Below are 57,671 nucleotides of genomic sequence, written 5' to 3'. Positions count from 1 at the left end.
GACTACAACAGAGAACTCCTTATTAAGTGTATAAATGAGGCTAAGTCCCTGTTTGATGTGGAAGTCTATCTTGAGCCGGGTGAGGCAGTCGCTCTAAATGCAGGCTATTCAGTAACAACTATCCTTGATAAGACCACCTCAGGCGACACCACCAATCTAATCCTTGATATCAGTGCTGCCTGCCATATGCCTGATGTGATTGAGATGCCTTACAGACCACCTCTTTTTACCTCAGGAGAAGCGGGCGAAAAGAAATATACCTATAGGCTTGGTAGCTGTACCTGTCTGGCAGGTGATATAATCGGCGACTTCTCCTTTGATGAGGAAAAAAACATTGGAGATATGCTCATATTTGGAGATATGGCCATTTATTCATTTGTCAAAAACAATACCTTTAATGGCATGCCTCTTCCAGACCTTGCCGTACTTAAAAAGGATGGTAATGTGGAGAATATCAAAAGCTTCGGATATCAGGACTTTAAGAAAAGACTGTCATAAATCAGTCAGATATACGCTCTCAGGAAGCTTACAGGATAACAACAAATAATCTTAAACGGTAACAGGGCTTTTAACGAGCCGATTTTAAAAAAGGAGTTTAGCACCATTTTTAGTGCTAAACTCCCTTTAATAATATAATGATACAGTGTCAAAAGTATAAAAATTCGAGAGGGGCTTGCTTGTAAGAGAATTTATTATCTTTTGACACGCAAAAAATATGAGTAAGCAGCCATTTTTTGCAAAAAATGAGCAAATTACGAATATTTTTGCAAGGATTGCTAAAGCTACGCTGTAGCAATCCTGTATCATTGGGTGCCAAATACTTTTGACATCCACATCATATAATAAGTATCTATCTGAAGTACTCTACTCCGCTTTCAAATATGCCCTGATCTTTTTCTCCGACTATGTTGATAGCAACATTTTTACCAATTCTCTCAGAGTGGCACATCTTGCCAAGCACCCTGCCGTCAGGGCTGATGATACCTTCAACTGCATTGTAAGAGCCGTTTGGATTGAAAGCACAATCCATGGTCACATTGCCTTCTACATCCGCATACTGGAAAGCAATCTGTCCATTTGCGTATAGTCTCTTAAGCCACTCCTCATTTGCCACAAATCTTCCCTCCCCATGTGAGGCAGGAATGGAGTATACCTCCCCAAGCCTTACATTCATAAGCCAAGGAGACTTGTTGGTAACTGCCTTAGTGTATACTGACTGAGATATATGTCTGCCTATCTTGTTGGTTGTAAGAGTTGGAGAATCCTCCTTTATCTCGGTGATTTCTCCGTATGGTACAAGACCCAGCTTGATAAGGGCCTGGAAACCGTTACAGATACCGAGGATTAGTCCGTCTCTCTCTTTAAGGAGTTTATTTGTCTCCTCTGCTATCTGAGGATTTCTAAATACTGAAGCTATGAACTTAGCTGAACCGTCAGGCTCATCTCCGGCTGAGAAACCGCCAGGGAACATTATTATCTGAGAGTTCTTTATAGCCTTTACATATTCTTCCACAGAGTCCTTGATATTTTCCGCATTAAGGTTCTTAAATACAACTGTCTCGACCTCTGCACCTGCCTTTGTGAATGCCTTAGTAAGGTCATACTCACAGTTTGTACCAGGGAATACAGGGATGAAGACCTTAGGCCTTGCCACCTTATTCTTTGCTACATAAAGCTTGTTCTCAGATGCAGGAGCAAAACCAGCCTCTTTTCTTATATCATAGATATTCTCATCAGGCTTTGCAGCCTTTTCTTCTGTCTTTGTAGGATATACCTTTTCCAGTCTTTCCTGCCAGCTATTAAGCATTTCCTCTATGTCTATACTTGTATTTGCAAACTGGAATTTGCCACTGTCAGTAACTTCACCAAGAATTGTTACATTAAGTCCTGACTTCATTACCTCATCAAGGCTTCCTGCACTTACTTCAGCTACTATAGAGCTAAAGTCAGGCTTAAAGCAGTCCCTCTCGGTAATACTTTCATCAAACTTTACTCCGAGCTTGTTACCAAAAGCCATCTTGCTCACAGCCTCAGAGACTCCGTATCTGCCAAGGGCATAGGCTGAAACTATGCACTTTTTATGTATGAGGTTTGTTATCTTGTTATAGTCCTCAATCAACTTTTTAAATACAGGCAGTCTATACTCATTTTCTTCTATTTCGAATTTAACAAGGATGTTACCTGCCTTCTTAAGCTCAGGACTGATAATATCGTTAGCATTTCCTGTATCTACAGCAAAGCTTACAAGAGTTGGTGGTACATCTATGTCATTGAAGCTTCCTGACATACTGTCCTTGCCACCTATTGAAGCAAGTCCAAGCTTCATCTGTGCCTCGTACGCACCAAGCAGGGCTGCAAGCGGCTCTCCCCAGCGCTCTGCCTTATCACCAAGCCTCTTAAAATACTCCTGAAAGGTGAAGTGAATCTTACCCATGTCACCACCTGCCGCAACTATCTTTGCTACAGAGTTGATAACAGCATAGACAGCTCCATGGTAAGGGCTCTCCTTTGATATATAAGGATCAAAGCCATAGCTCATAAGTGTTACCACATCACTTTCTCCCAAATCATTTGGAAGCTTAGCTGTCATAGTCTGAATAGGGCTTAACTGGTACTTTCCACCAAACGGCATGGTAACTGTAGCGGCTCCGATAGAGCTGTCAAATCTCTCAACAAGTCCCTTCTTGCCGCAGGCATTTAAGTCGTTAAGCACTGAAAGCCAAGCCTCTTTAAGACTCTTTCCTTCAAATTCCCTATCGTGGTTCTCATAGAATCTGTCAGGGGCAGGCGCCTTAACCCTAGCCTTTGCCTCACTTCTTGCTCCGTTTGTATCAATGAATTCCCTACTGATATTCACTATTTCCTTGCCACGCCACTCCATAACAAGACGAGGCTCCTTGGTTACTTCTGCAACAACTACAGCTTCAAGGTTCTCTTCGTCTGCAAACTTAAGCATGGCAGCTACATCTTTACTGTCAACCACTATTGCCATTCTCTCCTGTGACTCTGATATGGCTATCTCAGTGCCGTCAAGTCCTGCGTACTTCTTTGGTACCTTATCAAGGTTAATATGTAGACCCGCCGCAAGCTCTCCTATAGCTACAGATACGCCGCCTGCTCCAAAGTCATTACACTTCTTTATGAGCCTTGTTATCTCAGGTCTTCTGAAAAATCTCTGAATCTTGCGCTCTGTAGGCGCATTTCCCTTTTGAACTTCTGCTCCACAGGTATCTATGGACTTGGTTGTATGTGACTTTGACGAGCCTGTAGCACCACCTATACCATCTCGCCCTGTGCGCCCGCCAAGTAGTATAATCTGGTCTCCCGGATCTGAATTCTCTCTTATTACATTTTTCCTTCTTGCAGCTCCCATAACTGCGCCAATCTCAAGACGCTTTGCCACATAGTCAGGATGATATATCTCATCTACAAGACCGGTAGCAAGTCCTATCTGATTGCCATAAGAACTGTAGCCTGCCGCCGCTCCTGTCACTATCTTTCTCTGTGGAAGCTTGCCACTAAGTGTCTCAGACAAAGGAAGGGTAGGATCTGCTGCTCCTGTCACACGCATGGCCTGATATACATATCCTCTTCCTGAAAGCGGATCTCTGATTGCACCACCAAGGCAGGTAGCAGCACCTCCAAAAGGCTCTATTTCCGTAGGATGGTTATGTGTTTCATTCTTAAAGAAAATGAGCCATTCTTCTGTATGTTTAGTGCCATCTGCAAGAATTTCTTCTACAGGAACTACAATTGAGCAGGCATTTATCTCATCAGAAACTTCCATATCTGTAAGCTTGCCCATTTCCCTTAGCTTCTTCATTCCCATGAGGGCAATGTCCATAAGGCAGATGTATTTGTCATCTCTATCCTTGTAAAGTGAGGCAAAGTTCTCTTTATAGTCATTGAAGCTGTTCACCAAAGGTGTGGTATACTTGCCTTCTTCAAAACTCACCTCTGTAAGCTCAGTAAGGAAGGTGGTGTGGCGGCAGTGGTCTGACCAGTAGGTATCAAGCATCCTTATTTCTGTCACGCTTGGATTACGTTTTTCTTCTTCTGAAAAATATTTTCTTATAAATAAGAAGTCCTTAAATGTCATTGCAAGATTAAGCGATGAATAAAGATCATTAAGCTCATCTTCAGGCATGGTTATAAAGCCTTCAAAGATTTTTACATCCTCCGGCTCAGGAAAGGTCTGAACTATGGTCTCTGGCTTACTCTTGGCTGCTTCCCTTGAATCCACAGGGTTAATAAGATAAGCCTTGATTTCTTCAAATTCTTTGTCTGTGAGCTGACCCTTTACTACATATGTAGTAGCAGACTGGATAACAGGCTCAGCCTCTTTATTTAAGAGCTTAACGCACTGAATGGCACTATCAGCCCTCTGGTCAAACTGACCGGGAAGATATTCTACTGAAAACTCCCTTTCATCAGAAAGAAGAGGGAAGTTCTCCTCATAAAGCAAGTCCACAGGTGGCTCGGAAAATACTATGCCAAGTGACTTCTTGTAGGTAGCCTCGTCCAGATTCTCTATATCATATCTGATGAGTACCCTTACATTTTCAATCGTTTTAAGTGAAAGATAGTCGGCAAATTCTTCTTTTAGCTCCTTTGCCCTAACAGCATAGTCTTTCTTTTTTTCAACATATACCCTTCTAATATTTCCCATAGTCCCACTCCTTGCTTATAAGTTTAGGTTTAGTTTCCTTCATTATAGCACGAGGTTATTTATTAGTAAAATGAATATATATGATTTTATTTATACTTTATTCTAATAATATGGCGGTATTTTATATAAAAAATCAGCGTAAGCCCCTCAAATTCGGGGCTTACGCCGTAACTGTCAAAGACAGATTTATCTGAGTATTTCGAGATTATTCCTCTACATTCCAGGTAGTTCTTCTCTTGAATGTCTCAAGTCTGAACTTAGCTTCTTTCTCAGAACGCTTGAATAACTCTTCTGCCTTCTCAGGATTGCTTCTAAGAAGTCTGTTGTAACGAACCTCTGTCTCAATGAACTCTCTATAGCTTAATGTAGGCTCTTTTGAATCCATTGTGAATGGGTTCTTTCCTTCTTCTGCAAGAAGTGGGTTGTAACGGAAGAGGCTCCAGTAACCTGACTGAACGGCTCTCTTCTCCTGAGTCATAGAAACTCTCATACCGCCCTTGATACCGTGGCTTATACAAGGAGCATAACCAATGATAAGTGATGGACCAGGATATGCCTCAGCCTCTGCAATAGCCTTTACACACTGGTTGTAATCAGCACCCATGGCTACCATGGCTACATAGATGTAACCATAACCCATAGCTATCTCAGCAAGGTTCTTCTTTCTTACTTCCTTACCACCTGCTGCAAACTGTGCAACAGCACCTGTAGGAGTAGCCTTAGAAGCCTGTCCACCTGTATTTGAGTAAACCTCAGTATCGAATACGAATACGTTCACATCTCTGTTTGATGCGAGTACGTGGTCAAGACCGCCGTAACCGATATCGTAAGCCCAGCCGTCTCCACCGAAGATCCACTGGCTCTTCTTGCCTGCATAATCAGCATTGTCTAAGATATAATCCTTCTCTTCTGCTTCTACGTTACAAGCTGTAAGAGCCTGAATCATTCTTCTTGCTGCTACGCTGTTCTCACCTGAATTATCTCTTGTATCAAGATACTTCTGAATTAATTCCTTTGTATCTCCATCTACCTTGTCCATAAGCTTCTCAGCATTGTCGATAACTCTCATTCTAAGAGCCTCTGAACCGAGTGCCATACCGTAACCATACTCAGCATTATCCTCGAAGAGTGAGTTAGCCCAAGCAGGACCTCTGCCTCTCTTATCAACTGTATATGGGTTAGCAGGTGAAGAACCGCCCCAGATTGAAGAACAACCTGTTGCATTGGCGATTAACATTCTGTCACCGAACATCTGTGTAACGAGTTTAGCGTAAGGAGTCTCGCCGCAGCCTGCACAAGCACCTGAGAACTCAAGGTAAGGCTGTCTGAACTGGCTTCCCTTTGGTGTAACTGCATTGAATTTCTCAAGTACATCTTCATGGAGCTCAAGAGTCCTGCCATAGTCAAAGCTCTTCTGCTCTACAAGCTGTGTATCAAGAGCTGAAAGTGAAAGTGTCTTATGTCCCTTAACCTCTGGGCAGACATTTACACAAGAACCGCAGCCTGTACAGTCAAGTACAGAAACTGTAACTGCAAACTTCTTGCCAGGCATACCCTTCATGTCTACCATCTTCATAGATTCAGGGGCCTTTGCCGCTTCTTCCTCGTCCATTACTGCAGGACGTATTGCTGCGTGAGGACATACATAAGAACAGAGGTTACACTGTAAACAGGAATCCTTATTCCATACAGGAACTTCTACTGCTATACCTCTCTTCTCGTAAGCAGCTGAGCCTAAAGGTGTAGTACCATCAGCATACTCTACAAAAGCAGATACAGGAAGTGTGTTACCTGCCTGTGCATTTACCTTATTCTGAATTGTATTTACATAGTGAACAACGTTCTCAAGACCTGCATCAGCCTTCTCTGAGATATCCTCGGCTACCGCATTCTTCCAGTCCTCAGGAACCTTAACCTCAACTACGCCTGCAACACCGGCATCAATAGCATTGTAGTTCATCTGCACTACATCGTCACCCTTCTTCTGGTAAGAAGCCTTTGCTGCTGCCTTCATATACTCAACAGCATCCTCGATAGGAATGATGTTAGCAAGCTTAAAGAAAGCTGCCTGAAGTACTGTATTGATACGTCCACCAAGACCGATTTCCTTACCAATCTTGATACCGTCAATTGTATAAAGCTTAATATTGTGATCAGCGATGTATTTCTTAGCCTGTCCCGGAAGACGCTCTGAAAGCTCATTTACATCCCATGGGCAGTTAAGAAGGAAGGTTCCGCCATCCTTAATATCCTGAACCATATCGTACTTACGCACGTATGAAGGATTATGACAGGCAACGAAGTCTGCCTTGTTGATAAGGTAGGTAGAGTTAATCTTCTTATCACCGAAACGAAGGTGAGAAATGGTTACACCACCTGACTTCTTTGAATCATAATCAAAGTAAGCCTGAGCATATTTATCCGTGTGGTCACCGATAATCTTAACTGAGTTCTTATTAGCACCAACAGTACCGTCTGCACCAAGTCCCCAGAACTTACAAGAGGTTGTTCCTTCAGGAGCAGTAGATGGATTCTCGGTGATCTCAAGTGAGAGATTGGTTACATCATCCTTGATACCTATGGTAAATCTTGGCTTTTCAGTATTCTTGTAAGCTGCGATAATCTGAGCAGGAGTAGTATCCTTTGAACCAAGACCGTAACGGCCTGTGGTAACAAGACAAGACTCAAACTTAGTTCCACGAAGAGATGCCACAACATCAAGGTAAAGTGGCTCACCAAGAGAACCAGGCTCCTTTGTACGGTCAAGAACGATGATGTGCTTAACTGTCTCAGGGATAGCAGCGATAAGGTGCTTAGCTGAGAAAGGTCTGTAAAGGCGTACCTTAACAACACCAACCTTATGTCCGTTAGCGTTCATATAATCGATAGTCTCGTCTATAGTCTCACAAACAGAACCCATAGCGATGATTACTCTGTCTGCATCTTCTGCACCATAGTAGTTGAAAAGCTTGTAGTTAGTACCAATCTTAGCGTTAACCTTGTCCATGTAGTTCTGAACAACTTCAGGTACTACATCATAGAAACGGTTAGAAGCCTCTCTTGCCTGGAAGAAGATGTCAGGGTTCTGAGCTGTACCTCTCTGCTGAGGACGGTTAGGATTGAGTGACTTATTTCTAAATGCAGCAACTGCATCCATATTACACATATCCTTAAGGTCATCATAATCCCAGGTTTCAATCTTTTGAATCTCGTGTGATGTTCTAAAACCATCGAAGAAGTGAAGGAATGGAACACGGCTCTCGATAGTACTAAGATGTGCTACCGCACCAAGGTCCATAACTTCCTGTACACTGTTTGAGCAAAGCATTGCAAAGCCTGACTGACGACAGGCGTAAACATCCGAATGATCTCCAAATATAGAAAGTGCGTGGCTTGCAAGCGCACGGGCTGATACATGGAATACTGCAGGAAGTAACTCACCTGCAATCTTGTACATATTAGGGAGCATAAGTAAAAGTCCCTGAGAAGCTGTATAGGTTGTGGTTAACGCACCTGCCTGCAAAGAACCATGCACAGCACCGGCAGCACCACCTTCAGACTGCATCTCAGACATGATTACTTCGTGTCCGAAGATATTCTTTCTTCCCTGGGTAGCCCACTGGTCTGTGTAGTCTGCCATAGGTGAAGAAGGGGTGATAGGATAGATAGCTGCCACATCGGTAAACGCATAGGATACGTGAGCGGCTGCGGTATTTCCATCCATAGTTTTCATTGATCTAGCCATAGTAGCCTCCTTAAATAATAAATATTATTGATGACAACAAAAACAATCCGTAATAACGAAGTATTTGTTTCAAGCTTTATTACATATCTTTAATTCTACTATTTAAGTTTAATTATGTAAAGCCAAATCATGTATTTTTATTGTGCAATTTGTGTTAATTGATGTAATTTCTCAATAATTATTGAATAATTTTGATAATAGCTATCATTATCGACATCTTCAACCTTATTTTCCCTTTTTAAAGAGGAAATTATTATAAAGATAATGACTTCTCCGGCAGGCAAATCTGCTCTTACTTTTTATTCTTTTGACACTAATATGATTAGATGTTATAATCTAAAAACATTATAAAAAAAGAAAGCGAGCGGCCATGCTTATTAAATATTTACAGGTATTTTTTATATCAATGCTTCCTATAATCGAGCTAAGAGGAGCGATTCCCTTTGCAACCGCAATAGGCGTTCCTCCTCTAACAGCCTATGTCATTTCCATAATCGGAAACATGGTTCCTGTTCCCTTAATCTTCCTCTTTGCAAGCAAGTTCTTACATTGGGGAAAGGATAAGGCATACATAGGGAAAATGTGTCATTTTTTCCTTGAAAAAGGCTATAGAGCAGGGGAGAAGCTTGAAAACAAAGCAGGCTTTGGACTTTTTATTGCCCTCACGCTCTTTGTGGGCATCCCGATACCGGGCACAGGTGCGTGGACAGGCAGTCTTGCAGCGAGCCTCTTAGGTATAAACATTAAAAAGGGGACTATAGCCGTACTTGCCGGAGTACTTCTTGCAGGCATAATCATGATGGTGGTAAGCCTTGGTGCACTGTCTTTCCTCACGCGATAATTAAGCCTTAAATCTATGTAAAAACAGCAATAATTGTGTTAGATTTCTAAAAGGTGTTTTCATGTAAAACTGCCCCTGGAATACCAAAAAGGTCTTCTAAGGGCAGTTTTTGAATTTGTTTGCTGTTTTATTTTTTATTTGCTTCATTTCTAAACTGGGCAGGTGTCTTTCCATACTCCCTCTTAAACAGCCTTATAAAATGCTCCACATTAGGGTATCCGATTGCCTCTGAAATTGTTTCAATCTTCATATTGCCTCCCAGTAAGAATGCCTTTGCTTTCTTAAGCCTGGTAAGTCGTACAATATCTCCAAAAGGCATACCTGCCTTTGTCCTTATATATTTTGAGAGATAAGGTTTTGAAAGGAAGGTCTTCTTTGCTATATAGTCAAGTGTAACCTCCTTATAATTTTCTTGAATAATGTTGAGGATATCCGTTAATCTCTCTTCCCTCTCTTCCACATATTTTAGCTGTTCAGACTGGTTAAGTGCGGATACAAGTGCGTCTATTGAAGCTTTAATAATATCTTCGTCTATACCGACTCCCCAATACTTTTTATCACCACAGACTATGCCTACAAAGGTCACGGCCTTAGATGCGGAACTACCTGTAAGCGCGTGTTCTTCATAATCTGTAAGCTCATACTCTATGCCAAAATACTGTCTTAAGGCATTGGCCACTGCATCGAGTCGGCCATTGCCGTTCGCCTTTACCACATGCTCCCTTCCACCATGGCTTATATTAATGGTTGCAAGGAATCCGCCTCCCTGAACAAACTCGGCATCAGTTACACTAAATACTTCGTGGTTATTTACATATTTGTTATAGAAAATACTATAAATTCTATCAGCAGAAAGCTCGGCATGTTCGTGGTCAGATACCGACTTAACTGTATAACCAAGCTCTTCCTGCATATTCTTAGGTACTTCTATACCATAATTTGTCTTTAATATATAGCTTACTCCACCCTTGCCCGACTGGCTGTTGATGCGGATAACGTCTGCATCATAGCTCCTATTTATATCCTTAGGATCAATAGGAAGATATGGCACTGTCCACTTATCTTTTTTGTGTTTTTCTCTATAAGCGAAGCCTTTAGATATAGCATCCTGATGTGAACCTGAAAATGCTGTAAATACAAGCTCTCCCGCATAAGGGTGCCTTGGAGAAACCTGCATTCTTGTAAGTTTCTCATATTCCTCTTTAATAAAGTTTAACTTTGAAAAATCAAGACCCGGGTCTACTCCGTGTGAATATATATTCATCGCGAGAGTGATGATATCCACATTGCCGGTACGCTCACCATTGCCAAATAGTGTACCTTCTATTCTATCTGCACCGGCAAGTATGCCAAGCTCTGCTATGGCAACTCCCGTTCCTCTGTCATTATGTGGATGAAGGCTCAATATCACCCCTTCTCTGCAGTTTAGATGCTTGTGAATATATTCTACCTGTGTTGCAAATACATGTGGAAGAGAAAGTTCAACCGTAGCAGGAATGTTAATGATGACCTTGTTATTCACGTCAGGCTCCCACACATCTATAACTGCATTTACCACCTCAAGGGCATACTCTACCTCAGTACCTGTAAAGCTTTCAGGAGAATATTCAAATGAAAAATCTCCCTCTGTTTCTGCTGCAAGCTTTTTAAGTAACTTAGCCCCCTTAATAGCTATCTGCTTAACCTCTTCCTTATCCTTTGCAAATACCTGCTCTCTCTGTGCTACAGATGTAGAATTGTACACATGGATGACTGCGTGAGGAGCACCCTTTACCGCCTCAAATGTTCTTTTGATAATATGCTCCCTCGCCTGTGTAAGCACCTGAACCGTCACATCTTCCGGAATAAGGTTTCTTTCTATAAGGGCTCGCATAAAATTATACTCTGTCTCAGATGCGGCAGGAAAGCCAACCTCTATCTCCTTAAACCCGATATCCACCAAGAGTTTGAAAAATTCCAGCTTTTCTTCAAGATCCATAGGCTCAATGAGAGCCTGATTACCATCTCTTAGGTCAACCGAGCACCAAATTGGCGGCTTTTCTATATACTCTTTCTTCACCCAGTCATAGGTAGGATGTTTAGGCATAAAATAGTTTCTCTGATACTTATTGTAGTTTTTCATATTCTCTCCATGTGTGCAATTTATTTATTAGATAGTCTGTAACTTCACTTATACTCATAAAAAGGCGGCTTCAATCACAAACTATTCAGCTCAATCTTATTGATATATTTTAATATAACATATTTTCGCCTTAATCGGCAAGGTAATATTTTAACTATTTTATTGATATATTTTAATCAGATTAAGAATTATCTCTTCAAGTATCTATGTAGAAAATTTAAATACTTATAGCACTTGTATCTCTTTGTTTTAGTGCTACAATGTATGATGTGGGTGTCAAAAGTATTAGACACTCTTGAAAGAGGATGAATATGATACAGGATTACTTAAATAATAGCTATGACAACAGTTACAGGGCAGAGGCTAAACCTTCTGACGATAGTTTTATACTGCATTTTCATAATAATGAACTTCTTTGCCACGCCGAAGGAAACGTTGCAAGTCTTGAAAGTGCTATCCCCGGCAAGGCAGGAAGTGAAGAGGTGGTATGGAAGCTTCTTACCTTTAAGGAAATCAGAAAGACTCTTAGCGTCGCAGAGAATAAGCTAATATATCTTTTTAAGATGGATATTGATGGCGAAAACCGTGAGTTTTTCCTTCTTGTCGATGCTTCATTACTTAAAGGAACAGGTCTGGCTTATTCAAGTATCAAAGATAGGGAGAATTCCGGTAATAGTGAGTCAGATGATTATAGTACAGATGGACTTTACTATATACCTGCCTCTAAGTTTCGCTCCCTTATACCTCTTTCTACCTCCTTTGCTGTCATAACAGCCTGGCAGCTATATAGCTGGTACAGAGATAACAGACATTGTGGCAGGTGTGGCGCACTTACTATACACGATAGCAAGGAGAGAATGCTTAAGTGCCCTGATTGTGGCAATATGATATACCCTAAAATCTGCCCCGGAGTAATAGTAGGCATTATTCATAAGGGCAGGATTTTACTTACAAAGTATGCTAACAAGGGTTATGACCGCTACGCTCTGGTAGCCGGTTTTACAGAAATAGGGGAAACCCTTGAAGAAAGTGCTGCAAGGGAAGCATACGAAGAGGTTGGTCTTAGACTTAAGAATATAACCTTTTACAAAAGCCAGCCCTGGTCGGCTTCTTCTTCACTACTTGCAGGATTTTTCGCAGAGGTTGATGGAAGTGACGAGGTTATACTTGAGACTGAAGAGCTTAAAGAAGGCACCTGGTTTTATCCTGAGGATATAGTGCAGATGCATGAAGGCGTAAGTCTTACAGAAGAAATGATAAATCATTTTGCAGATAGGAAGCTGGATGAAAGATGGTATAAAAATTAACATAAAGGGGCTGCTACAAAGGATTGAACCGATTACAAACATAATTTGCAGTATGGTTTCATCCCTATTGTGACAGCCCCTTCTAAATTCCTCTTTGCTTATTTAATTTTCAGAATTCATTCTCTGAAATTCCTCTTCTGCCTTGTCAAGGCTTTCTCTGTCTGCAAAGTGAACTATGTCTTCGCTCTCTTCAATAGACATGCCTTTTTTACGGCAGTTAATGTAGACCTTTAGCAGAGTCTCGTTGACACCTTGTTCCATACCTTCTTCTCTGCCTTCTTCTCTACCTTCTCTTACACCCTTATGGTACAACTGGCTAAGTGGTCCTCCCGTCATAGTTTTCACCTCACTTCCATTTTTTGTTGTAATTTTTTCTATAATATCCTCAAGCGAGTCCTCTTTAATCACATTTACTCCATCAAAAAGTAAGGTATTTACAATATCTGCAAATACATCATTGTAGTCCTCTAGCAGTTTTTCTGCTTTGTCTTTGTTGTTCATATGTTGATTCTTAGCGAACCTTGGAATAGTCATTTATAGTATATCATGCTTTTAGGATTTATAAAAGGTCTAAAAAAACCCCAACCGTCAACTCCGGTTGGGGCAAATTATTATAATTTAGTTTTTTGATTGGGAATCAAATTAGTTCTTCTTAGCGAAGGTAATCTTGAATCCGCTGTTAGCGCCTTCATATGTAAGACCATACTCAGCATCTGCACTTATCTCAGCGCCTGTAAATGCCTTATTAGATACGTTTACAGTGATTGTGAACTTACCTGTAGCTCCGTCAACCTTACCTACTTTGTAAGTAACGCCCTTTGGTAAAGCCTTAACAACCTTAACCTTAGGTGAACCACCCTTAGGATTTACAACCTTATCAACCTTAGCATTGATAGTGAAGGTTGCAGCAGTTCCTGTAGCAATCTGAATAGCTGCTGTTGTAGCAGAAGCGTTGATTGTAGACTTAACTGTATCACTTGAGCTTCCGCTCTCAAATGTAACATTCTGTGCGATGTTAGCAATCTTTATGATAGCACCTGCAGAAACACCAGATCTGGTTGCAACACCATTCTTATCCTGCTTAACGCCTGAAAGTCTTAAGAAGAGCTTAGTCTTTCCTTCTGTCCAGGTATTAGCCTTCTCATCCTTTGAATACTTAAGGTTAGCCTTGGTAGGTTTCTTTACAGGATCCTTAGAAGCCTTAAGTACGCTCCACTTAAACTTAGATGTGTCACCTGTTGAAGGAACTAAAGCATACTCAATGTCCTTGTTGCTTACGTTCTGAAGTAAAAGACCCTTTGTAATGTCATAAGCAAGAGTTGAGCTAACGATAACACCAGTCTTCCCACCAACATTGATAGCAGCACCCGTTCCTGTTATCTCGTTACTTGTACCAACAGTTAAAGCACTCTCAGGTTTCTTAAGAGTCACTCTGCCAACCTTAGAAGCAATCTTCTTAGCAGTAGCGCCAGTTCTTACAAGTAAATCCTGATCCTTAGTTGCATCTAATTTAAGTTCATCTAAGGTAAGTCCCTTCTTGCTTGTAGATAACTTCCACTTAGTTGCATCAGCAGCTGCACCTGCCTCAACTACCTGCCATTCTACACCGTTTTTAATGCTTGTAGTCTCTTTGGTTACATCTACCTTTGCAGCAGGAGCATTGCCCTGTGTAGCAATTTTTAACTTAGACTCTTTACTAGCCCAAGCAGTATTTGTTCCCATTATTCTGAAAGAAAGTGAAGAACCACTCTGACCAAGAGCCCTAAGCTTTGTATTTACAGTGTCCGCAGATGGCTCTCCTCCAATAAATGCCTTAAATGTCTGCCAGTTACCATCATTCAACTTAACTTCAACTTTTTCAGCATCAGTCTTTAAGTTAACTTCTTCCTCAGCACCTTTCTTACCCTTAGTAGCAAAAAGATATCCAAATTCACCACCTAATGCATTTGCTGGTTTTGTACCCTTTACAGCACTTGTACTAGCTACAAACTGCACCTTGAAAGTGTTATCAGCTGCATCAAGTGAAAGTACATTCCAGTTGCTGTCAGGAGTAGGTGTATCACCAGCTGCTATAATACCAGCCTTACCCTTAAGGGCAGCATATACATCTATCATACCAGCGATATCCTGTACATTTGTTATCTTATATTTCTTGCCACCGATTTCTACGCTGTCCTTGCCGCCTTTCTTATCTTCCTTAGCAATACCCCAGAACTTCGCACCATTAACAGTTGCGGTTCCTTCAGTACCTTTGAAAGTAAAAGTAGCAGCAGCCTTAGCTGTCTGTAAGTTAGCTACAGGCACCATACCTAATGCCATTGCTACAACGAGTGACTTTGCGATTGTTTTCTTGAAATTCATAATTCTAATAACCTCCTTATTATTGTCGGGACCTCATCCTATGTACGCTAAGACAGTCTCCCTAGTCGCCATCCCTGGCTGGTTAACATCATATCCTATGTACGCTAAGATAATCCGTATAACGTAGTTTATAGTTTTTTTGACTTACACATACTATATCGGAACGGGAGATAAAAAACTTAACACCTTTTTGAAACTTTTTTTATTTTTCTAAATAACCCCTCTCGGGCGCTTCTTAATAAAGAGTGCTAAAGTCTTGTGTGCATTTAAATTTGTTGGTTTCAAATTGAATGACTTAATTGATGTCCCTATGTATTTTGTAACCACAACTATACTATACACCCATCATCACTTAAATGCAAGTCTTTTTTTCGTCTTTTATGTGTTCTATTCTAATCTACGCTTTCTGTGTTATATTTTTCCATATAATAATATTCTTGACAAAACATCACCAAATAAACATACTGTTAATTTATGGGTTATTATGATATAATTTGAGCACTTAATGAATACGAGACGTCAGGTGAAGTGTTAGTTTAGTGCGAGTGATATCTAAGCACTTAGCGAAGTCGAGCCATCAATATATGTAAACTTAGTTTATGGAGGATAACATGAATTATTCAGGTCTAATTCTCGGTGTAGCTACTTTTTTGCTCATTGGAGTTTTTCACGTCATTGTAGTAAAGGGGGAGTATTATTTTTCAAAGAAAATCTGGCCTCTGTTCTTAGCTACAGGAATTGCTTCTCTCTTCATCTCATTATTTATAAGTAGTCCTGTCATCAGTTCCCTGATTGCAGTCTTTGGTATTTCCTGTCTATGGAGTATAAGAGAACTCTTTGAGCAGGAGGATAGGGTTAAAAAAGGTTGGTTTCCAAAAAATCCTAAAAGAAGATACTAATATATATTTATTTACATTATAAATCCGCCTATTTATTGTGTTTGTTTATAGTAACAGACTTAATTCAAATATTATGATACAATATTACAAACTCATCTTTAAGGAGGGAATATGGAGTTAACCAAAGAAATGATAGCTAATTCCTTTATTAACGGAGTTGACTGTTCCCAGATTATTATGGGAGAGTGGGCAGACAGACTTGGTATGTCAAAGGAAGATGCCATAAAAGTCTCTTCAGCCTTTGGCGGAGGACTTGGTGTGGGCGAAACCTGTGGTGCAATTATAGGTGGAATGCTGGTACTTGGTATGAAGTACGGCAATACCGGTGAGAACCAACAGGAACAAAAGGATATACTTAACGCTAAGAGGGCTGAGTTCTTAGAGAAGTTCAAAAAGGCTCATAGCCATTGCTCTTGCAGAGAATTGCTAGGCTTAGACTTCTCAAAGCCAGAGGATGTTCCTAAGATATTTGAAAGCGGAATTCTCTTTGAAGCCTGTCCCCGCTTTGTTAGGACTGCCCTAGACATCTTAGACGAGATGGAAAACTAAAATCTATCATTCACAATAGTATATAGACCTCTTATTTGCCATATTTAAGAGGGCTTGATATTTAGTAAATGATGCGATCAAATTATTATGAGGAGGTTATTATGGAAACTTATTACAATCCGGAAGATTTAGCAAAGTTTGGTTCGGTAGCAGGTGAAACACCTACAACTCACGCAGGAGAGAAGTTCTTCGAGTACTACAATGCTGTATTTGCAGAAGGTGCTCTTACCGCAAGAGAAAAGTCTCTTATCGCACTTGCAGTAGCACATACAGTTCAGTGTCCATACTGCATAGACGCTTACACCAATGACTGCCTCAATAAAGGTGTGAATAAAGAGCAGATTATGGAAGCTATCCATGTAGCAGCTGCTATAAGAGGCGGCGCTTCCCTTGTACATGGTGTACAGGCTAAGAATATCGTTGAGAAGCTCGAGTTCTAATTATGTATTATGCTCCGAGCTTAAGCAAAGGTTTTCTTAGAAGATTTGCAAATCACAGACATTTTTGTTATTATGTTAAATGCGTTTGCTCTCTTATGACGTTTTAGCTTTAATATGTAATCATAGTTCTGTCATAATAAGCCAAGGGCCTGTTATGACAGTTCTTTTTATATAGCATCAATTAAAGGAGATACCAATGGACGATATTATCCGTAGTTTTGCAGATATTACTTCTGTACCTGATTTCAAAGAAACCGTAGACAGATCCTGTCTCCATACAGCTGATTCGCTGGATGTACTTCAGATGAATATAGGAAGAAGGTGCAATCTTGCCTGTAAGCATTGCCACGTTCTAAGCAGTCCTGCAAGGACAGAGGAAATGTCAAAGGAGGTTATGGATGCTGCCCTTACCTATGCTAAAGAACAGAATATATCTACTATAGATATTACCGGTGGTGCTCCTGAAATGAATCCTAATCTTCGCTATCTTGTAGAAGAGGCTGCGAAATTTGCTAAAAAAGTAATAGTCCGCACTAATCTTGTGATACTTTTGGAGGAGGGATATACTGACCTGCCTGAATTTTTTGCCAAAAACTGTGTTGAAATAGTCTGTTCCCTCCCTTATTACCGCGCTGCAGAGATGAATAGGGTAAGGGGAGATATGGCATTTGAAAGGGCTATAACTGTTCTCAGGCGTCTCAATGAACTTGGTTACGGAAGGGATGAAAGACTTGTGCTTAATCTTGTCTACAATCCTGCAGGAGCCTTCTTCCCACCTGACCAGACAGCCATGGAAAAGGAGTATAAGGAGAGGCTTGATGCTGACTTTGGTATTAGTTTCAATTCCCTGTATACTCTCTACAACAATCCTTTAGGACGCTTTGGTGCCTTTCTCGCAAGGACACACAATCTTGAGAGCTACCTTAAGAAGCTGTATGAAGCCTTTAACCCTGAAGCCGCTAAGTCTATAATGTGCCGTTTTCAGCTATCTGTAGACTATGATGGAAAGGTATACGACTGTGACTTTAATCTTGCTGCTGGTCTTCCCTGCTTACAGCCTGAAAAGACAATATTTGATTTGCTTGGAAAGCCTTATAAAAAGAGAACCATCCTGGTAGATAAGCACTGCTATGCCTGTACTGCAGGAGCAGGCTCCAGCTGAGGTGGTTCACTCTAAAGTGGCGGTGCCACTTATATATAGAGCTCGGTTAGAGCTCTTTTTTCATTTTTTCTAGATAAAACAGCAATTAATTTGCAATTTTTCTAGAACTTTTATAAGTTAGGCATTAATCCTTGAAATGCACTCATTTATTAATTATACTCCCATCTTTGACACTTGTAACAATCAAAAAGGCTCTAATCCATTTTATAATCTAGGTTTTAGAGCCTTTATATATGCAAGAAAATGTGGCTATTTTTCTTCTTTTTTCATCTTTGTAAAAATTTTTTTCATATTTCTGTTTGACACAATCTCTAAGTCAGTTCTGAAACCTGAAATTTCATGTAATGCATCTGTAAGGTCTGTTCTTTCATAAACGGGAATATATCCATCACCCAGAGATACCAGCATGTTCATATTTCTAAGTGTTTGTATGATCTCATGACATGAAAAGCTTACTTCAGGGGACTGCGCTGTAAGCCTCTTCTCCAGAATCCGATATAGTACAAGGGAAGCATAACAAGTTAGGAAATGAGCCTTAATTCTGTCTTCTCTTGAGAGGTAAACAGGCCTTGCCTTAAATTCGGTTTTCATAATACGAAAGCACTCTTCGATTTCCCAGCGCTTGTGGTTGATTCTAACGATAGATTCTGCATTGTCTTCAAGGTTTGTACATACAGCATAAAAGCCATCATACAGTTCTTCCTCAGCGATCTTCTTCATATCTAACTTTATGAGGGATTTTTCTGCCATCTCCCCATGCCTTGTGATATGCTCTTGTGATAATAGGCGTTTATAATCGTTTGCGGACCTTTTTGTAAGGGTTGAAGGGTGGTCAAGACAACTGCTCGCTTTTTCAATCTGTCTTCCTCGTATTTTTCTCTGGTAAGCCTGGTATTTTAGAGAAAATGTAATAATAAGATGCTGTTCAAGGCCGTCTTCATTAATCCACCTGTCTTTATAGAAGGTAGTATGGTAGTCTTCTACAGGATCAAGCTCACTTATTCTGTAAGTTTTTTTACTTCCTGTCTTTCTCCACCCCTCATCTGAAAGGCAGAACTCTTTTAAGAAGTCTTTTAACTTTTTAATTGACTGCGTAGTGATAAACTTTCGCTTTTTTGTATCATTGAATCTCCTGTTTGGTGCAGACGAGAGACCAGAGTCAGTACATACAACAAGTTTATCGATACCGAAATCTGATATGATCTTCTTCTCTAAAGGTGCAAGAGACGGCTGTTCGTTCTGGTTGCCTGGAAACATGGAGAAGGCAAGTGGAATGCCGTCAGCATCCATAAACAAGCCCATCTGAACAATAGGGTTTGGTCTGTGTTCTTTGGAGATGCCATATTTCCGAAAGCCATCTTCTTCCTCTGTTTCAAAATAGAAGTTAGTACAGTCGTAGTAAAGGATATGTTTATTTCTCTCTATAACAGACATGGAGTTTTCATAAAGTTTTTTTTGTATCAGGTCATTTTCCTTTGCAAGAACTTCAAGAGCACGATAAACCTGATGAAGGTCAAAGTTCCTCTTCTCCAGGAAATTTTCTGCATAGTGGAACGAAGCTTCCTTTGAAGACGGTGAAAGAATTCTTGTATAAAGGAGGGAAGAAAAAATGTCATCTAAGTCATATGTTATCTTATATTTCTCAGATATTTCCTCTACTACTTTAGGAAGCCTTAGTTCGTTGTAAATCTTCTTTAGGAAAAGATAGCCCACATTAACAGATTTCCTGATATTTTTATCAATCTGCCTGCTTCCGGAGTACTTAACGGTGATATCTTTCCTAGATTCTTTTTCAGAAAGGGTAAGTTTTTTAACATACTCCTTTGCCCATTCAATAGGATCCTTATCACCCGCTCGAGCCTTTAGCTCTTCAATAGAGCCAAGGCGTTCTACTGTCTTTGTGGATGTTTTATCACCTATCCTATATGACTTTTGAACATAGTATGTAGTTGAATTTTTTGAAGAAGACTTTGTAAGTTTCATAGTATCATACCTCCACCTCCCATTATATCATATATAGACACATATAGCCACATAAAATTTGAAAAAATTTGACAAAAAAATAAGCCTTAGTTGGCTTAAATAAAGGATTATTTAAATTTGGTGTTATGAGTAAGTGTCAAACTCCCGTAAAGTGGCGGTGCCACTTATATATAGAGCTCGGTTAGAGCTCTTTTTTCATTTTTTCTAGATAAAACAGCAATTAATTTGCAATTTTTCTAGAACTTTTATAAGTTAGGCATTAATCCTTGAAATGCACTCATTTATTAATTATACTCATGATAAGGAGCAATCCTAAACAAAAGATTTCGTTAAATCTATCAACCAAAAAACCGCACCCTTCAACCAGGTGCGGTTTTTATTTTCATTGAATCTTTACGGGTTGCCAGGTCTTATTAGAATACAGAATTTCTACATATTCGATATATCTACTATCTTTCCGCCTATTCTTGCTCTCTTTGCCCAGCGTCCTATCTTGTATATGACTGCTGTAATGATGGCTCCCATCACCCATGAAATCACAAGAGAATAATATATGCTTCTTGGTTCTCCCGTTGGAAGTGCCTCACTTCTTGTAAGATATGCCATTCCATAGGCAATTGGAAGTCTTATAACAGTTGTTGTAGCAAGTGCTACCCACATAGGAGTCATCGTATCTCCCGCTCCCCTGATGGTTCCTGAAAGTATCTGATTGATTGCGACTCCTATATAGCCTATTCCAAGTATACACATCATTTCATAACTCACTTCGATAACTTCTTCTGTATTGGTAAAGAGCCCCATCAGGAACTTTCCAAATATAAGTATCAGCCCTACTAAAACGACAGAGGTAGTCACTCCGATTTTAAGTCCATCCCTGGTGCCTTTTCTAACTCTGTCTATCTTCATTGCTCCTACATTCTGTCCTACAAAGGTTGTCATTGCAGTACCAAAGGTGAAGTTTGGAAGCATTGCAAAACCGTCTACCCTCATTACCACTGTAGATGCAGCTATAAATACCGTTCCGAAGGTATTGGTTAAATTCTGGACAAAGATTGCGGCTATTGCAAAAAGTGCCTGAGTAATACCAACAGGAAGTCCAAGCTTTATAAGATGTCTTGACAGTGTCCCATCTAGCTTAAAGGCCTGTCTGTCAAGGGTAAGCACATCCTTCATCTTAAGCATTCTGAGGTAGCAGAGAATGGCAGATATAATCTGTGAAATGATGGTGGCATAGGCTGCTCCTGCAACTCCCATCCCTAGCGGTCCTACAAAGATGATATCGAGAATGATGTTTACTACGGTGCATACTATGAGGTAGATAAGTGGCATGACTGAGTCGCCCATTCCCCTTAGAAGACCTGATAAAATGTTATAGTAGCTTGTACCCATGATGCCTAGACAGCTAATCATTGTATAGCTTACTGCCATATCAAGTATTTGGTGAGGCGTCCCTAAAAGCTCTAGAAAAGGCCTTATATAGAGACTTCCTGCAATCATTATGAGGATGCTGATGATGGCATTTAAGATGATTGCATTTCCAATGGTCTTTGAGAGCATTTCTTTATCCTTAGCCCCATAGTACTGAGATACAAGGATACCGGCTCCCATAGAAATGCCTATGAATAACACCATAAGAAGAAACACAAGAGCTCCGCTGGCACCTATTGCAGCCAATGCCCCATCACCCACGTATTTTCCAACTATAACAGAATCAACTGTACTGTATAGCTGTTGGGCAAAATTCCCGATTAGGAGAGGGATGGAAAACTCTATAAGTCTCTTTGATGGGCTGCCTTCGGTCATGTCTTTTGCGCCACCAAGTTTCTTAAATAAACTCTCTTTAATTCCCATGTCTGCCTCCGTTTCTACTTATATCTTTATTAAATCGATTCTACTTCTCTCCTGCATCTTTAGATAGTAATAATCTGTTTAGCCAGACAAAATTCGGCTTATATGTCCTGCTTTTGTTAGAGGGGAAGTCATAAGGACTTCCCCTCTAACAAAAGCAGCCTGTATACAAACAGGCTGCCATATATGCGCGATGTAAAGGATAAGGGCTTCTTACTGCCTAAATGTCAACTTTTTACTAATTAGCCTACCAATTTAGACGTATTTATCTTGATACCAGGGCCCATTGTAGAAGCGATGGTTACACTTCTTAAATACTGGCCCTTGGCTGAAGCCGGCTTTGCCTTTATTATAGCGCTCATAAGTGCTGTGAAATTGTCTGCGAGCTGCTCTTTAGTAAAAGATGCCTTTCCAACCGGTACATGTACAATATTGGCCTTATCAAGACGGTATTCAATCTTACCTGCCTTAATATCGTTAACGGCCTGAGTAACATCCATAGTTACTGTTCCTGCTTTAGGGTTTGGCATAAGTCCCTTAGGTCCGAGTACACGGCCAAGACGACCAACAACACCCATCATGTCAGGAGTAGCTACAACTACATCAAAATCGAACCAACCTTCGTTCTGAATCTTTGGAATGAGTTCTTCGCCACCAACAAAATCTGCTCCTGCTGCCTGAGCCTCATCAAGCTTTGTACCCTTTGCGAATACAAGCACACGAACAGTCTTACCTGTTCCGTGAGGAAGCACTACAGCACCACGGATCTGCTGATCAGCGTGACGACCGTCTACACCGAGTCTGATATGTGCTTCGATGGTTTCATCGAATTTAGCCACAGCTGTCTTCTTTGCAAGTTCTACTGCTTCTTCTGTATCGTAAGCCTTAGTCTTTTCAACAAGCTTCGCTGCGTCCTGATATTTCTTTCCTCTTTTCATTATTAAAAACCTCCTGTGGTTATCTAACTGTTCGACTGCCATTTGCAGTCTCCCACTCACACTAAAATCAAATAATCACGACTAATAATTAGTCTTCTATAACAATACCCATACTTCTAGCTGTGCCGGCTATCATGCTCATAGCTGCCTCAATGCTTGATGCATTAAGGTCAGGCATCTTAAGCTCTGCAATCTTTCTTACCTCAGAAGAAGGAATCTTAGCTACCTTATTCTTGTTAGGTACACCTGAAGCAGTCTCAATCTTTGCCGCTTTCTTTAAAAGAACCGGCGCTGGAGGAGTCTTTGTAACAAAACTAAAACTTCTGTCAGCATATACAGTAATAACTACAGGGATAATCATACCCTCATCCTTAGCTGTACGTGCATTGAACTCCTTTGTAAACTGGACAATATTAACACCATGCTGTCCAAGTGCAGGTCCTACAGGAGGGGCTGGTGTAGCCTTCGCTGCAGGGATCTGTAATTTTATATAACCTTCGACCTTCTTAGCCATATCATAACCTCCGTTAAATCTTCTTGATATCTGTGAAACTAATCTCTACCGGCATATCTCTTCCCATGGAGTTAATGTTTATGGTCACAAGTCTCTCATCAAGATCAACCTCGATAACCTCGCCTTCCTGATCCTTGAATGAACCTGTAACTATTCTAACCCAGTCTCCAACCTCAACATCTGCTTCAACTGAAGTACGGATTCCATTTAACATCTTATCCATTTCTTCAGCAGAAAGAGGAACAGGTTTAGAGCCCGGACCAACAAAGCCCGTAACACCCCTTGTATTCCTGATAACATACCAGGTTTCATCATTCATTTCCATGTTGATGAATACATATCCGGGATAAAGCTTTCTTGGTGTAGGCTTGCCCTTCTTACTGTCCTTACCACTTCTAATGATGGTAACTTCTTCAGTTGGCACGAGAACTTCTTTTATCTCGTCCTGTAATTCTCTGCTTTTGATAGTTGCTTCAATGTCGTCCTTGACTGCATTCTCATATCCTGAGTAAGTATGTACCACGTACCAATTAGTTTCTGCCATATAATCACCTTTTTTTAATATTAAAGAACACTATTAATTAAATACTGGATGCCTAAGTCCAAAAGGGCTACCACGCCTCCAAGTACAATAGTAGTTACTATTACAGCAACTGACTCTTTTGTAAGGGACTCTTTGCTTGGCCAGATTATCTTCTTAAACTCCGACTTGACCTCCTGAGTAAAACCGGCCTTAACCGCGCTCTCAGTTGTCGTATTCGCCTTGTCTCCCATTCTACATTCCTTTCAACCTGACACAATTACTTTGTTTCTTTGTGTAAAGTATGTCTCTTGCAGAATCTGCAATACTTCTTTGTTTCCATTCTTTCAGGATGAAGTTTCTTTTCCTTCATCGTGTTGTAGTTACGCTGTTTACACTCTGTACATGCCAGTGTGATTTTAACTCGCATTAATTTCACCTCCGCTTTAAAATTACCTTGTTTTTAGGCATAAAAAAAAGACCTCTTTCATCTCGCTATACCAATATAGCACAGAAAAGGCGAGTAGTCAATATTTTTTTACTCGCCCCTCTCTTTACCCCAGAAAAACAATGCAACAGTGCCGGGTCCCGTATGGCTGCCAATTGTAGTTCCTATGTTGTTAATGAGAATTTTATCCTTGATTTTCTTAAATTTGTCTTCAATAAGAAGTGCCACCTGCTGTGCATCATCAATGCAGGCAGACATTGACAGATAGCACTTGTCAGAGTAGTCTGTCCCATCATCTGCAAGCTTTTCCATCATTTCAACCATCCTGCGATAGACTCTCTTTTTTGTTCTTACCTTCTCATAGGGCCTAAGTTTACCCTCTCTGTTCACATATAGCAGAGGACAGATGCTTAGCATATTGCCAATAAACCCTTCTGCCTTTGATATTCTTCCTCCTCTTACATAGTAGGTGAGATCTGTAGAGAAGAACCAATGGTTTAGCCTAAGCCTGTTCTCTATGGCAAAGTCCCTTACTTCCTCAATAGTCCTGCCCTCATCTCTTATGTCTGCAAGTTTGTCCATAAGCAGTCCATAGCCTGAACTTGCTGCGAGGCTGTCCACTATAAATATCTTTCTATCCGGATATTTTTCACTTAGCTCATCCTTTGCAAGCATCGCAGAATTATAAGTACCTGAGATGCCAGAAGATAGGGTGAGGTGCAAAATGTCCTTGCCATCTTTTAGGAATTCCTCAAAATAATTCTCATATTCTTCAACATTTACCTGAGAGGTAGATGTCATCTTTCCTGCCGCCATTTCTCTATAAAACTTATCTATAGGCATGCTTCCATCATCCAGATACTCTATGCCATCAAGGCTAAAATGAAAAGGAATCGTTTTAATATTTCTCTTCTCATAGTGAGATGCAGATAAATCAGCAGTCGAACAGCAGCTTAATATAAAATCGTTCACTATCATCTCCTAACCAGGCATCACTTCTTAAGCGCCCTAATTTCCTTAACCTTGATTCCCTTGTTCTTAAACAGCTTCTTATAGGAGGAAAGTGATTTTTTAGGTACTTCTATAATCATCTTTTTGCTTGTATTCTTAAATATATTCTTTCCTGCTTTTTTAAGCTTAGTTGTTCTTATTACAAACCTGTCAAACTTAACCGCACCCTTAAAGGCATCATTGCCTATCTTAACAATGTCTGCATATATAACAACCTTCCTAAGCCTTTCCATATAGGAAAATCCATCCTCCTCTATGGAAGTAACTGTCATTTCATTACCTTTGTATTTTATCTTCTTAGGTATGAAAACTGTTGTTGCCCTGTCATTTACAACTCCTGAGACTCCTACATAGACTTTCCCGCTTTTTATCTCTGTAACTGTGTAAAATACACCTCCAACAGAGAATTCATCATCTACTTCTACTCCTGTAGTATTCTCATCGTCTCCCTCGTTTATCCCTCCTGGTGTAGTGACTGCTGGAGGGGTTGTCGTTACCGCCGGTGAAGTTGTCGTAATCGCTGGTGAGGTTGTGGTTATGGCCGGCGAGGAAGCATTTACAGCCTCAGGGCTCACAGCCTCTAGTGCACCATCACTTGCTGTAGCTTCTGCTACTATTACAGCCTTTATGTTATTAGTTTTTATTGTCTCTGCCTTTGCTCCCTGTATGGCAGTAAAGGATACGATCACTGAAAATGCGGCAAAGGCCGCCATTTTAATCATTTTATTCTTCATTATCTACCTCTTAAATCTAATATGCTAAGGTTTAGCATCATATATCAACCTGATTTTATAGTATGCTGCAAACATCACTTGCAAAAGAACTTAATAATTTGTCAGCTATATCATAAAGTCCATAACAAGCTCCATTCAATTAACTACGATGCCAACACTTCGTACCCATCTTCCGTTACGGCGACTGTTACTTCCCACTGCGCAGAGTATGAGCCGTCTTCAGTATATACAGTCCATTCGTTTGACTCATCTATAAATATATCAGCCCTGCCCTCATTTATCATCGGTTCTATGGTAAATACCATGCCCGGTGCAAGCACATAGCCTGTATTCTTCTTGCTTACATAGCTTACCCAAGGGTCTTCATGGAACTCCAGTCCTACACCGTGGCCGCCTATCTCACGCACTACAGAATAGCCATGCTTCTTAGCAAAGTCATTGATTGCCTGTCCCACATCGCCCAGGCAGTTCCAAGGCTTTACCACAGACAGGCCTACATCTATAGCCTCTCTTGCTACCTTTACCAGCTCTTTATCCTCAGGGAGGACATCTCCTATAAGGAACATCCTTGAAGCATCCGCGTAATAACCCTTATATATGGTAGTTACATCTACATTTACTATGTCTCCGTCTTCCAATATGTCCTCTGCGGAAGGGATACCGTGGCAAACCTGGTCATTTATAGAGGTACATACACTCTTTGGGAAGCCCTCATAGTTAAGAGGAGCCGCTATTCCACCTAGCCTTGCAGTTGCTTCTACAACTATAGAATTGATTTCTTCAGTACTCATTCCCATTTTGATTTTTGATGCAACCTCATCAAGTATGGCATTGTTTACCTTGCCCGCCTCTCTGATTCCTTCTATCTGAGCCGTATTTTTAATCATCTTATGTGTAGGTATCTTGCGTCCGGCAGCCTTCAATTCAGCCAACTTTTCATCAAATGACTGATGACAGTGCTTATATTTATTGCCACTCCCACACCAGCAATCATCATTCCTGCCTATTTTATCAAAAAACATTTCTCTACCTTCGTTCTATTATTAGCCATTTCTAACCGACCTTTTAAGAATATACTCTTTTCAGTATTAAAGTCAAGTCATTAAGACATAAATTCATCAGAAAGTCTGTATTTATTGTTGTATGCCTCGTATCTTGCTGTAAATGCTTCACTTTTGCTGCTCTTTAGCTCATTTAAGTAGCCGTGAGTCTCAAAAGAAGAGGTCTTACTTTGAATAATACAAACCGCAATATTGGAGCAGTGGTCTGAAACCCTCTCGCAGTTAGAGATTATATCAGTAAGATATATACCAAGTTCAGCGCTGCATTTGCCTGCCTGAAGTCTCTTGATATGTCTGTCTTTCATTTCTCTGGTAATTCCGTCAATGACCTGTTCAAGAGGTTCTATCTCGCCCGCCTTATTCTCATCATCCTTTGCAAAACATTCCACTGTCATATCAAGGATTTCCGAAAGTGCCCCATGAAGCACCTTAAAGTCATCAAGAGCATAGTCTGAGAAGTTCAGTTCTTTTTCTTTAAGTTCCTTCGCTATCTTATTAAGGTTTATGGCATGGTCGCCTATTCTCTCAAAGTCATTGATGCAGTGGAGCATTTCAAATATAGTATTACCTTCCACATCATTGACTTCCTTAGAAGAAAGCTTGATAAGGAAAGAACCAATCTCGTCTTCAAGATAATCAAGAGTAGACTCTGCCTTTTTGATTTCTTCGCTCTTCTTGTTGCTAAAATTCTCAAAGTTTTCAAGTGTTCTATTTATATTCGCACTTGCAAGGCGGCTCATTTCCTTTACCTTGCTTCTTGCCTGTGAGATAGCAAGTCCGGGAGAAAGTAAAAGTCTTTCATCGAAAAGCACTTCTTTCTCTGCTTCCTTCTCTGCGCCCTCATCCTTAACCACAGCATAGGCAATTTTTAGGAGCACCTTATTAAACGGCAAGAGTATACAGGTTGTAAATATATTAAAACTTGTATGGAAGATAGCTATTGCAATTATGCTAATCGGCTTGTCAAAAATCGTAAGTTGAACAAAGTATCTAAGCATGAAGTATATCACAAGACACACTACCGTTCCGATTATATTAAAGCTTATATGGACTATGGCAACTCTTTTTGCATCTCTTTTTACTCCGATGGATGAAAGAAGTGAAGTCACACAGGTACCGATATTTTCACCCATGATAATAGGAATAGCCATACCAAAAGTAATGGAGCCTGTAAGTGAAAGTGCCTGAAGCACGCCGACTGAGGCCGCTGATGACTGGATGATACCCGTAAACACAGCACCGATTAACACTCCTATGATAGGGTTGTTAAATGCTGTAAGCACACTTGTAAATTCCGGCATTTTCGCAAGAGGAGACATGGAATCACTCATCATGCCCATTCCATGCATAAGGAGGGCAAAGCCGATAAGAACCGTGCCCAAGTTTTTCTTTTTCTGCGACTTGCAAGCCATCATCATAAATGCGCCAACAAACGCCATTATCGGCGAGAAGTTAGCAGGCTTTAATAATGATATGAAAAAGTTATCCGTCTGTATGCTGTTTAGTGAAAGCAGCCAGGATGTAGCAGTCTTGCCGACATTCGCACCAAATATAACGAAGATGGTCTGTGAAAGTGTTATGATTCCGGAGTTTACAAGTCCGACCAGCATAACGGTAAGTGCTGATGATGACTGTAGTGCAACTGTAATTGCAACTCCTAAGAATAAACTCATGTACACGTTTGAGGTCAGCTTCCTAAGGCTTGTCTCAAGCTTTCCTCCCGCCACCTTTTCAAGGCTTCCCGAGAGCACGTTCATACCAAAAAGGAAGAACGCAAGCCCGCCTAACAGCGAAAATACGGAATAAATAGTCATTTGTTTCTCCTCTAGCAACTATATAAATGTTTACCATATATTAGAATAACAAATTTTCATGAATAAATACAGGGGTATTTAAAATTTTACAAAGATGTGTATATTTTTTTCGTTGCGTTATTCATCCACAAACTATTATCTCCTTCTTCCGCCTCTGGTAAGCATTATAAGCCTTAATAACTGTAAAATGGATGAAAGCAGTGCTGCAACGTAAGTCAGGGCGGCCGCTCTTAAGACCTTTCCTGCAGCACTTAACTCACTGCCCGCTAATATATTCTGTTCTTCAAGAGCAATCATTGCCCTTCTTGATGCGTCAAACTCAACAGGGAGGGTGATGAGCTGGAACAAAACTACAAAGGTAAACAGTATAACACCTATCTGTGCAAGCCCCATATAGCCCATTGCAAGACCTATTAAAATGAGTGGCCAGGAGAGCATAGAGCCTATATTTGCTACAGGTACTGATACTGACCTAAGTTTAAGGGGTGCATATCCCTCTTTGTCTTGAATAGCATGGCCACATTCGTGAGCTGCAACGCCAAGGGCAGCTACTGAGGTCGAGCCATAGACAGTCTCTGAAAGTCTAAGAACCTTCTCCGTAGGGGAATAGTGGTCTGTAAGGCTTCCCGGAATATATTGAACACTTACATCATTTATCCCCGCATTACGTAGAATCATCATAGCACAATCTGCCCCTGTCATCCCCCTACTGTTTGAAACCTGACTGTATTTCCTATATGTGCTCTTTAAGTAAAAAGAGGCAAGCATAGTCAGAATTATGCCTATGAATAGTGGAATGTCTGTATAAAACCAATACATAAAATTTCTCCTTTTGCTGGTTTTGATTTTAACCTATATTAGCTATCGTCTGCTACTTTTCTTTGACAAGAGTAAGACAACTCAAAGTTTTGTACCATTATAACGGATTATAGCTTTAATCGCAATGGTGTCATTTTATTTCAAGACCGTTAAGATATCTTCAATATTTTTTTCTGTATCTTCAAATTTATCAAATATGGGTATAATATAATCTCTAATAAGCGTACTAATCTCTCCTACTGTGTATTTATAGCTTGCCCCTGCTAACTGCCACCATTTACAAGGAGTTCTGCCTAAGAGTCTTCCAAGCTCACCACCATATACAAAACCATTATTGATATTAGCTTTTTTCATTTCTTTTGAATATATGGCGATGTGTGGCATGAATTCCACACTGCACTTATCGTTATTTCTATTGGCTTGAAAATAGATTTCATAGGTCAAATCCTTGTTTTTAGATGTTTTCTTTAATCTCTGCCCTTTGCTTATTATTTTAAAATCAGGGAAATTCCCTGCTATTTCCTGCCAAGCCTTTTCACATAATTCTCTAGGTTTCATGTTTGCATATACTCCTTAAGCTAATTTCAGTTTTTTATCAAGAGTAAATCGAAAAATTTTTGCGGATTCCGCAATTATATTTTAATTCAAGCATTTTAGGGGGCCATTAGTCCTTCTTGGTCATCAATACTGCCGTCTCCACGTGCATTAAAATTCTAATTTGTAGGGCTAATGTGTTTGTTTGTTGACTAAGTTACGCCTCCACTAATAAATGTCCAGACTCGCTCCGGTTTTTCTGTAAGATGCTGCTTAAGAATAGTTCCGTTGACGAAAAACCTAATGCGCTCGCTTAGGCATTATTAGTTCCGGCTGTTTAATTGATGAATGATAACAAACAAATGCATCAGCCACATAGGGGCAGGTGGGGGGGCTGTCTTTAATTTGGCATTCGAGTTATTATTTGTATAGATTTACGGTGCCAGCTACGAATGATAAATTCTAAGCGAGCGCATTAGGCGGAGCGAAGCGGATGCCGGAGCGAGTCTGAAATGTTATCATTCGGAGCGTCACTTAGGTTAGTCTATATAACAACTCTACAAATTAGAATTTGTAACTCATGCCAACAAAAACCTCCCACCTAAAAGATGGAAGGTTTGATTACATAACAGCACATCAGGTTTTATATCCCGTCATACCCTTATACATTGTCTAAAAGCCTTTTTAGCTTTTTATCAAAAGTCAAAACATCATAATTTTTTAGGCTTTTATATGCATATAAAATACAATCTACGAAATCTAAATTATTTTCAGCATATGTTTCCAATCCAAGTTTCAAAACATCTTTCTCAACTACCTGTATATCGGAAATGAAGTCAAGAATTGTATCTGTAATTAGCTGTTTATCAACTCCATACACTCCTTTTAGTACATAAATGACTTCAGCAATAATCTCAATCGTAACTATACTGTAACCCTTTTTAACAACCTCTGTCACTTCTAAAGCCATTTTCTCATTATCATTTAGAACGTATCTTAACACGGCATTAGCATCAAGCATTACCATATCGCTCACCTACATCTTTCTCCCAAGCCTTTTCTTCCTTTTCCCATAAGCTGGGATTAGCATATTGAGCTAATGAACCTCTCGCAGACTCTGTACTTCTTTTTTTCATTGGTACTTCTTCAATAAATTCATCTAAAACAGTAATGATAACCTTCTGATTTTTCTTCGCAGGTATCTTTTCTGCTGTCTGTACTGTACTGCCATCATAGTACCCGTTTAAGGTAAGCATAAGCAAGACCTCCATCTTAAAATATAAAAATCACCAGTGGCTAGTTCAATTTTCATTAAACCATCCTAGCTTATTTCTCTTAAATTATACTGCTGAGTATAACATAGACAAGTAGTGTTGTCTATATATCGTATATAAACATCAGCCATATATGAATATATTTTGCTCAGCTGACAAAGTTATGTATTCATCGATAAGTCTCCAGACTCGCTATGGTTTTTCTGTAAGGTAAAGTTCTAATTTGTCGAGTTTTATAATCTAAACTAAGTGACGCTCCGAATGATAACATTTCAGACTCGCTCGGCATCCGCTTCGCTACGCCTAATGCGCTCGCTTAGAATTTATCATTCGGAGCTGGCACCTTAAATTTATACAAATAATAACTAGAATACCAAATGAAAGACAGCTAACCCACCAGCCCCCATGTGGCTAATGTGTTTGTTTGTACCGACTTATTAATCAAACAGCCGGAGCTGATAATACTGCATATTTCATCAATTGTTTACAGCTCTTATATAAATAGGACTATTCACTTAGATTTCAGTTCAACAGCCGGAACTAATAATGCCTAAGCGAGCGCATTAGGTTTTTCGTCAACAGAACTATTCTAAAACAGCTTCGTTCAGAAAAACCGGAGCGAGTCTGGACATTTATTAGTGAAGGCGTCACTTTATTGGCTAATCGAAATATTATGCACTTATATTTTTAGCAATTGCTTAGCTGGTATTCTATCCGCGAAGGCGTGACTAAGCATGTCAAACAAACCCATTAGCCCAACAAATTAGAATTTGTATCGCAACATTCATAAATACCTCCCACCTAAAAGATGGGAGGTTTGCTTACAAAAATATATTTACCTTTACAGTACAGGTTTTTGAATCAGTACTACATTTTACACTTAGTCTTAAATTGTTCTCAGTGTTTTTTCTTTTTACGTATCACACTGACAACTGTTATAACTATAATCACCGCAGCCACTACCCCGATTACAGGCAGCCAGGTATCAACAATACTCTGAAATACACCATTCATATTAACATTTTCAAACATCTTTATACCTCCGTTTCTTTTACTCTGTCACCATACGTTTAGCTGACAGATAGGTTGCAAGGAAATATCCTCCGTAAATAATAAGGAACATAATCACAGTTAATCCTATATTGGTTGAAATATGGATATTCAAAAATTTTTCTACAACAGCCATCGCCTTTTCCGTAAGAAAAACAGAGTAGATGCCTGCAACCATCAAAGGAAGGGCAAAAAATACCGCTGTTTGTACAAAAATGGCTCTACTTACATCTCCCTTTGCCGCTCCTAACTTTTGCAACAGCCCATAACGGCTGACATTGTCGGTCGTCTCTGTAAGCTGTTTTAATGCAAGTAGAGCTGCGCAGATTAAAAGGAAGATTATACCAAGATAGCAGCATAAGAAGCTCATCAACGCATTTGTTCCGTAATACATTTCATACATTATGTTCTTTTCTGCATATCTATATCCGTGTGTTTTATCCAGTCCAATTGGTATCATTTTTTTCAGTACTTCATTGGAGTTTACATTAGTCTTATACCGTACCAAAAGTGCATTCATGTCTTTCTTAAGGCCATTAGCAATCTTATCAGGAACGATTAATGTCCCCCTGTCATTGTTACCAATACTAGTCATGATAAATGTATTCTGCATCACTTCATCAGAAGCCCTATGTAAGACCTGTCCATTTATCGTGACCTCCGGATGCATCTTTAGTGCGGTGTCTATATAAGCATAAGTTCCTTTGTAATTGCAGTTTATCAGATATTGATTTTCATTTAACATGAGCGGCTTCTTCCCCTGCATTTTAAGAGCTCTGTTGACATCCGATAAGGCAAAAGCATCAATCTTTTGTTCGGGAAGCTCTTCATCAATTTGCCAAAGCTCAACTCTCTGGCCTTCAAAAAACTTTCCATAGGTAAGGTCAGTCTCATACGAGCTAATCTGCTCCATCTTCTCGGCGTATTTATCCAGTCCTGCTCCTTTTTTTACAAGATATGCTGCAATGTCCCCATCTCCGTCTACAGAAATATTTGAAACCACGTTTAGGTCATAAGGAGCCGCTTCCTTGGCTAACTGGTTCATTGTAAGCGCTGTACTTGCACCGATTGACACTGTGCAAATGGTAACGGTGAGAAGTCCGCAGACAATCGTAACAATCAGATAATTCGTGCGGATTTTGCTTGCAATCTGCTGCACAAGAAATGTATTTAAGCCTCTCAGATAAAATACCCTATTAGCTTTTGAGAGCCTTATCAAAACTGTGGACAAGGTGAAAAACAAAAGGAAGGTTCCCACAGTTAAACTTGTGACCGCTATTTGAAAAGAGAAATTCCCCTTCGTCGGCAATATCCCATTCTTATTAAACAAAATGGCAGAAGCTCCAATATCTATTATGGAAAGTATAAACAAACAGGCTGTAAGTACCGGCTTTCCTGACTTCATCATTTCATTTTTTCTGTCTGCTCTTATCAGGTCAATCAACTCTACATTTGTAACCGACCAGACATTAAAAAGCAGTACAATCAGGAAGATAATTGCAAAGCATAAGGCAGTCATAAAAAGTGCCTTTGCAGAAAATACAACCTGAAATTTGTTCAATTCTACCGCAAAGAGCCTTAGCGCTGCCAGTGAAACTCCCTGTGAGATGGCAAATCCCAAAACCAATCCCACTGCCAGTGCAATACTTCCAATGCATAGAGTTTCGCCTGCAAACAGTCTTGAAATCTGCCCCTTCTTCATCCCGAGCAACATGTAAATACCTAATTCCTTTTTACGCCGTTTTAATAGGAATTGGTTTGCATAAATAATTAAAAACGCCAGCACCACAGCAATCACAATCGAAAGTGCCGATATCAGTATAACCAGCTGTTCATATAATACCTTTCTGGTGGTGCCAAGATTAGAAAGTGCAGGCTGAGCCGATATAGAGTTAAAGGCGTAAAACAGGCTTACCGAGAACATCAGCGTTAAAAAATAAATAAAATATTCTCTCATGTTCTTGTGAACATTTCGAAAAATCAGCTTTAGTGAAATCATTTTTCACCTCCCAGTACCGACACCACTTCCAATATCTTTGCAAAAAACTCTTTGCGGGTATCCCCACCACGATGCAGTTCATTAAAAACCTTACCGTCCTTGATAAAAAGTATGCGCTTACAATAGCTCGCTGAAAAGGCGTCATGAGTTACCATTAGAATGGTCGCATCCAGTTGTTCGTTAAGCTCTGTTAACATAGTCAACAACATCCTTGAGGAGTTCGTATCCAGTGCCCCTGTCGGCTCATCTGCCAGTACTATAGCGGGATTTGTCACTATTGCCCTCGCCGCTGCTACACGCTGCTGCTGGCCTCCTGACATCTGATAAGGATACTTTTCTAACACTTCTTGAATATTCAGTGCCTTTGCAACCTGTAATACTCTCTCGTTAATGTCCCCTGGCTTCATACCCGCTATAGACAGCGCAAGTGAAATGTTTTCATAAGCAGTCAGCGTATCCAAAAGATTAAAATCCTGAAATATAAATCCCAGCTTTTTCCCTCGAAAATCCGAAAGCGAGGCTCCATGAAGTTCTGTAATATCCTTTCCCTCTATGTAAATATGTCCGCTTGTGACCGTGTCTATCGTAGAGATACAGTTTAGCAATGTAGTTTTACCTGAGCCTGAGGCTCCCATAATCCCAAGGAATTCTCCCTTTTCCACGGATAATGAAATGTGGTCAATAGCCTTAGTCAGATTTCCCTTGTTGCCATAAAATTTTTGGATATCATCTACCTGTAATATTGTATTTTCCATTTGTCTTACTCCTTTCTCAAAGGCCCTTTATTTTTGTACCTTTATTCTACTTTAATACATCTGACTATGCCATTAAGTTAGATTACATTTACCTTACAAAAATGTAATCTAAAGATATAATAATAAAAGAAGCAGGAATCTACACCCCCGCCTCTTTCAAGTAGCTTTCAGTAGGAAAATCCATCGTTATGGTAGTCCCTCCCCCAGACGTACTGGAAGCAGAAAGCCCGATATTCATTTTCTCACACATTTTTTTACAAAGATATAAGCCAATGCCGGTGGACTTGGAATAGCGGCGTCCATTTTCACCTGTAAAGCCCTTATCAAATATCCTAGGTAGATCAGCTTCCGATATCCCAATTCCATTGTCCGAGACCAAAAGCAACACCCTGTTTTTTTCAGCTCTACCTGTAAATGTGATTTGCAGTCCATCTTTTCGATACTTAATTGCATTGGAAATCAGCTGCCCGATGATAAAAGTACAACTCTTGATATCTGCTGTAACAGGAATATCAAGCCCTTCCATAACCGGCTTTCCTCCCGCCTGTATCAGTGGTTTGGAGTATAACTTCAGCGCTGCTACAGTTATTGCCTGTAAGGAAGTTTTCTCTACCTTAAAGTCTTTTTCCACATCAGTACTACGAGCGTAATACAAAGCCTGTTCCACGTAGTTTTCAATCTTACCTATTTCATCATTGATGCGCAGTGTCGTGGGATTCTTATCATTTTCAATCATAAGACGTACGGACGTAATCGGTGTCTTAATCTCATGTACCCAGGACTCAATGTACTCTCTATATTCTCTGGTATCCTGTCTGGCAGCGGCTATCCTGTCATTTTGATATTTATTGCAGCGGCGCAACACCTCTATCAAAAGCTGTCCCTCTAAAAATCCCGGATGTGAGAGGAGTTCTCCTAGAAGCGTCTTTTCTTCCATCTGCTCTAACATTTTCAAAAGCAGCTTATAGTATCCACGCTTGCGGATAAAATCATAGGTAAGTGATGTCACATACGCTGTAGCAAAAACCACTTCTGCAAACAGGACAAAGACTGTAGCTGTTCCAATTAGCCAAAGAAGGGCAAAGAGCAGAACCATAGATACAAACATACACATCAAAGAGAAAATACGGTCCTTTAGATATTCTGACATCCTCATATGCAATACCCCAGTCCGCGCTTTGTTTTCAGATAATCAGGCAGGCCTATCTCTGCAAGTGTTTTTCTCAAGCGCACAATATTTACATTCAGGGTATTTTCGTCAATAAACTCCTCACTCTGCCATAGCTCATCAATGATGGCATCACGTGGAATGATATTCCCCTTATTCATCATAAGCATCCGTAAAATCCCCATTTCATTTTTGGTAAGTGCTTTACTCTGCCCTTTGTAGCTTATTTCAGCTTTAAGTACGTTTAAGGTCAGTCCCTTGTAGGTAATTGTAACATTGTCCTGCACATCATATGTTCTCTCCAGAAGTTTTTGTATTCTTGCCAGAAGAACCTGTGCATTATATGGCTTTGATATATAATCGTCAGCTCCTGTGTTTAGACTCATCAGTTCGTCAAAGTCATTGTTCCTGCTAGTTAGAACAATAACGGGAACCGTTGATTTCTGTCTTATTTCCCTGCATACCTGAAAGCCGTCCTGATAGGGCAGATTGATATCAAGGAGGATTAAGTCTGCCCCTGAGGAAAGCGCAGCTTCTGAGATATGGCGAAAATCGTCACTGCTGCTACACTCATATCCATATTTTTGAAGAAGCTCGATTAGTTCCTCCCTGATTGTCATCTCATCTTCTATAATAAATATTTTCACTCTTTTTACTTCCTTTTTTGTACTCAATATTTATACTTGCTTTATCTGCTATTTCACTTTTAAGAACTGGCTAAAGTATTGAAGCCGGATCACCACCTATACAGCCATAACTCCCGGCAACTGAGGTTTGCGCTCCTTCATCTTTTAGCTCTTCATAAGCTGTGCTGCTATCAAGTAATAATAAGGCAATTTTAGCCCTATCTCCAAATGCCTTTCCTTCACTTAATAATTTGTACTTATTAAAATCTTTCATACAGCCTCCTTTAATTTATATAATAAACTACTTCCTTCCAGGCTTTTTCACATAATTCTCCAGCCTTCATTTTAAAATGCTCCTTAAGTATTTCATATATGTTATATATTGACTCAAAGTATTAAGCTTATTATATATTTACTATATATTTACTATCCATTTACCGGATTTATTAGAACCTTCTCTTGCAATAGCTTGTTTTTTTGTCAGTGAAGATATAACCCTCTGAACTGTCTTTTCAGATTTTCCAATTCTTGTAGCCATTTCAGCCTTCGAAATTCCATCATTATTCTGGATTAAGTTAAAAATTACTTGCTCTACCTCGGTAAGTTCCGAATTTATCCGGACATTTATATGGACATTTGTCCTGATAAATTCAAAAAAGTTTCACATACTCGAAAAAATTCCGAATTGATAAAAACTCTCTTTATTCATATTCTCCGTTCAAGTATGCCACAACATATTTTTCCATATTCATATAAAACTCTTCCCAAGGGGCAAGGGGAGTAAAAGTCTCATGTTCCTCGTCAATAGCACAAATCATTTGCTTATGAGGATGCCAAACTATATCGACAACACTGTAATTATCAACTTCTGCCACCAATGACAGTACTTTTTTTCTCTTCCATTTCATCTCTACAGTGTACTGATAAGGATAAAAACGAATAAATTTGCAATACTTGTCATTTGTAATTTCTATCTTTAGTTTGTCTCCTTTAAGAAATTCGACCAAACTATTCGGCAATTTATACTTTTTTAGCACAGTATCCTTGCTTTCAATACTGTGTAAATCTCTTGTTTCGTATTTTGCTAAAAGCTGTATCATTTCTCTGTTATCATTTTTAGCAGCGATGGAATACGGTCTTTCTCCTCGCTTATTTTCAAGGCTTATGTCAGCTCCATGCTGTGCAAGCAAACGGACAATTTCAAGATTATTGCACAGCACGGCTTTTATGATAGGTGTGCTTGTATCGGAGAAAACCGAGTCCGCTTTGTGATAATTTACATCGGCTCCCTTTTCTAAAAAAAGCCTCACCGTTTCAATATCATTATTAAAAGCTGAATATCTTAACATAAGCCCGCCGTATTTAGAGATGGTGATGCCAAGACTCTCCAAAGCATCTATATTTTCTGCCTTATTATCTCCCCAAAAAATCGTTTTCAATAGTTCGGCTTTTTTCTCTTCGTCCATACTTTCCAAATCATTTTTAAACATAAGAACTGTTTCGGCATCGCAACACCTTAGAGCAATTTCAATCGGCTTAGGGTGGAATTTACCTTTGTACGAAGCATTGTTTTCATATAAGTATTTGATTATATCCTTTTTGTTTAAGTACAGTGCCATTTCTAACGGAGTAAATGATTCGGTATATTTTCCCTTTATTTTAATAATCTTGTTGATTTTTTTACCAAGCAGTTTTTTCAATGCTTCTAAATCGTTGTTATAGATTGCTATAATTTCCGAGTCCAGTTCAGATGCATCGAAAGTTCCAAAATGTGCTATTTTATATGTTTCCATAAAATCCTCCGATTGCGATTAAGCATAAGGCATATATCGTCTGCCACCATGACCACTTAAACTTGAGGTCACAATTTGTGACCAGTTCATCTTTCTCATCATCACTTATTTGAAACCTAAAGCTTTCAGGAAATCTACTAATATTTCTTTTTACTGCTTGATTTAATGCTTTAGTTTCAACATTATAAAGATATGCTAAATCTCTATCTATCATTACCTGCCTACCCCTAAAGGTGTAAATCATACTCTGTATTTTCCTATCATCAACCATAACAAGAGCTTTATCCCCTACCATAAATACCTCCACTTTCCCCTTAAATCATTTGAAATCTAATGCAAGTTGGTCTTACCTATTTTGATGTCGCCTTATGTGTGCAGTTCATTTATTTTGAATTTCCACCTACAGCCTTCAAGTAAATCTTTTAATTATGATTTTTTTCTGCCATTAGTTATATGCTATGAAGTTATTATACATATTATAACATTTTTATCATTGAATAGGTACAAAAAAACACATTACAAAAAGATTCTATTATCTTAAAGTTATGTGTTTTTATAATGTTTGATGGTTTAGACAAACTGACCTCAGTGATGCTCCGAATGATAACATTTCAGACTTGCTCCGGCATCCGCTTTGCTACGCCTAACGCGCTCGCTTAGAATTTATCATTCGGAGCTGGCACCATAGATTTATGAAAATAATAATTCGAATATCAAATTAAAGGCAGCCACTACTACCTGCCCCTATGTGGCTGATGCGTTTGTTTTCAATTATTCATCAATTAAACAGCCGGAGCTGATAATACCGCATGGTTCACTGTTTCCACTCTGACTTCGTGCAAGCACTCGTCAATCGTGGACGGCTATTATATAGGCAGGACTAGCACACTTAGCTTTATTGCTTTGCAATTCGCTAAGCGTGAGTCACTGCCAAAAAGCGAGCGCATTAGGTTTTTCGTCAACAGCACCAAATTATAACAACATCTTACAGAAAAACCGGAGCAAGTCTATACATTTATCAGCGAAGGCGTGACTAAGTAATAAAACAAACACATCAGCCCTACAACTTCAAATCTACCACACAATATTTCTACAAAAGCCTCCCACCAAAATGATGGAAGGCTTAAACAACTTAAAATGTTTATTTACAGAAATATTACTCCAGTTCGGGTATGGATAGCTTGAACTGATTGTTTTTCTATGATTTTTAATGAATTTATTATCCATATTTTTCAAAAATCGCTCTCGTTTTTATGCCACTACCAAATTTTCAGAGCCAAAATGGAGCCAAAGATACTCTGTAATATTGCTCTCACATATCAAAAACACTAAGCTGTGCTTGTTTTAATGATTCAACTTTTCTAATCGATATTTTGTCATCTTCTTGAACTTGACTACATAGAATTGGTGACAACGGATCATATTTGGCAGCATTTGTTTCTACGCTTTTTGAACTATAATTAGCATAACAATATGCACATCCATTTTTACATGTATTATAAGCACCTATTTCAACACTTTCAACACATCCGCATTCTATCCGCTGATTTTTATCTTTGGAAACATTGATTTTACATCCAATAATTTTTTCAATCAATTCTCTATCTATGCAACAATTATGAACTATACCACAATCGTCCAAATTTATTTTTTCTGCACAACTTCCAATTTTAATATTATTATCCGCTGCCATTTTGCTTAATTCCTTGGCAAATTCTCTCAGTTCATTATCATTTAATTCATAACTTGACAATCCTTCCATATTTTTTTTATTTTTAGTATATATATCAACAAAACTAATCACGCACTTTTCTGTATATCCATTTAAAGCCTCTGCAATACTTTTAAATGCCTTCAAATGATATTCTTTCGTATATCTATCAGAAAAAAATATAGGATCGTATCTCCAAATCACTTTTTGTTTACCAATTTTCTCAGATAACTCTTGAAATACCGGTATCATTTTTGTTTTTTTACTTGGCAAATTAGCCTCAACATCATTTCCGTATCCAGTTAATGTAAATTGAAAATAATAATTATAATCTTTTATCTCGTCTATTCTCTTTATCATTGGCAACGGATTCTTTGTCCAAAACACTATGCAATCTACAACATCTGGAGTGATTTTTATTTCACTTATCTGATGAGCATTCATAGGATTACGAACATATAAAAATCCTTCTTTTATTCTATTATAGAACCATTCCGAATAATAATTAGGAATATCCGTTCTTCTACTTACGCTTAATATCATCTAATCTACCCTTTCAAACATAATTACCTGATATCTAATATGCCCTACTTTTAAAATGGGCCATCTCCTTAAATATTTCTGACAATCAGATTGGCAATTCATTTTTTGAATCTTATAATTCGCACATTCTATATTTAGATTTTTCACAAATTCCAATGCATCTGGTGGATACTTAAACTCATTATCTAATGTGACAATGCCATTATCACAAACAAAATATGTATATTGAGTATAAGGCTATTTTGTTTTAAACCCATTCTTACCTATCGCTTCGATTAAGCATTTTGTTTTTTGTATATCTCTATCCATACTTCCCTGATCTTCCCTAAGTGATATACAAACAAAAAATCTATCTTTCTGTATCTTCTTTGATAATAAGCTATTTGCCATAACATTCAGTTCACTATCAGAGAACTCACTAATTGACTTCGGGAAAAAATACACATCGGAAATAAATCGACTATTATTTGTGAAAAAATCAGCCGCATTTCTAATTAAATAATGTAATTCATCATTTTGTCTTTGACGAATTTTGTAGTTCCAGTCAATTTTATCTATTCCAACATATCTTATGCTACAATCTATTTTACGCTTCATTTCTAATGCATGTACCAATGGCCGATAATCTATCATCGAACCACATCCTACTGATGTTACCGAAATATTATTAACATCATCCATCTGAGCTAATACATCCAGATACATTCTGCTATATTCAAACGCATAAGCAAACGCATATCTTAATAAATACATCCTGTCTCCCAAGTACTATGCAACTCCAATCCATCCATATCCCTGAACTGCCATATCCACAAAATGGTTCATAAGCAGAGATACCTTAGAATCAAACGCTGCTTTATCATAGCTTTCAGGCAGATCATCATTCAGAGATAGCTCCACCTCATGTTTCAACTTAGCACATGGCTGTTCATCTTTGTACCAATCTACTACTAGAAGGCTACTGCGATTATCCACCAATTTCCTATACAGATTCTTAGCAGATAGCTTTACATTTTGCTCCTCAGCTTGTGTCAACTTCTTTCCTGCAATCAACAAATCATAGATTTCCAGCTCTTCTTCTGTAAGACCTTCTGTATTTGCACGATTATCTTCCTTACGAAGTTCTTCAAGAAGTTTTACCAATTGCTCGTAATAATCCTCGTTTTCAGTTCCACCTGCATTATAGGAATCAATAATATGCTTGAACCTTTCTGAAAATTTTGTTCTTGTACAGTTTTTATTAAGCATCTGTTCGAGTGCTTGCTCAATAAACTCCTTCAAATCGTTGATTTCAATAGCCTTATACTTGGCAAGTTTGATTTCTTTTCGTAGCTGTTCCACATCTACCTTAGAAAGATCAATTGCCTTTGTACCTTTAATCATATACTGTGGTTCTTCACGAACATAGCTGACAAATTCCCGATTTGCGGTCACACTGCCATCCAGTACCTGATTCATTCTCTGTCTTGCACGAGCGATTTTTTCATCATCAATAGCGTGATAAAAAAGACCATGCAGATACACAAGCGGTGCAAACTTATCGCTGCTCCAATTTTTCTCAAAGATTTCCGGCTTTGATGCTTCATAGAGATTCGTCAAAGTATTGAGAATGACTTTGAACTTCTCTTTATTATCATCTTTGGCAACGATAGTGTCATAAGCACTTCTTAATGCATCCAGTTTATCCAGTATATTAGAATCAGCAACTATCTTTTCTAGGTCGATGCTCATTGACCTTAGGAAGGAATCCGCCTCTTCAATAGTAGCGTCAATATAGCCTATTAGCTGGTCAATATCCTTTGCCGGGAATTCTGTTCCATCATCACCGGTGGCATATTCTGTTAATGCCTTCTTCATGTATTTAAACACGTTGACATAATCAACAATGATACCGGCAGTTTTACCCGGATACACTCTGTTGGCATGAGCAATCGCCTGCATTAGGGTATGACCTTTCATCGGCTTGTCCAAGTAGAGTGTAGAAAGATTCTTTACATCAAATCCTGTCAGCCACATCGCACACACGAATACGAGCTGCAACGAATCATTAGGATCTTTGAATCTATCCTCAATATCTCTGCCATCTGGTGTGATTTCTTTCATCTTTGCACGATGCTCAGATATCCGTAAGCCCTGCTTTGCAAACTTGGCTTCTTCATCATTTTCCTCTGAAATGATAACAGCCATTTCAACCTTATTCATATAAGCAAGAATACAAGTGAGCCGATCACGTTCTTCCTTAGTAGAAGCTATATTTCGCTCTTTCATGATGTTCTGCTTTTCTATAGCCCAGTAATGCTGAACCTTATCATACATTTTGACAGCAGTATATTTATCGACAGATATAACCATAGCTTTTCCAAGGAATCCACGTCTTGGGAAGTGATAGGCAATATCCTGTGCAACCTTATCCAGTCTGTCATCACGCTTGATGACCTCTAAAATACGAGAAGATGCGTTTTCTAACAGACGTGTTTCATCCTCGTTTAAATTTTCTTCTTCGATAATGTCCACAATGTCATCATCAAGGAAATCATTCTCAAGCCCAACTTCCGGAACTCGTCTGGAATAGAATAAAGGTACTGTAGAACCGTCTTCAACAGACTGTGCAAAATTATACTCTGATACATAATCTCCAAACCACTGATTTGTAAGACGTTTTGTACCAAGGAGTGGCGTTCCGGTAAATGCAACAAAATTAGCATTCGGAAGTGCGGTTCTCATATTCTCTGCCAAATCCTTATACTGCGTTCTATGTGCTTCATCAACAAGGACAATAATATCGTCACGAGTAGAAAGAACGGGATATTTCTTTGTCTTATCGTATCTGAACTTATGAATCAAAGTAAAGATAAAAGCCTTATTAGTAGTTAGAAATTCTCTTAACTGCTTACTATCCTTAGGCTGGCATTCTTCTTTAGAACCAATAACCTCAGTACGTACGAAGTTCTTATGAATCTGAGTATCCAAATCCTCACGGTCTGTAATAACGAGAAACGAGAAATTACCTTGAATCTTACGCTTCACTTTACGGGCAAACATAACCATAGAATAGGATTTACCTGAACCCTGTGTATGCCAGAAGACACCAAGCTTACCATTAAGCTCTTTTCTGTTTTCCACTGATTCGATTAGGTTATTTACACCTAAGTACTGATGGTTCTTAGCGATAATCTTTATTCTCTGATTTTCAAAGAGAATAAAGTTTTCAATATAGTCAATCAATCTATCTTTGTTAAGAAGACCATCGACAAAATATCTGACTGAGCTGTTCTTTACACTATCTGCCGAGAGAATAGCTTCTCTATCCGGTTTTTCCTTTTCACTGTCAATCTTGAGCCATTCAAAGAAATAGTCATAGCTTGCATTAAATGCACCAAGCTTCGTCTCCAAACCATTTGAAAGTACACAAATCTGATTAAATGCAAAGAGATTCGGAATGTCTCGCATGTAATCTTTCAGATTCTTGTTGTAGGCTTCTTCAACCTTAACAATGCTGTTTTTTAGTTCGATAAACACAAGAGGCATACCATTGATGAAGATAAGGATATCCGGTCTTCTGTAGTAGACCTTCCCCTGAATCCACATCTGCGATACCGCTGTGAAAGTATTATTCTCCGGATGTTCAAAGTCTATCAATTTTACAAAATCAAAGTCCTCTTTTCCGTTTCTGCGAATACTGATTTTTATATTATTACGAATTTGCCTGTATAATTTGTAGTTAGTATCTACAACGTCCGTTCCTGAATAATCTTGCCTTAATGTCTTTACTATCTCTTTAATTTTATCTTCTTCGATAGTTGGATTAATACGCTTAAGAGAAGACAGCATAACATCAGGAAGAACACATTCTTTCTTAAAATCCCTTCCTGTGCCATCATTCAAATCATCACGCTTGCTTGGATCAGCATCACAAATGAGGATATCATATTGAAATGGTTCAGCTTTTAATTTTGAAAGTATAGCCTGTTCTATATCGTCTTCAGATATAAAATTACGCATATGGACCCCTCCTTAAACTTCAAGCTTTCCACTCATTAGGCGTGGTAAGAGCATGTCTCGTTGCTTCTTAAGATTACTATTAATCAATGAGATATTTCGCATCACACTTTCTATCCCAGATGCAATAGAATCAAATTTTTGTATAAGATCCTCATTTGGCATGAACATTTTAAATCCAAATAACTCTTTTTTTGTGACTGATGCAAAAATCGATCCATTACCAATAATATCTTCCTGCTGAAACCGGTTCTTCAACATCCACAACAAATATGCATTATATCCTTTTACAGAATTAATGCCAGCCACACCTCTGCCTAAAATTATTTTATTTAATGTTATGTTGATTCTTCCAACAGGTGCTCGAACACTAAAAATAATACTATTAGCCTCAGCAATGCGATTTCCTTTCGTACTATAGACACCATCAATTAGATAGAAATCGCCATAACTTCCTACGCCTTGATGAAAAGGCAATCCTATGCAATTAGTATTATAGTTTTCAGATTCAGGACTTTGTCCCATAATAATATTGGCAATATCTGAGAGGCTTTCAATTTTCCATCCCTTAGGAATTCCATTTTCAAACTCCACATCCTCATATCCCGGAAATCGAAATCTTACAAACCATTCTTTATATAAATTCTCTGCCATTTGCTCCAACAACTTGATACGCTTGTTGTTGTTTTCGATAAGGTTGTCGTAGGCAGACAGAATATCTGCAATCCTTTTTTGTTCAGCAAAATTATGTGCTTTGAACTTAAATCTAAAAATAGTAGCTAAGGTAATACTTGCTTGATTAGCTGCGCCTTGTCCACGTAAAACACAGTATGTTGAGAATTGATTTGCCTTAAGTGCATAAAATAAATATGTATTATTAAAATCATTATTAGGTATAATTCGAACAATATTTTGGTTGAGATATGCACTATCACACTGGTTCGGTACTCTTACAACTTTTCCAACAATTGAATTGGGATTATTTTCCCACGATCCTACCGTTTGAATTAAAATATCATTAGTTTTCAGAATAAATTTATCATACCTATCGTCTGGTGCTAAATATACTGCATCAACATCACTAATAGAGTCTAATGTAAAATCCGTTACTCGAACAACCATTACACCTTCGTCAGTATATTCACTGCTTTTGAACGCATATCCTTTGTTATACTTAACAATATCGCCTAATTTTACTTCTCTTGTCTCCATATCACTCACCCAGTAACCCTTTCAGATTATTTGCGATGAGTTCTTCAAGTTCTCTTGCCTCAGCAATTAATGAAGTGAACTCGGCGTTCAAGGATAACATTTCTTCCTTAAACTCTTCCTCGGTTAATCCATCATCTTCAATGACTACTCCGACATAACGTCCTGCATTAAGAGAATAGTCCTGATCAATGATACCGTCTTCACCATGCAGCGGTGCCACCTTACAAAGACCGATAACATCAGCATATACACCATCTGGGAATCTTTCTGTCAACCAGTCAATCTGTGATTGCCAATATGTTTTTGTAAGAACTTCTTTGTCATCAGAAGTTTCCGGTGCATCAGCAAGTTCTATTTTGTATTCATCAATCAAATCTACAAGTGCCTGTGTATCTCCGTGATAAAGCTTTGTGATAACGCCAAGATTTTTAATCTGCTCCTCAGAGAACTTTCTGTGAGCACGATCCACCTGTGTAAATACATTTCTTGCATCTATAAATAAGATTTGATTTTTCTTCTCAGTATTTGGCTTCTGCTTATCAAAGAACCAAAGAGTTGCAGGAAGGGTAACTGATGAGAACATATTAGAAGGAAGGGTCACCATCTGAGAGATGATTCCTTCTTCAATCATTTTCTTTCTAATATCATATTCTGAACCGGATGCATCAGATGCAGAATTAGCCATAACAAGTGCTGCCTTACCGTTCTCATTTAAGGCAGTGGCAAAGTAGCCAATCCACAAATAGTTTGCGTTAGGCACAGTTTCTTTCTTGTCAGATTTTTTCTTTGTTGAATTACTCTTATTTCGTGGTACCCCGTATGTGTTGAAACGTGCATCATCAGAAACCTTATCAACAACAACTTCATCTACGTTGAATGGAGGATTTGCCATTACATAATCGAATTGTCCGAATGCATTATATGGATCAGAATAAAATGAGTTGGCTTCTGTGATATCGCCACGTACATTGTTGAGAAGCAAATTCATCTTAGCAAGTTTAACAGTGTCAGGCTCTTTCTCAACACCATAGCAACGGAACTTCATTTGCTCGCTTTCGCTGGCGTTGTGATCATGCATGTATCTTGCAGCCTGAACGAACATACCCCCGGAACCGCAGGCCGGGTCTAAGAATTTCTTTTCGCCCGGCTGTGGATTCAATACTTCAACCATATATCTAACAACTGTCGCAGGAGTATAGAATGTTCCTCCATCCTTACCTTCTGCAAGTGCGAAGTTCCCTAAGAAATATTCATAGATTTCACCGAAGATATCGATTGTACTATTTTCCGGAATATCTTTGAAAATACGTACGATATTAGATAGAAGCTCCGGCTCTTCTTCCGGTACTAACTGTGCGTAAACTTCTTTTGGAAGTACACCATCCATTTTAGGATTCTCATCCTCAATGGCTTCCATAGCTTTCTTTACAAGAGTAGCCTTGTTTGCATCGTCCGGTGCATTGTTTATAAAGTCGTAGTAAGCACACTCAGGGAGATAGAAGCCACATTTCTCGATGGAAATCTCTTTCATAGATTTTTCCATACGTCCACCTTTAAGACGGTTGTATTCTGCTTCAATTTCTTCTTTATGTTGTTTATATAAGATGTCGGCATATCTCAGAAAGATAAGTCCTAGAATAGGCTGACCATATTTATTTGCTGCTAAATGTGCACTTGCACGAAGAACATCGGCAGAGTGCCATAGAGTGTCTTTTAATTCTTTTAGTTCCTTGTCAGTCATTGCATTAAAACTCCTTTACTTTTTATCAGGAATAATTTCTGCTATATAATCAAAAGTACAGCCAAGCGCTGTACATATTTTTACTAAAGACTCCACACGGATATCTTCATTTTTTCCCATATGTGCCATTACATTTGTTGTGATTTTTGATTTCTGAATCAACTCTGTTTTACTCATATCCAAGTCAATGAGCATCTTCCAAAGTTTTTTATAGCTTACATACATTTCAGTCCTCCAAATTGCCATTATCTTAGCAACAATATCAAAAAATAGTATACTACTAATTAGTCTATCTTTCAATGTTGAATTGAAGTTCTCAATCCAGCAAGAGCGAGGATTTTCAATATAATAAAAAAATCACCCAAAGAATTGTTCTACAGGTGACCCATTTCTAAACTTTACAAGCATTTTGCAAGCACAAATATCACAAAACGGCTGTTTCAAAGCTATTCATAATCTTAATACTCATATCTACTGCAACTGCACTATTAAGAACTGCTGAAAGCATAGCTATACCCTGCTCCGTAAAAACATACGGAAGTTTTCGCCTGCCACCTCTACCTTTGTTTGATATCGCATTTTGCGATATCAAAAATTGATATTCCTCAGCAGTTAATTGGAACATAAACTGTACTGGAAATCTATCAATGTTTCTTTTTACTTGCTTATTTAGGCGTCCTGTATTAACCTGATACAACCTGGTAAGGTCACTATCTATCATTACCTGCCTACCCCTAAATGTGTAAATCATACTCTGTATTTCCCTATTATCAACCATAACAAGTGCTTTATCCCCTACCATAATACCTCCATTTTCCCCTTAATTCATTTACATTATGACACTAATTATGTCTTATCTATTTTGAATTTTCAACCTACAGCCTTCAAGCATGTCTTTTAATTCTGATTTTTATCTTACTAAGTGACGCTCCTACCTTTTTGCATTGCTCATAGGCTTAGCTGCTTCGCAATGCGCCTCTGAGCAACGCAAAAACGGAGCTGATGCCCGATATTATCGCACCTTACCTAAAAGACTGTCTATCAAGTCCTGCTCTTCTAACTTCGTAATTCCAAAGCTCTTCTTCCCAGCATCTTTGATAGATGCTCCTACATGGTAAACCTCTGTTCTATCTATGATAATAAATCTGTCATGAAAATCTTCATTTATTTTCACTGTAAGCTTAGGGTACTGTGAATTGAACTTAGTAACATCCTTCTTCGTAAGATTTCCTTTCCCTGATGTGACAATCATTACATCAACTTGCTTTCTTTTTTTGCTAAGGATATTTAGAGTATTCACATCCACATAGTTGTCTATCAGTATGAGCTCTTTTTCAGCCTTTTCTACAATTTCCACCATAAGGCTGAACGCATCATATATCTGACCGTTAAAAAAGATTTTCTGTTTCACCTCTTTTGTTGTGGCTATATAGTCAAAGACTTCTTCCAACTTCTTATCTGTTTCCAATTGCTTTAACTCAACTCTATCAAGACGAGCAAACATTTCATTATTTGATATAAGAAACTTACGCATTTCTACAAAAGCTCTCATTATATTTATACTTGCTTTAGCTGCTACTTCACTTTTAAGAACTGACGAAAGCATTGCAATTCCCTGTTCTGTAAAAACATAAGGAAGATATCTTCTACCACCTGAACCATTTTCATTTTTTGAGGTGACATTTTGGCACCTCAAAATCTCATATTCTTCTTTTGACAACTGAAAACAGAAATCTTCTGGAAATCTTTCAGCATTCCTATTTCTCTGCCTATTTAAATATTTAGTTTCTACCTGATAAAGCATAGCAAGGTCACTGTCAAGCATTACCTGACTACCCCTAAAGGTATAAATCATACTCTGTATTTCTTTATTATGAACTATGACAAGATTTTTATCCTCTGCCATAAATACCTCCATGTTTTTACTTGAAGTCACAAAATGATACCTCAAGTCTGATAAAATAACTTAACCATCATCCAGACTGTTCTTATCCACTTCTGTCTGAATCCCTTCTACCCCATCCTTCTCTACCGAAGCAATAAGCTGTTCAGTACGGGCAAGCCTCTCACTGGCACTATCTCTTTCTGGAGCTTTTTTGTCAAATAAATATGCACTGTCGTCTAAAATATCTACTATTATAGAGCATAAAATGGCATACCGCAATGACATTTCAGCAAAAGATACAAATATCAAAGAGAGCTATTCCCGGAACAAAAAGCGCCGTGGCAAATCAAAGTATCTGCTTACTATCGGTGCTATGGTAGGAAAGGAGAATCCAATTCCTGCAAAAATTGTTTGTGTAAGGAACATAGCTTATCCTATGATGCACTAACAGCCCACATAGCTATTTTGCTTACCTGATATATGTTAATTGCAATGGCGCAACGTCAAAATGAAGATCAGAGAACCCTTGGCGAGCTGTTCTTCTTCCTTGTCGATGAAATAGCAGACATTACTTTCAGCAGATCACTTGGCATCCTGATGGATACCTTGATGGCAAGCCTTCAGGTAATCTTGAAGCTCAGTGATGAGCAATTGACTGCTTTTACTGCTGATTTTGAAGCAAGACTACCTGAATATCTGCGTAATGCGCTCCATCCAGAGGCGCCAGTGGCATAAAGAAATCAATGTAAAGTTTTATAGAAAAGGTATATCCGCTAAGATTCCACCAGATATAAAATAAGCACAGGAAAAGCACATAGCTGAAAGATTTTTGGTCTTAAAGTTATGTGCTTTCACTATATAATTTACTGAATTAGCCCGACAGACAGGGATTTACCTCTACAAACGATATATCATCAGTCCATCGATAATACCACACTTTTGAAATCCATATTTTTCAGCTATCCGAATACTACTTTTTTGTTCAGGTACACATTCAATCACTACCTGTTTACCTGAGTTTCTAGCTTTTTCTATCATACCTGATGTCAAGCAAGATGCAATCCCTAGCCCCCAAAAGGAAGGTTCTAAAACCCATCCAATCTCGACACTCTCTGAATCGTAATCATGATAAATCACATATCCGATGAAGTCGTTATCTTTTTCAACTGCGTATATCAATGGTGTCTCAGAAAGACCGGATCGAAAGAGGAATTGCTCGGTCTGCTCTTTTGTGTAGGGTGCTTCGAGATATTGCATTACTTTCGAATTCGACAAAAGTTTGTAAAGCGGTTCCAAATCACTGACTGTCATTTTTCTAATTCTTATATTCATTCATACTCCACAACTTCTAATCTACCATTCTCTATTTTCCACAAAAGCCTCCCACCATAAAAGACGGAAGGCTTTTAACCTTTGTACCTATCTTATTACCCTTCGGTCAATAAGTATCGCTCGCAAAGCTCGCTCAATTCAACAACTCCCTTTTGAACCTATCTTTTCAGCTTTTCAGTATCAAAACAGTATCATTTAGAGAATTTTACTACTTCAAAAGCGCCAAATCCGTGTATTTCCAAGCGTTTTATAACAGTAACATATTTGCTTCTCCTACTCGAGCTCTTCTGAACATCGGTCATTTTCCATACATTACATCCCTTTCTGCACTACATTAAAACCTTTTTTCATTCTGGTACTGTCTGGTACACACTGTTTTTGCTCTTTTATCCCAGAAATAACCCGTGCCTCGTTTATATCCCGTCACAGGCTTTTAGCTATTTTATACACATTAGCTGATATATTTTTCATAAATTTAATCAATATCCAAATCTTCTTCAAAATATTGGAGAGTTGAATACTGTACAAGTCTCTGATTTACAGGCTTACTCAAATCCTGCTTTGCTTCTTTATATTTTTTAATGTACTTTTGCATTTTACACTTAATCTTGTAGTCTTTTCCTCGCAAAGCATCAAACTCTTTCTGTCTTAAATGTGGTTCTATATTCATATCAATATAGCTTTCCTTTTTAATTACAACCGCCTTTGAAAAATCAACTCCGCAATGATTAGCTTTATCAGTCCACAAAACATGGGGATGGTTTATACCAGACCTCAAAGGTATCGCAAATTGAACACCATCTATCTCAACACAAACCTGAATATATGGTCTGTTATGCTTTTGCTCCATTTCTGGATATTCGGTTGCAGTATATATACTATAAAATTCATTTGATAAAAATACAAACCTCTTCTTAGCCATCTTTTCTCCTATGATAAAAACAACCCCTGTAAACAGGAGTTGTCTTCTCAGTGAGCTTTTCTTTTATTTTACTTGGTCACGCTCTATGACCAAATCTTCTATTGAGCTTTCTTTATACTCACGCTCTATGAGTTTTATCTAGTAACAGAATAGCATATAAATTATATTATGTCAAGCTTATCCTATGCTGCACTAACAGCCCACATAGCTATTGTGCTTACCAGATATATGTTAATTGCAATGGAACGACGTCAAAATGAAAATCAGAGAACCCTTGGCGAGTTGTTCTTCTTCCTTGTCGATGAAATAGCAGACATTACTTTCAGCAGATCACTTGGCATTCTGATGGATACCTTGATGGCAATCCTTCAGGTAATCTTGAAGCAAAACGATGAGCAATTGACTGCTTTTACTGCTGATTTTGAATCAAGACTACCTGAATATCTGCGTAATGCGCTCCATCCAGAGGCTGCAGTGGCATAAAGAAAGCACTGTAAAGTTTTATAGAAAAGGTATATCCGCTAAGATTCCACCAGATATAAAATAAGCACAGAAAAAGCACATAGCTGAAAGATTTTTGGTCTTAAAGTCATGTGCTTTGTTTTCACACTATTCGATAATTTAAACAAGCTTGGATTTAACTAACTAAAAATTCAAACACACGCTTGTTAAAATCATTCGCTTCTTCATATGCAGCATGTCCGAATTTTTTATACATATAAAGTTCACTGCCCTTAATCTGCTCATGCATTTCATAAGAGGCCATTGGACCGACAACTTGATCAGCCTCTCCTCCAATAATTAGCGTCGGACAAATAATTTTTTTAAGATCATTAAAGCAATCGAAATTCAATATCGCATTAGCATTAATCAAAAATCTATCATAGTTCTTCGGCTTTCCAATCCATCCAATTACAGGATATATTTTCCGATACTTTTTTAGATACGCTTCGGAATAGCTCTTTTCCGCTGTATTAATCATCAGTTGCTTATGGTTCTGTAGCTTTGCCAAGCCTATCCATGATTCAACAACAGAATGGACTATATCATTAGCATTTGGTGCAGAGACTGCAATTACGAGCCTATCTATCAAATCAGCGTGATTGATTGCGAGATATTGTGCTATCATTCCACCTTCAGATACACCTAAGACAGATGCTTTTTCAATACTCAGTTTTCTCATTGCCTCAGCCTGATCATCCGCCATTTCCTTAATTGAATAGTTGTCTGGCAGATTATTTTTTCTGCTGAACATAAACAAAGTATAGTCTTTGAAGAACAACTTATATGGTATAGCCAGCAGAAGAGCTTTTCCGTCCACAGTAGCTAATCCGTCGGATAAACCCGGTAGAAGAATCAATACTTTTTTTCCTAAACCAAATGAAACATAACTCATTTTCGTGTTACCAATAGGAATTGTACCGTTCTTCGCATTCCAAATCATTCAACAGTCCTCCATTAAATTTTAATTTGTAGGGCTAAAATAAGTTACAAAGTAGACGCAAAAACTGATAAATGTCCAGACTCGCTCCGGCATCCGCTTCGCTACGCCTAACGCGCTCGCTTAGGCATTATCAGTTTTTGCTGTTATCTTACCACACAGTGACGCTCCGAATGATAACATTTCAGACTCGCTCCGGCCTCCGCTTCGCTCCGCCTAATACGCTCGCTTAGAATTTATCATTCGGAGCTGATACCTTAAATTTATATAAATAACAACCGATTACCAAATTAAAGGTAGCCACTACCACCTGCCCCCCCCCATGTGGCTGATGTGTTTGTTTGTGACGACTTATCAATCAAATAGCCGGAACTAATAATGCCTAAGCGAGCGCATCAGGTTTTTCGTCAACAAAGCCATATTACAACTGCATCTTACAGAAAAACCGGAGCGAGTCTGGACATTTATTAGTGGAGGCGTAACTTAGCGTGGAAAACAAATCCATCAGCTCGACAAATTTGAATTTGTGACTCTATATCCACAAAATCCTCCCACCAAAATGATGGGAGGTTGCTAACATAAATATATTTAATTTTATCTACTCGAGCTCTATCGTTCCAGGAGGTTTACTTGTGATATCATACAGTACCCTGTTAACTCCCCTGACCTCGTTGATTATCCTGCTTACTACCTTCTGAAGTACTGCCCAAGGTATCTCGCTGGCTTCGGCTGTCATGAAGTCGGTGGTATCTACTGCTCTTAGAGCAATGGCATAGTCGTAGGTTCTTTCATCACCCATTACGCCTACTGAACGCATATTGGTGAGGGCTGCAAAGTACTGTCCTATAGACTTGTCAAGGCCTGCATTGGCTATCTCTTCTCTGTAGATTGCATCTGCATCCTGAACTATCTTAACCTTCTCTGCTGTCACCTCTCCTATTATTCTTATACCAAGACCTGGGCCTGGGAATGGCTGGCGGAATACAAGACGCTCAGGTATGCCAAGTTCAAGCCCTACCTTTCTTACCTCATCCTTGAAAAGATTGCGAAGTGGCTCGATAATTTCCTTAAAGTCCACATAGTCAGGAAGTCCGCCTACATTGTGGTGTGACTTGATGACTACAGACTCACCGCCTACACCGCTCTCTACTACGTCAGGATAGATGGTTCCCTGTACCAGGTAGTCAACTGTTCCTATTTTCTTAGCCTCTTCTTCAAATACTCGGATGAATTCCTCACCTATTATCTTACGCTTAGCCTCAGGCTCAGTAACTCCTGCAAGCTTGTCGTAGAATCTCTGCTGTGCATTTACTCTTATAAAGTTCAGCTCATAGCTGCCATTTGGCCCAAATACAGCCTCTACCTCGTCTCCTTCATTTTTACGAAGTAAGCCATGGTCTACAAATACGCAGGTAAGCTGCTTACCTACTGCCTTTGAAAGAAGGACTGCAGCCACAGAGGAGTCAACTCCACCTGAGAGTGCACAAAGCACCTTCCCGTCTCCAACTCTTTCTTTGATTTCCTTTACGCTGTTTTCCACAAATGCAGACATCTTCCAGTCGCCTACGCAGCCACAGATATTATGAACGAAGTTAGAAAGCATTTCTTTGCCGTACTCTGTATGGAGAACTTCAGGGTGGAACTGGATGCCATAAAGCCCTTCTTCTACATTTTCAATGGCTGCATTGGCTGTAGATGCAGTGTGGGCAATAGACTTAAATCCATCTCCAAGCTTTGAAATATAGTCAAAATGGCTCATCCACACTACCGACTTCTCAGGTATTCCTGCAAAAAGCTTTGAAGAAGTATCAAAGACTGTCTCTGTCTTTCCATACTCTCTATGTTCTGCCTTTTCAACCTTGCCACCAAGTACATGGCTCATAAGCTGAGCACCGTAGCAAAGTCCAAGCACAGGGATGCCAAGCTTAAATAACTCCTCTCCACAGGTAGCCGCATTTTCCTCGTATACACTGCTAGGACCTCCTGTAAGTATGATACCCTTAGGGTTCATTTCCTTTATCTTAGATAATTCTGTCTTGTAAGAATATATTTCACAATAAACATTGGCTTCACGCACTCTTCTTGCAACCAGCTGGTTGTACTGTCCGCCAAAATCAATTACTACAACTAATTCTTTTTTCACTTATGGCTCCTTTCGAGGTAGTTATTAAAATCTATAAAAAATATAACATAAAACCCTACATTATTCAATGTAATAAAGCAAATACCTATGATGATTAATTAACTTGTCTTATCATCTTAATTACATAGCAAATCCACAAGCAACATATTCGGCGCCTTACATATAAGCACTAATATATTAGCTTGTGGATTATTTTTTATTTCTCCGCCCTATTATTTTACCGATTGCATACCTGTTCTTCTATACAATTAAGTCTAATTTAAGTGTAACTTTTACACTCATTATTTCTTGTAATAAGCATTAATGAAAATTCCCAATTCAAATCACAGTTATACCGCAAATTATGCATCCTTTAAGAATGCCTTGTAACCAAGGTAAGCCTCGTAAATATCAGCCTTGCAGCTTATCTCCCAAGGTGCATGCATATTCATAACCGCAACACCCGAGTCAATGACCTCCATATTGTAAGCAGCTGCTATGTAGGCGATGGTTCCGCCACCGCCCTGGTCTACCTTGCCAAGCTCCGCGGTCTGGAAGGTAACATTGTTGTCCTTCATTATCTTTCTTATAGCTGCCATGTATTCTGCAGAAGCCTCATTGCTTCCACTCTTACCACGAGAGCCTGTATATTTATTAAATACAATACCTTTACCAAAATAAGCGGTATTCTTCTTCTCATTTACCCCAGGGTAGTTTGGATCAAAGGCTGCACTTACATCTGATGAAAGCATACGGGAATTGGCAAGAGCTCTTCTAAGAGCAAGCTCATTGTACTCTCCCACAAGGTTCATAACCTCAGCCACTACATTTTCAAAGAATCTTGATTCCATACCTGTGGCACCTACGCTGCCTATTTCTTCCTTGTCCACAAGGAGACAGCAGGCTGTCTTAGAAGGTGCAGGTGCATCAAGAATAGCTTTAAGAGAAGTATAAGCACATACCCTGTCATCCTGTCCATAGCCCATAATCATACTGCTGTCAAGACCATAGTGCTTAGCCTTTCCTGCAGGAACTATTTCAAGGTCTGCGGAAATAAAATCCTCTTCTTCTATTCCGTACTTGTCCTTTAATATCTTAAGAATATTAGCCTTTACAGCCTCTTTTTCTTCTCCCTTAAGAGGCATGCTTCCAAGCATTACATTGAGGTCTTCTCCCTCGACCACCTTGGCCGCTGTCTTTTGCATCTGGTCAGCCGAAAGATGGATGAGTAGGTCTGTAATACCGATTACAGGACCTTCTTCTTCCTCACCGATACAGATATTTACGGCTTTTCCATCTTCCTTTACAACTACGCCGTGAATTGCAAGAGGAAGTGTTACCCACTGGTACTTCTTGATTCCGCCGTAATAATGTGTATCAAGCATTGCAATTTCAGTATCCTCATAAAGAGGCACCTGCTTGGCATCTATTCTAGGTGAGTCTATATGGGCACAGAGGATATTAAGGCCCTCCACCATAGGCTTCTTGCCGATAACAAAGAGTGCAATTGCCCTGCCCATATTTGACATATAGACCTTGTCGCCTGCTTTTAACTTTTTCTTCTTTCCAATGAAGTCAGCAAGATTCTTATATCCTGCTTTCTCTGCCTGTCTGATTGACTCATCCACACATTCTCTCTCTGTTTTGCAGTCAGAAATGAACTGTCTGTATGTCTCACTAAGTGCAAAGCAGGCGTCAAGTGCCTTCTTATCGTACTTTTCCCAAGCGCTCTGCCTTATCTCCTTAGTCTTCTTCTCTGCCTTCTTATCCGTCTTCTTT

General features: G+C 39.0%; 50 protein-coding genes and 2 pseudogenes (2 of these 52 only partly in view). 9 read left to right on the top strand and 43 right to left on the bottom strand.

What is annotated here, in order from left to right; all coding sequences use genetic code 11:
- Positions 1–498, top strand: the 3' portion of a protein-coding gene (gene nspC / locus JJN12_RS01485; protein WP_236013636.1) for a carboxynorspermidine decarboxylase. The gene continues 681 nt to the left of window position 1, outside the view; 498 of the gene's 1,179 nt are visible here — the last part of the coding sequence; its start codon lies beyond the left edge, outside the window; its stop codon occupies positions 496–498.
- 352 nt (positions 499–850) lie between these two features.
- Here nspC and JJN12_RS01480 read toward each other — a convergent pair whose 3' ends face one another.
- Together JJN12_RS01480 and nifJ are read right to left on the bottom strand one after the other, a co-directional pair.
- A complete protein-coding gene (locus tag JJN12_RS01480) occupies positions 851–4,669 on the bottom strand; it encodes a phosphoribosylformylglycinamidine synthase (RefSeq protein ID WP_208428028.1) in 3,819 nt (1,272 codons plus the stop codon).
- A 205-nt stretch (positions 4,670–4,874) separates the two neighbouring features.
- Complete coding sequence (gene nifJ / locus JJN12_RS01475) at positions 4,875–8,414, bottom strand: pyruvate:ferredoxin (flavodoxin) oxidoreductase (protein WP_208428027.1); 3,540 nt, start codon at positions 8,412–8,414, stop codon at positions 4,875–4,877.
- A gap of 370 nt (positions 8,415–8,784) precedes the next feature.
- Between nifJ and JJN12_RS01470 the strand changes: the two genes are divergently transcribed.
- Positions 8,785–9,255 carry a COG2426 family protein gene (locus JJN12_RS01470; protein WP_208428026.1) on the top strand — a complete coding sequence of 157 codons (471 nt, stop codon included), beginning with the start codon at positions 8,785–8,787 and terminating at the stop codon, positions 9,253–9,255.
- Between the two features lie 127 nt (positions 9,256–9,382).
- On the opposite strand, the gene JJN12_RS01465 is transcribed toward JJN12_RS01470, so the two are convergent.
- On the bottom strand, positions 9,383–11,377 hold the full coding sequence (locus tag JJN12_RS01465) for a 2-isopropylmalate synthase (protein WP_208428025.1): 1,995 nt from the start codon (positions 11,375–11,377) through the stop codon (positions 9,383–9,385).
- A 311-nt stretch (positions 11,378–11,688) separates the two neighbouring features.
- Here JJN12_RS01465 and JJN12_RS01460 point away from each other — a divergent pair, with 311 nt between their 5' ends.
- Complete coding sequence (locus JJN12_RS01460; protein ID WP_208428024.1) at positions 11,689–12,684, top strand: NAD(+) diphosphatase; 996 nt, start codon at positions 11,689–11,691, stop codon at positions 12,682–12,684.
- 102 nt (positions 12,685–12,786) lie between these two features.
- Here the strand turns inward: JJN12_RS01460 and JJN12_RS01455 are convergent, their stop codons facing one another.
- Both JJN12_RS01455 and JJN12_RS01450 read right to left on the bottom strand, forming a co-directional pair.
- Complete coding sequence (locus JJN12_RS01455; RefSeq protein WP_208428023.1) at positions 12,787–13,185, bottom strand: hypothetical protein; 399 nt, start codon at positions 13,183–13,185, stop codon at positions 12,787–12,789.
- A 141-nt stretch (positions 13,186–13,326) separates the two neighbouring features.
- Positions 13,327–15,045, bottom strand: coding sequence for a hypothetical protein (locus tag JJN12_RS01450; RefSeq protein WP_208428022.1), 1,719 nt, complete (start codon positions 15,043–15,045; stop codon positions 13,327–13,329).
- A 611-nt stretch (positions 15,046–15,656) separates the two neighbouring features.
- Between JJN12_RS01450 and JJN12_RS01445 the strand changes: the two genes are divergently transcribed.
- The 4 genes from JJN12_RS01445 (at position 15,657) to arsS (ending at position 18,095) form a co-directional block, all read left to right on the top strand.
- Entirely contained in the window at positions 15,657–15,944 is a 288-nt protein-coding gene (locus JJN12_RS01445; RefSeq protein WP_208428021.1) for a DUF4491 family protein, read from the top strand.
- A gap of 111 nt (positions 15,945–16,055) precedes the next feature.
- Positions 16,056–16,493, top strand: coding sequence for a C-GCAxxG-C-C family protein (locus JJN12_RS01440; RefSeq protein WP_208428020.1), 438 nt, complete (start codon positions 16,056–16,058; stop codon positions 16,491–16,493).
- 101 nt (positions 16,494–16,594) lie between these two features.
- Positions 16,595–16,933: an arsenosugar biosynthesis-associated peroxidase-like protein gene (locus JJN12_RS01435; protein WP_208428019.1), complete on the top strand. Its 339-nt coding sequence runs from the start codon at positions 16,595–16,597 to the stop codon at positions 16,931–16,933.
- Positions 16,934–17,129: 196 nt separating this feature from the next.
- The gene (arsS, locus tag JJN12_RS01430; protein ID WP_208428018.1) at positions 17,130–18,095 is read left to right on the top strand and encodes an arsenosugar biosynthesis radical SAM (seleno)protein ArsS; all 966 of its coding nucleotides are present in this window, start codon (positions 17,130–17,132) and stop codon (positions 18,093–18,095) included.
- A gap of 249 nt (positions 18,096–18,344) precedes the next feature.
- Here the strand turns inward: arsS and JJN12_RS01425 are convergent, their stop codons facing one another.
- From JJN12_RS01425 to JJN12_RS01270, 33 genes are all read right to left on the bottom strand, one after another.
- The gene (locus JJN12_RS01425; protein WP_208428017.1) at positions 18,345–20,078 is read right to left on the bottom strand and encodes an IS1634 family transposase; all 1,734 of its coding nucleotides are present in this window, start codon (positions 20,076–20,078) and stop codon (positions 18,345–18,347) included.
- Positions 20,079–20,507: 429 nt separating this feature from the next.
- Positions 20,508–21,929 (bottom strand): MATE family efflux transporter, encoded by a 1,422-nt coding sequence (locus JJN12_RS01420; protein WP_208428016.1) that lies wholly within the window; start codon positions 21,927–21,929, stop codon positions 20,508–20,510.
- 239 nt (positions 21,930–22,168) lie between these two features.
- Positions 22,169–22,864 (bottom strand): 50S ribosomal protein L1, encoded by a 696-nt coding sequence (rplA, locus tag JJN12_RS01415; protein ID WP_208428015.1) that lies wholly within the window; start codon positions 22,862–22,864, stop codon positions 22,169–22,171.
- Positions 22,865–22,952: 88 nt separating this feature from the next.
- On the bottom strand, positions 22,953–23,378 hold the full coding sequence (rplK, locus tag JJN12_RS01410; RefSeq protein WP_208428014.1) for a 50S ribosomal protein L11: 426 nt from the start codon (positions 23,376–23,378) through the stop codon (positions 22,953–22,955).
- A gap of 13 nt (positions 23,379–23,391) precedes the next feature.
- The gene (gene nusG, locus JJN12_RS01405; protein WP_208428013.1) at positions 23,392–23,922 is read right to left on the bottom strand and encodes a transcription termination/antitermination protein NusG; all 531 of its coding nucleotides are present in this window, start codon (positions 23,920–23,922) and stop codon (positions 23,392–23,394) included.
- Positions 23,923–23,942: 20 nt separating this feature from the next.
- Positions 23,943–24,152 carry a preprotein translocase subunit SecE gene (gene secE / locus JJN12_RS01400; protein WP_208428012.1) on the bottom strand — a complete coding sequence of 70 codons (210 nt, stop codon included), beginning with the start codon at positions 24,150–24,152 and terminating at the stop codon, positions 23,943–23,945.
- 26 nt (positions 24,153–24,178) lie between these two features.
- Complete coding sequence (gene rpmG / locus JJN12_RS01395) at positions 24,179–24,328, bottom strand: 50S ribosomal protein L33 (RefSeq protein ID WP_023356034.1); 150 nt, start codon at positions 24,326–24,328, stop codon at positions 24,179–24,181.
- Positions 24,329–24,436: 108 nt separating this feature from the next.
- Positions 24,437–25,324 (bottom strand): DegV family protein, encoded by an 888-nt coding sequence (locus JJN12_RS01390; protein WP_236013633.1) that lies wholly within the window; start codon positions 25,322–25,324, stop codon positions 24,437–24,439.
- Positions 25,325–25,338: 14 nt separating this feature from the next.
- The gene (locus JJN12_RS01385) at positions 25,339–26,091 is read right to left on the bottom strand and encodes a leucine-rich repeat protein (protein WP_208428010.1); all 753 of its coding nucleotides are present in this window, start codon (positions 26,089–26,091) and stop codon (positions 25,339–25,341) included.
- Between the two features lie 143 nt (positions 26,092–26,234).
- Entirely contained in the window at positions 26,235–27,113 is an 879-nt protein-coding gene (locus JJN12_RS01380) for a methionyl aminopeptidase (RefSeq protein ID WP_208428009.1), read from the bottom strand.
- 80 nt (positions 27,114–27,193) lie between these two features.
- Positions 27,194–28,966 (bottom strand): Na/Pi cotransporter family protein, encoded by a 1,773-nt coding sequence (locus tag JJN12_RS01375; protein WP_208428008.1) that lies wholly within the window; start codon positions 28,964–28,966, stop codon positions 27,194–27,196.
- A gap of 135 nt (positions 28,967–29,101) precedes the next feature.
- Positions 29,102–29,785, bottom strand: a complete 684-nt coding sequence (locus JJN12_RS01370) for a zinc metallopeptidase (protein WP_208428007.1) — start codon at positions 29,783–29,785, stop codon at positions 29,102–29,104.
- 135 nt (positions 29,786–29,920) lie between these two features.
- Positions 29,921–30,343, bottom strand: a complete 423-nt coding sequence (locus JJN12_RS01365) for a DUF4304 domain-containing protein (RefSeq protein WP_236013630.1) — start codon at positions 30,341–30,343, stop codon at positions 29,921–29,923.
- A gap of 637 nt (positions 30,344–30,980) precedes the next feature.
- Positions 30,981–31,346, bottom strand: a complete 366-nt coding sequence (locus JJN12_RS01360) for a PIN domain-containing protein (RefSeq protein ID WP_208430280.1) — start codon at positions 31,344–31,346, stop codon at positions 30,981–30,983.
- Positions 31,333–31,575, bottom strand: a complete 243-nt coding sequence (locus tag JJN12_RS01355; protein WP_208428006.1) for a hypothetical protein — start codon at positions 31,573–31,575, stop codon at positions 31,333–31,335. Before JJN12_RS01355 ends, JJN12_RS01360 begins: the two co-directional genes overlap by 14 nt.
- Positions 31,576–32,490: 915 nt before the next feature.
- Complete coding sequence (locus JJN12_RS14340) at positions 32,491–32,625, bottom strand: hypothetical protein (protein WP_268905548.1); 135 nt, start codon at positions 32,623–32,625, stop codon at positions 32,491–32,493.
- 19 nt (positions 32,626–32,644) lie between these two features.
- Positions 32,645–34,642 (bottom strand): ABC transporter permease, encoded by a 1,998-nt coding sequence (locus tag JJN12_RS01350; RefSeq protein ID WP_208428005.1) that lies wholly within the window; start codon positions 34,640–34,642, stop codon positions 32,645–32,647.
- Positions 34,639–35,397, bottom strand: coding sequence for an ABC transporter ATP-binding protein (locus JJN12_RS01345; RefSeq protein ID WP_208428004.1), 759 nt, complete (start codon positions 35,395–35,397; stop codon positions 34,639–34,641). The genes JJN12_RS01350 and JJN12_RS01345 overlap by 4 nt, the downstream gene beginning before the upstream one ends.
- A 139-nt stretch (positions 35,398–35,536) precedes the next feature.
- Entirely contained in the window at positions 35,537–36,553 is a 1,017-nt protein-coding gene (locus JJN12_RS01340; RefSeq protein ID WP_208428003.1) for a sensor histidine kinase, read from the bottom strand.
- Positions 36,550–37,212, bottom strand: a complete 663-nt coding sequence (locus JJN12_RS01335; protein ID WP_208428002.1) for a response regulator transcription factor — start codon at positions 37,210–37,212, stop codon at positions 36,550–36,552. The genes JJN12_RS01340 and JJN12_RS01335 overlap by 4 nt, the downstream gene beginning before the upstream one ends.
- 70 nt (positions 37,213–37,282) lie before the next feature.
- The gene (locus tag JJN12_RS01330) at positions 37,283–37,465 is read right to left on the bottom strand and encodes a hypothetical protein (protein ID WP_236013627.1); all 183 of its coding nucleotides are present in this window, start codon (positions 37,463–37,465) and stop codon (positions 37,283–37,285) included.
- Between the two features lie 141 nt (positions 37,466–37,606).
- Positions 37,607–37,774, bottom strand: a complete 168-nt coding sequence (locus JJN12_RS14065) for a winged helix-turn-helix transcriptional regulator (protein WP_328706811.1) — start codon at positions 37,772–37,774, stop codon at positions 37,607–37,609.
- Between the two features lie 118 nt (positions 37,775–37,892).
- A complete protein-coding gene (locus tag JJN12_RS01320) occupies positions 37,893–38,984 on the bottom strand; it encodes an ankyrin repeat domain-containing protein (RefSeq protein WP_208428001.1) in 1,092 nt (363 codons plus the stop codon).
- Positions 38,971–39,279 (bottom strand): ORF6N domain-containing protein, encoded by a 309-nt coding sequence (locus JJN12_RS01315; RefSeq protein ID WP_236013621.1) that lies wholly within the window; start codon positions 39,277–39,279, stop codon positions 38,971–38,973. The genes JJN12_RS01320 and JJN12_RS01315 overlap by 14 nt, the downstream gene beginning before the upstream one ends.
- 1,017 nt (positions 39,280–40,296) lie before the next feature.
- Complete coding sequence (locus JJN12_RS01310; protein WP_208428000.1) at positions 40,297–41,238, bottom strand: DUF1848 domain-containing protein; 942 nt, start codon at positions 41,236–41,238, stop codon at positions 40,297–40,299.
- Positions 41,239–41,475: 237 nt separating this feature from the next.
- Positions 41,476–41,991 (bottom strand): hypothetical protein, encoded by a 516-nt coding sequence (locus tag JJN12_RS01305; protein WP_208427999.1) that lies wholly within the window; start codon positions 41,989–41,991, stop codon positions 41,476–41,478.
- 15 nt (positions 41,992–42,006) lie between these two features.
- Positions 42,007–45,240 carry a type I restriction endonuclease subunit R gene (locus tag JJN12_RS01300; protein ID WP_208427998.1) on the bottom strand — a complete coding sequence of 1,078 codons (3,234 nt, stop codon included), beginning with the start codon at positions 45,238–45,240 and terminating at the stop codon, positions 42,007–42,009.
- A gap of 12 nt (positions 45,241–45,252) precedes the next feature.
- Positions 45,253–46,449: a restriction endonuclease subunit S gene (locus tag JJN12_RS01295; protein ID WP_208427997.1), complete on the bottom strand. Its 1,197-nt coding sequence runs from the start codon at positions 46,447–46,449 to the stop codon at positions 45,253–45,255.
- Position 46,450: 1 nt separating this feature from the next.
- Positions 46,451–48,190, bottom strand: a complete 1,740-nt coding sequence (locus tag JJN12_RS01290) for a type I restriction-modification system subunit M (protein WP_208427996.1) — start codon at positions 48,188–48,190, stop codon at positions 46,451–46,453.
- A 15-nt stretch (positions 48,191–48,205) separates the two neighbouring features.
- Complete coding sequence (locus tag JJN12_RS01285; RefSeq protein WP_208427995.1) at positions 48,206–48,415, bottom strand: helix-turn-helix domain-containing protein; 210 nt, start codon at positions 48,413–48,415, stop codon at positions 48,206–48,208.
- 199 nt (positions 48,416–48,614) lie between these two features.
- The gene (locus tag JJN12_RS01280; protein WP_208427994.1) at positions 48,615–48,992 is read right to left on the bottom strand and encodes an ORF6N domain-containing protein; all 378 of its coding nucleotides are present in this window, start codon (positions 48,990–48,992) and stop codon (positions 48,615–48,617) included.
- A 210-nt stretch (positions 48,993–49,202) separates the two neighbouring features.
- Positions 49,203–50,096: an ORF6N domain-containing protein gene (locus tag JJN12_RS01275; RefSeq protein WP_208427993.1), complete on the bottom strand. Its 894-nt coding sequence runs from the start codon at positions 50,094–50,096 to the stop codon at positions 49,203–49,205.
- A gap of 60 nt (positions 50,097–50,156) precedes the next feature.
- The gene (locus tag JJN12_RS01270) at positions 50,157–50,354 is read right to left on the bottom strand and encodes a hypothetical protein (RefSeq protein ID WP_208427992.1); all 198 of its coding nucleotides are present in this window, start codon (positions 50,352–50,354) and stop codon (positions 50,157–50,159) included.
- A gap of 22 nt (positions 50,355–50,376) precedes the next feature.
- Between JJN12_RS01270 and JJN12_RS14755 the strand changes: the two are divergent.
- A pseudogene (locus JJN12_RS14755) lies at positions 50,377–50,810 on the top strand (IS4 family transposase); the annotation flags it as partial.
- Positions 50,811–50,972: 162 nt separating this feature from the next.
- Here JJN12_RS14755 and JJN12_RS01255 read toward each other — a convergent pair.
- Both JJN12_RS01255 and tenpIN read right to left on the bottom strand, forming a co-directional pair.
- Positions 50,973–51,407 (bottom strand): GNAT family N-acetyltransferase, encoded by a 435-nt coding sequence (locus JJN12_RS01255; protein WP_208427990.1) that lies wholly within the window; start codon positions 51,405–51,407, stop codon positions 50,973–50,975.
- A 475-nt stretch (positions 51,408–51,882) separates the two neighbouring features.
- On the bottom strand, positions 51,883–52,329 hold the full coding sequence (gene tenpIN / locus JJN12_RS01250) for a type III toxin-antitoxin system TenpIN family toxin (protein WP_208427989.1): 447 nt from the start codon (positions 52,327–52,329) through the stop codon (positions 51,883–51,885).
- A 174-nt stretch (positions 52,330–52,503) separates the two neighbouring features.
- Between tenpIN and JJN12_RS01245 the strand changes: the two are divergent.
- Positions 52,504–52,812 (top strand): annotated as a pseudogene (locus JJN12_RS01245) (IS4 family transposase); the annotation flags it as partial.
- Positions 52,813–52,966: 154 nt separating this feature from the next.
- Here the strand turns inward: JJN12_RS01245 and JJN12_RS01240 are convergent.
- From JJN12_RS01240 to JJN12_RS01230, 3 genes are all read right to left on the bottom strand, one after another.
- Positions 52,967–53,773, bottom strand: coding sequence for an alpha/beta fold hydrolase (locus tag JJN12_RS01240; protein ID WP_208427987.1), 807 nt, complete (start codon positions 53,771–53,773; stop codon positions 52,967–52,969).
- A 595-nt stretch (positions 53,774–54,368) separates the two neighbouring features.
- Positions 54,369–55,913, bottom strand: a complete 1,545-nt coding sequence (gene guaA / locus JJN12_RS01235; RefSeq protein ID WP_208427986.1) for a glutamine-hydrolyzing GMP synthase — start codon at positions 55,911–55,913, stop codon at positions 54,369–54,371.
- A gap of 341 nt (positions 55,914–56,254) precedes the next feature.
- Positions 56,255–57,671 carry the 3' portion of an aminopeptidase gene (locus tag JJN12_RS01230; protein WP_208427985.1) on the bottom strand. The gene runs 20 nt beyond the window's last position, so only the last 1,417 of its 1,437 coding nucleotides appear in the window; its start codon lies beyond the right edge, outside the window; the stop codon is at positions 56,255–56,257.

The organism is Catonella massiliensis, assembly GCF_016651435.1.
Lineage (GTDB): Bacteria > Bacillota > Clostridia > Lachnospirales > Lachnospiraceae > Catonella > Catonella massiliensis.
This window is presented reverse-complemented; position numbering and strand designations above follow the sequence as displayed.

Excerpts from the sequence above, each read along its gene's own strand:
- JJN12_RS01310 (WP_208428000.1), bottom strand. The coding sequence starts at position 41,238 with ATGATATTAAGCGTAAGTAGAAGAACGGATATTCCTAATTATTATTCG.
- JJN12_RS01370 (WP_208428007.1), bottom strand. The coding sequence starts at position 29,785 with ATGTATTGGTTTTATACAGACATTCCACTATTCATAGGCATAATTCTG.
- nifJ (WP_208428027.1), bottom strand. The coding sequence starts at position 8,414 with ATGGCTAGATCAATGAAAACTATGGATGGAAATACCGCAGCCGCTCAC.
- JJN12_RS01365 (WP_236013630.1), bottom strand. The coding sequence starts at position 30,343 with ATGAAACCTAGAGAATTATGTGAAAAGGCTTGGCAGGAAATAGCAGGG.
- JJN12_RS14340 (WP_268905548.1), bottom strand. The coding sequence starts at position 32,625 with ATGTTTGAAAATGTTAATATGAATGGTGTATTTCAGAGTATTGTTGAT.
- JJN12_RS01360 (WP_208430280.1), bottom strand. The coding sequence starts at position 31,346 with ATGGTAATGCTTGATGCTAATGCCGTGTTAAGATACGTTCTAAATGAT.
- JJN12_RS01445 (WP_208428021.1), top strand. The coding sequence starts at position 15,657 with ATGAATTATTCAGGTCTAATTCTCGGTGTAGCTACTTTTTTGCTCATT.
- JJN12_RS01440 (WP_208428020.1), top strand. The coding sequence starts at position 16,056 with ATGGAGTTAACCAAAGAAATGATAGCTAATTCCTTTATTAACGGAGTT.
- arsS (WP_208428018.1), top strand. The coding sequence starts at position 17,130 with ATGGACGATATTATCCGTAGTTTTGCAGATATTACTTCTGTACCTGAT.
- JJN12_RS01305 (WP_208427999.1), bottom strand. The coding sequence starts at position 41,991 with ATGTATTTATTAAGATATGCGTTTGCTTATGCGTTTGAATATAGCAGA.
- rplA (WP_208428015.1), bottom strand. The coding sequence starts at position 22,864 with ATGAAAAGAGGAAAGAAATATCAGGACGCAGCGAAGCTTGTTGAAAAG.
- JJN12_RS01435 (WP_208428019.1), top strand. The coding sequence starts at position 16,595 with ATGGAAACTTATTACAATCCGGAAGATTTAGCAAAGTTTGGTTCGGTA.
- rpmG (WP_023356034.1), bottom strand. The coding sequence starts at position 24,328 with ATGCGAGTTAAAATCACACTGGCATGTACAGAGTGTAAACAGCGTAAC.
- JJN12_RS01350 (WP_208428005.1), bottom strand. The coding sequence starts at position 34,642 with ATGATTTCACTAAAGCTGATTTTTCGAAATGTTCACAAGAACATGAGA.
- JJN12_RS01455 (WP_208428023.1), bottom strand. The coding sequence starts at position 13,185 with ATGAACAACAAAGACAAAGCAGAAAAACTGCTAGAGGACTACAATGAT.
- JJN12_RS01390 (WP_236013633.1), bottom strand. The coding sequence starts at position 25,324 with ATGATAGTGAACGATTTTATATTAAGCTGCTGTTCGACTGCTGATTTA.
- JJN12_RS01290 (WP_208427996.1), bottom strand. The coding sequence starts at position 48,190 with ATGACTGACAAGGAACTAAAAGAATTAAAAGACACTCTATGGCACTCT.
- JJN12_RS01425 (WP_208428017.1), bottom strand. The coding sequence starts at position 20,078 with ATGAAACTTACAAAGTCTTCTTCAAAAAATTCAACTACATACTATGTT.
- tenpIN (WP_208427989.1), bottom strand. The coding sequence starts at position 52,329 with ATGGCTAAGAAGAGGTTTGTATTTTTATCAAATGAATTTTATAGTATA.
- JJN12_RS01275 (WP_208427993.1), bottom strand. The coding sequence starts at position 50,096 with ATGGCAGAGGATAAAAATCTTGTCATAGTTCATAATAAAGAAATACAG.
- JJN12_RS01295 (WP_208427997.1), bottom strand. The coding sequence starts at position 46,449 with ATGGAGACAAGAGAAGTAAAATTAGGCGATATTGTTAAGTATAACAAA.
- JJN12_RS01330 (WP_236013627.1), bottom strand. The coding sequence starts at position 37,465 with ATGAAAGATTTTAATAAGTACAAATTATTAAGTGAAGGAAAGGCATTT.
- secE (WP_208428012.1), bottom strand. The coding sequence starts at position 24,152 with ATGGGAGACAAGGCGAATACGACAACTGAGAGCGCGGTTAAGGCCGGT.
- JJN12_RS01465 (WP_208428025.1), bottom strand. The coding sequence starts at position 11,377 with ATGAAAAACTACAATAAGTATCAGAGAAACTATTTTATGCCTAAACAT.
- JJN12_RS01375 (WP_208428008.1), bottom strand. The coding sequence starts at position 28,966 with ATGACTATTTATTCCGTATTTTCGCTGTTAGGCGGGCTTGCGTTCTTC.
- JJN12_RS01345 (WP_208428004.1), bottom strand. The coding sequence starts at position 35,397 with ATGGAAAATACAATATTACAGGTAGATGATATCCAAAAATTTTATGGC.
- JJN12_RS01380 (WP_208428009.1), bottom strand. The coding sequence starts at position 27,113 with ATGTTTTTTGATAAAATAGGCAGGAATGATGATTGCTGGTGTGGGAGT.
- JJN12_RS01355 (WP_208428006.1), bottom strand. The coding sequence starts at position 31,575 with ATGCTTACCTTAAACGGGTACTATGATGGCAGTACAGTACAGACAGCA.
- JJN12_RS01420 (WP_208428016.1), bottom strand. The coding sequence starts at position 21,929 with ATGGGAATTAAAGAGAGTTTATTTAAGAAACTTGGTGGCGCAAAAGAC.
- rplK (WP_208428014.1), bottom strand. The coding sequence starts at position 23,378 with ATGGCTAAGAAGGTCGAAGGTTATATAAAATTACAGATCCCTGCAGCG.
- JJN12_RS01280 (WP_208427994.1), bottom strand. The coding sequence starts at position 48,992 with ATGGTAGGGGATAAAGCACTTGTTATGGTTGATAATAGGGAAATACAG.
- JJN12_RS01320 (WP_208428001.1), bottom strand. The coding sequence starts at position 38,984 with ATGGAAACATATAAAATAGCACATTTTGGAACTTTCGATGCATCTGAA.
- JJN12_RS01450 (WP_208428022.1), bottom strand. The coding sequence starts at position 15,045 with ATGAATTTCAAGAAAACAATCGCAAAGTCACTCGTTGTAGCAATGGCA.
- JJN12_RS01300 (WP_208427998.1), bottom strand. The coding sequence starts at position 45,240 with ATGCGTAATTTTATATCTGAAGACGATATAGAACAGGCTATACTTTCA.
- nusG (WP_208428013.1), bottom strand. The coding sequence starts at position 23,922 with ATGGCAGAAACTAATTGGTACGTGGTACATACTTACTCAGGATATGAG.
- JJN12_RS01255 (WP_208427990.1), bottom strand. The coding sequence starts at position 51,407 with ATGAATATAAGAATTAGAAAAATGACAGTCAGTGATTTGGAACCGCTT.
- JJN12_RS01240 (WP_208427987.1), bottom strand. The coding sequence starts at position 53,773 with ATGATTTGGAATGCGAAGAACGGTACAATTCCTATTGGTAACACGAAA.
- JJN12_RS01315 (WP_236013621.1), bottom strand. The coding sequence starts at position 39,279 with ATGGTAGGGGATAAAGCTCTTGTTATGGTTGATGATAGGAAAATACAG.
- JJN12_RS01285 (WP_208427995.1), bottom strand. The coding sequence starts at position 48,415 with ATGTATGTAAGCTATAAAAAACTTTGGAAGATGCTCATTGACTTGGAT.
- JJN12_RS01470 (WP_208428026.1), top strand. The coding sequence starts at position 8,785 with ATGCTTATTAAATATTTACAGGTATTTTTTATATCAATGCTTCCTATA.
- JJN12_RS01480 (WP_208428028.1), bottom strand. The coding sequence starts at position 4,669 with ATGGGAAATATTAGAAGGGTATATGTTGAAAAAAAGAAAGACTATGCT.
- JJN12_RS01460 (WP_208428024.1), top strand. The coding sequence starts at position 11,689 with ATGATACAGGATTACTTAAATAATAGCTATGACAACAGTTACAGGGCA.
- JJN12_RS01340 (WP_208428003.1), bottom strand. The coding sequence starts at position 36,553 with ATGAGGATGTCAGAATATCTAAAGGACCGTATTTTCTCTTTGATGTGT.
- JJN12_RS01385 (WP_208428010.1), bottom strand. The coding sequence starts at position 26,091 with ATGAAGAATAAAATGATTAAAATGGCGGCCTTTGCCGCATTTTCAGTG.